This is a genomic window from Streptomyces flaveus, assembly GCF_014647675.1.
Taxonomy (GTDB): Bacteria; Actinomycetota; Actinomycetes; order Streptomycetales; family Streptomycetaceae; genus Streptomyces; species Streptomyces flaveus.
This window is the reverse complement of record NZ_BMPQ01000004.1, coordinates 329,732-385,776: the sequence shown is the minus strand read 5'-3', so window position 1 is coordinate 385,776 and position 56,045 is coordinate 329,732. Positions and strand designations below refer to the sequence as shown.

The 56,045-nt window shown below is 70.6% G+C and carries 57 protein-coding genes (1 of these 57 cut by a window edge); 35 read left to right on the top strand and 22 right to left on the bottom strand.

The window, feature by feature from the left end; all coding sequences use genetic code 11:
- From IEZ21_RS11180 to IEZ21_RS11130, 10 genes are all read left to right on the top strand, one after another.
- Positions 1-681 carry the end of an ABC transporter substrate-binding protein gene (locus IEZ21_RS11180; protein WP_189321706.1) on the top strand. The gene continues 819 nt to the left of window position 1, outside the view, so only the last 681 of its 1,500 coding nucleotides appear in the window; its start codon lies beyond the left edge, outside the window; the stop codon is at positions 679-681.
- Positions 682-696: 15 nt separating this feature from the next.
- Positions 697-1,623 (top strand): ABC transporter permease, encoded by a 927-nt coding sequence (locus tag IEZ21_RS11175; RefSeq protein WP_189321705.1) that lies wholly within the window; start codon positions 697-699, stop codon positions 1,621-1,623.
- Positions 1,624-1,637: 14 nt separating this feature from the next.
- The gene (locus IEZ21_RS47465) at positions 1,638-3,731 is read left to right on the top strand and encodes a dipeptide/oligopeptide/nickel ABC transporter permease/ATP-binding protein (protein WP_246567567.1); all 2,094 of its coding nucleotides are present in this window, start codon (positions 1,638-1,640) and stop codon (positions 3,729-3,731) included.
- Positions 3,724-4,746 carry an ABC transporter ATP-binding protein gene (locus IEZ21_RS11160; protein ID WP_189321704.1) on the top strand — a complete coding sequence of 341 codons (1,023 nt, stop codon included), beginning with the start codon at positions 3,724-3,726 and terminating at the stop codon, positions 4,744-4,746. The genes IEZ21_RS47465 and IEZ21_RS11160 overlap by 8 nt, the downstream gene beginning before the upstream one ends.
- 238 nt (positions 4,747-4,984) lie before the next feature.
- A complete protein-coding gene (locus tag IEZ21_RS11155; protein ID WP_246567565.1) occupies positions 4,985-6,166 on the top strand; it encodes a S1 family peptidase in 1,182 nt (393 codons plus the stop codon).
- A 208-nt stretch (positions 6,167-6,374) separates the two neighbouring features.
- Positions 6,375-8,051 (top strand): NAD(P)/FAD-dependent oxidoreductase, encoded by a 1,677-nt coding sequence (locus IEZ21_RS11150; protein ID WP_189321703.1) that lies wholly within the window; start codon positions 6,375-6,377, stop codon positions 8,049-8,051.
- Positions 8,048-9,547, top strand: coding sequence for an ATP-binding protein (locus tag IEZ21_RS11145; protein WP_189321702.1), 1,500 nt, complete (start codon positions 8,048-8,050; stop codon positions 9,545-9,547). Before IEZ21_RS11150 ends, IEZ21_RS11145 begins: the two co-directional genes overlap by 4 nt.
- The gene (locus IEZ21_RS11140; RefSeq protein WP_033319279.1) at positions 9,544-9,894 is read left to right on the top strand and encodes a UBP-type zinc finger domain-containing protein; all 351 of its coding nucleotides are present in this window, start codon (positions 9,544-9,546) and stop codon (positions 9,892-9,894) included. Before IEZ21_RS11145 ends, IEZ21_RS11140 begins: the two co-directional genes overlap by 4 nt.
- A gap of 67 nt (positions 9,895-9,961) precedes the next feature.
- Positions 9,962-11,815, top strand: coding sequence for a glycoside hydrolase family 15 protein (locus IEZ21_RS11135; protein ID WP_189321701.1), 1,854 nt, complete (start codon positions 9,962-9,964; stop codon positions 11,813-11,815).
- Positions 11,816-11,864: 49 nt separating this feature from the next.
- Positions 11,865-14,846, top strand: coding sequence for a helix-turn-helix transcriptional regulator (locus IEZ21_RS11130; protein ID WP_189321700.1), 2,982 nt, complete (start codon positions 11,865-11,867; stop codon positions 14,844-14,846).
- Positions 14,847-14,894: 48 nt separating this feature from the next.
- Here IEZ21_RS11130 and IEZ21_RS11125 read toward each other — a convergent pair whose 3' ends face one another.
- Positions 14,895-15,497 (bottom strand): DUF6624 domain-containing protein, encoded by a 603-nt coding sequence (locus IEZ21_RS11125; protein WP_245685245.1) that lies wholly within the window; start codon positions 15,495-15,497, stop codon positions 14,895-14,897.
- Positions 15,494-16,087, bottom strand: coding sequence for an ATP-binding protein (locus tag IEZ21_RS11120; protein ID WP_189321699.1), 594 nt, complete (start codon positions 16,085-16,087; stop codon positions 15,494-15,496). The genes IEZ21_RS11125 and IEZ21_RS11120 overlap by 4 nt, the downstream gene beginning before the upstream one ends.
- A gap of 244 nt (positions 16,088-16,331) precedes the next feature.
- Between IEZ21_RS11120 and IEZ21_RS11115 the strand changes: the two genes are divergently transcribed.
- The 4 genes from IEZ21_RS11115 (at position 16,332) to IEZ21_RS11100 (ending at position 18,892) form a co-directional block, all read left to right on the top strand.
- On the top strand, positions 16,332-17,204 hold the full coding sequence (locus IEZ21_RS11115) for a helix-turn-helix domain-containing protein (protein WP_506004883.1): 873 nt from the start codon (positions 16,332-16,334) through the stop codon (positions 17,202-17,204).
- The gene (locus tag IEZ21_RS11110; RefSeq protein ID WP_033319281.1) at positions 17,201-17,446 is read left to right on the top strand and encodes a DUF397 domain-containing protein; all 246 of its coding nucleotides are present in this window, start codon (positions 17,201-17,203) and stop codon (positions 17,444-17,446) included. Before IEZ21_RS11115 ends, IEZ21_RS11110 begins: the two co-directional genes overlap by 4 nt.
- An 86-nt stretch (positions 17,447-17,532) precedes the next feature.
- Positions 17,533-18,048, top strand: coding sequence for a hypothetical protein (locus IEZ21_RS11105; protein WP_189321698.1), 516 nt, complete (start codon positions 17,533-17,535; stop codon positions 18,046-18,048).
- Between the two features lie 34 nt (positions 18,049-18,082).
- A complete protein-coding gene (locus IEZ21_RS11100) occupies positions 18,083-18,892 on the top strand; it encodes an SAM-dependent methyltransferase (protein ID WP_189321697.1) in 810 nt (269 codons plus the stop codon).
- A 19-nt stretch (positions 18,893-18,911) separates the two neighbouring features.
- On the opposite strand, the gene IEZ21_RS11095 is transcribed toward IEZ21_RS11100, so the two are convergent.
- The 8 genes from IEZ21_RS11095 to IEZ21_RS11060 all read right to left on the bottom strand — a co-directional run bounded on the left by IEZ21_RS11095 (position 18,912) and on the right by IEZ21_RS11060 (position 27,872).
- Positions 18,912-20,309 (bottom strand): FAD-binding oxidoreductase, encoded by a 1,398-nt coding sequence (locus tag IEZ21_RS11095; protein ID WP_189321696.1) that lies wholly within the window; start codon positions 20,307-20,309, stop codon positions 18,912-18,914.
- 115 nt (positions 20,310-20,424) lie between these two features.
- Positions 20,425-23,028 carry an ATP-binding protein gene (locus tag IEZ21_RS11090; RefSeq protein ID WP_189321695.1) on the bottom strand — a complete coding sequence of 868 codons (2,604 nt, stop codon included), beginning with the start codon at positions 23,026-23,028 and terminating at the stop codon, positions 20,425-20,427.
- A gap of 148 nt (positions 23,029-23,176) precedes the next feature.
- A complete protein-coding gene (locus tag IEZ21_RS11085; protein ID WP_189321694.1) occupies positions 23,177-23,959 on the bottom strand; it encodes a pectate lyase in 783 nt (260 codons plus the stop codon).
- A 96-nt stretch (positions 23,960-24,055) separates the two neighbouring features.
- Positions 24,056-25,036, bottom strand: a complete 981-nt coding sequence (locus IEZ21_RS11080; protein ID WP_189321693.1) for a pectate lyase family protein — start codon at positions 25,034-25,036, stop codon at positions 24,056-24,058.
- Positions 25,037-25,350: 314 nt separating this feature from the next.
- Positions 25,351-26,124, bottom strand: coding sequence for a peptidoglycan-binding domain-containing protein (locus IEZ21_RS11075; RefSeq protein ID WP_246567563.1), 774 nt, complete (start codon positions 26,122-26,124; stop codon positions 25,351-25,353).
- A gap of 114 nt (positions 26,125-26,238) precedes the next feature.
- Positions 26,239-26,886, bottom strand: a complete 648-nt coding sequence (locus IEZ21_RS11070) for a dihydrofolate reductase family protein (protein WP_189321692.1) — start codon at positions 26,884-26,886, stop codon at positions 26,239-26,241.
- Positions 26,887-26,995: 109 nt separating this feature from the next.
- On the bottom strand, positions 26,996-27,430 hold the full coding sequence (locus tag IEZ21_RS11065; RefSeq protein ID WP_189321691.1) for a VOC family protein: 435 nt from the start codon (positions 27,428-27,430) through the stop codon (positions 26,996-26,998).
- Positions 27,431-27,479: 49 nt separating this feature from the next.
- A complete protein-coding gene (locus IEZ21_RS11060) occupies positions 27,480-27,872 on the bottom strand; it encodes a PPOX class F420-dependent oxidoreductase (RefSeq protein WP_189321690.1) in 393 nt (130 codons plus the stop codon).
- A 112-nt stretch (positions 27,873-27,984) separates the two neighbouring features.
- Here IEZ21_RS11060 and IEZ21_RS11055 point away from each other — a divergent pair, with 112 nt between their 5' ends.
- From IEZ21_RS11055 to IEZ21_RS11045, 3 genes are all read left to right on the top strand, one after another.
- Positions 27,985-28,518: a hypothetical protein gene (locus tag IEZ21_RS11055; protein ID WP_033319292.1), complete on the top strand. Its 534-nt coding sequence runs from the start codon at positions 27,985-27,987 to the stop codon at positions 28,516-28,518.
- A 218-nt stretch (positions 28,519-28,736) separates the two neighbouring features.
- The gene (locus IEZ21_RS11050) at positions 28,737-30,092 is read left to right on the top strand and encodes an MBL fold metallo-hydrolase (RefSeq protein WP_189321689.1); all 1,356 of its coding nucleotides are present in this window, start codon (positions 28,737-28,739) and stop codon (positions 30,090-30,092) included.
- Positions 30,093-30,198: 106 nt separating this feature from the next.
- Positions 30,199-30,951, top strand: coding sequence for a sulfite exporter TauE/SafE family protein (locus IEZ21_RS11045; protein ID WP_189321688.1), 753 nt, complete (start codon positions 30,199-30,201; stop codon positions 30,949-30,951).
- Between the two features lie 72 nt (positions 30,952-31,023).
- Here IEZ21_RS11045 and IEZ21_RS11040 read toward each other — a convergent pair whose 3' ends face one another.
- Positions 31,024-31,305, bottom strand: coding sequence for a metal-sensitive transcriptional regulator (locus tag IEZ21_RS11040; protein WP_189321841.1), 282 nt, complete (start codon positions 31,303-31,305; stop codon positions 31,024-31,026).
- 88 nt (positions 31,306-31,393) lie between these two features.
- On the opposite strand from IEZ21_RS11040, the gene IEZ21_RS11035 reads away from it, so the two are divergent.
- Positions 31,394-31,960, top strand: coding sequence for a rhodanese-like domain-containing protein (locus IEZ21_RS11035; RefSeq protein WP_189321687.1), 567 nt, complete (start codon positions 31,394-31,396; stop codon positions 31,958-31,960).
- 93 nt (positions 31,961-32,053) lie between these two features.
- Positions 32,054-33,085 (top strand): iron-containing redox enzyme family protein, encoded by a 1,032-nt coding sequence (locus IEZ21_RS11030; protein WP_189321686.1) that lies wholly within the window; start codon positions 32,054-32,056, stop codon positions 33,083-33,085.
- A 35-nt stretch (positions 33,086-33,120) separates the two neighbouring features.
- Here the strand turns inward: IEZ21_RS11030 and IEZ21_RS11025 are convergent, their stop codons facing one another.
- The 5 genes from IEZ21_RS11025 to IEZ21_RS11005 form a co-directional block, all read right to left on the bottom strand.
- Positions 33,121-33,336 carry a CDGSH iron-sulfur domain-containing protein gene (locus tag IEZ21_RS11025; protein WP_033319297.1) on the bottom strand — a complete coding sequence of 72 codons (216 nt, stop codon included), beginning with the start codon at positions 33,334-33,336 and terminating at the stop codon, positions 33,121-33,123.
- A complete protein-coding gene (locus IEZ21_RS11020; protein WP_189321685.1) occupies positions 33,311-33,973 on the bottom strand; it encodes a HemK2/MTQ2 family protein methyltransferase in 663 nt (220 codons plus the stop codon). Before IEZ21_RS11020 ends, IEZ21_RS11025 begins: the two co-directional genes overlap by 26 nt.
- Before the next feature lie 36 nt (positions 33,974-34,009).
- Entirely contained in the window at positions 34,010-34,690 is a 681-nt protein-coding gene (locus tag IEZ21_RS11015; RefSeq protein WP_189321840.1) for a dienelactone hydrolase family protein, read from the bottom strand.
- A gap of 134 nt (positions 34,691-34,824) precedes the next feature.
- Positions 34,825-35,943: a baeRF2 domain-containing protein gene (locus tag IEZ21_RS11010; protein ID WP_189321684.1), complete on the bottom strand. Its 1,119-nt coding sequence runs from the start codon at positions 35,941-35,943 to the stop codon at positions 34,825-34,827.
- Between the two features lie 477 nt (positions 35,944-36,420).
- The gene (locus tag IEZ21_RS11005) at positions 36,421-37,050 is read right to left on the bottom strand and encodes an NADPH-dependent F420 reductase (protein ID WP_189321683.1); all 630 of its coding nucleotides are present in this window, start codon (positions 37,048-37,050) and stop codon (positions 36,421-36,423) included.
- Positions 37,051-37,270: 220 nt separating this feature from the next.
- Between IEZ21_RS11005 and IEZ21_RS11000 the strand changes: the two genes are divergently transcribed.
- Positions 37,271-38,011 carry a DUF4142 domain-containing protein gene (locus IEZ21_RS11000; RefSeq protein ID WP_189321682.1) on the top strand — a complete coding sequence of 247 codons (741 nt, stop codon included), beginning with the start codon at positions 37,271-37,273 and terminating at the stop codon, positions 38,009-38,011.
- Between the two features lie 98 nt (positions 38,012-38,109).
- Positions 38,110-38,862 carry a YqjF family protein gene (locus IEZ21_RS10995; RefSeq protein ID WP_189321681.1) on the top strand — a complete coding sequence of 251 codons (753 nt, stop codon included), beginning with the start codon at positions 38,110-38,112 and terminating at the stop codon, positions 38,860-38,862.
- A 3-nt stretch (positions 38,863-38,865) separates the two neighbouring features.
- Here the strand turns inward: IEZ21_RS10995 and IEZ21_RS10990 are convergent, their stop codons facing one another.
- The gene (locus IEZ21_RS10990) at positions 38,866-39,867 is read right to left on the bottom strand and encodes an alpha/beta fold hydrolase (protein ID WP_189321680.1); all 1,002 of its coding nucleotides are present in this window, start codon (positions 39,865-39,867) and stop codon (positions 38,866-38,868) included.
- A 353-nt stretch (positions 39,868-40,220) separates the two neighbouring features.
- Here IEZ21_RS10990 and IEZ21_RS10985 point away from each other — a divergent pair, with 353 nt between their 5' ends.
- From IEZ21_RS10985 to IEZ21_RS10975, 3 genes are all read left to right on the top strand, one after another.
- The gene (locus IEZ21_RS10985) at positions 40,221-41,642 is read left to right on the top strand and encodes a S1 family peptidase (RefSeq protein WP_189321679.1); all 1,422 of its coding nucleotides are present in this window, start codon (positions 40,221-40,223) and stop codon (positions 41,640-41,642) included.
- 35 nt (positions 41,643-41,677) lie between these two features.
- Positions 41,678-42,862, top strand: a complete 1,185-nt coding sequence (locus tag IEZ21_RS10980) for a damage-control phosphatase ARMT1 family protein (RefSeq protein WP_189321678.1) — start codon at positions 41,678-41,680, stop codon at positions 42,860-42,862.
- A 126-nt stretch (positions 42,863-42,988) separates the two neighbouring features.
- Positions 42,989-43,753, top strand: coding sequence for an ankyrin repeat domain-containing protein (locus IEZ21_RS10975; RefSeq protein ID WP_189321677.1), 765 nt, complete (start codon positions 42,989-42,991; stop codon positions 43,751-43,753).
- Positions 43,754-43,765: 12 nt separating this feature from the next.
- Here IEZ21_RS10975 and IEZ21_RS10970 read toward each other — a convergent pair whose 3' ends face one another.
- Positions 43,766-44,941 (bottom strand): PucR-like N-terminal domain-containing protein, encoded by a 1,176-nt coding sequence (locus IEZ21_RS10970; RefSeq protein WP_189321676.1) that lies wholly within the window; start codon positions 44,939-44,941, stop codon positions 43,766-43,768.
- A 153-nt stretch (positions 44,942-45,094) separates the two neighbouring features.
- On the opposite strand from IEZ21_RS10970, the gene IEZ21_RS10965 reads away from it, so the two are divergent.
- Positions 45,095-46,249 carry a PucR-like N-terminal domain-containing protein gene (locus IEZ21_RS10965; RefSeq protein WP_189321675.1) on the top strand — a complete coding sequence of 385 codons (1,155 nt, stop codon included), beginning with the start codon at positions 45,095-45,097 and terminating at the stop codon, positions 46,247-46,249.
- A 70-nt stretch (positions 46,250-46,319) separates the two neighbouring features.
- On the top strand, positions 46,320-47,201 hold the full coding sequence (locus IEZ21_RS10960; RefSeq protein WP_106972328.1) for a poly(ethylene terephthalate) hydrolase family protein: 882 nt from the start codon (positions 46,320-46,322) through the stop codon (positions 47,199-47,201).
- A gap of 25 nt (positions 47,202-47,226) precedes the next feature.
- Here the strand turns inward: IEZ21_RS10960 and IEZ21_RS10955 are convergent, their stop codons facing one another.
- The 3 genes from IEZ21_RS10955 to IEZ21_RS10945 form a co-directional block, all read right to left on the bottom strand.
- The gene (locus tag IEZ21_RS10955; RefSeq protein WP_189321674.1) at positions 47,227-48,189 is read right to left on the bottom strand and encodes an endonuclease/exonuclease/phosphatase family protein; all 963 of its coding nucleotides are present in this window, start codon (positions 48,187-48,189) and stop codon (positions 47,227-47,229) included.
- A 241-nt stretch (positions 48,190-48,430) separates the two neighbouring features.
- The gene (locus tag IEZ21_RS10950; protein ID WP_033319322.1) at positions 48,431-48,625 is read right to left on the bottom strand and encodes an antitoxin; all 195 of its coding nucleotides are present in this window, start codon (positions 48,623-48,625) and stop codon (positions 48,431-48,433) included.
- A 102-nt stretch (positions 48,626-48,727) separates the two neighbouring features.
- Complete coding sequence (locus IEZ21_RS10945) at positions 48,728-49,408, bottom strand: ribonuclease H family protein (protein WP_189321673.1); 681 nt, start codon at positions 49,406-49,408, stop codon at positions 48,728-48,730.
- A gap of 240 nt (positions 49,409-49,648) precedes the next feature.
- Here IEZ21_RS10945 and IEZ21_RS10940 point away from each other — a divergent pair, with 240 nt between their 5' ends.
- From IEZ21_RS10940 to IEZ21_RS10915, 6 genes are all read left to right on the top strand, one after another.
- A complete protein-coding gene (locus tag IEZ21_RS10940) occupies positions 49,649-50,572 on the top strand; it encodes a MurR/RpiR family transcriptional regulator (RefSeq protein ID WP_189321672.1) in 924 nt (307 codons plus the stop codon).
- Between the two features lie 150 nt (positions 50,573-50,722).
- The gene (locus IEZ21_RS10935) at positions 50,723-51,106 is read left to right on the top strand and encodes a hypothetical protein (RefSeq protein ID WP_189321839.1); all 384 of its coding nucleotides are present in this window, start codon (positions 50,723-50,725) and stop codon (positions 51,104-51,106) included.
- Positions 51,107-51,222: 116 nt separating this feature from the next.
- Positions 51,223-51,906: a TetR family transcriptional regulator gene (locus IEZ21_RS10930; RefSeq protein WP_189321838.1), complete on the top strand. Its 684-nt coding sequence runs from the start codon at positions 51,223-51,225 to the stop codon at positions 51,904-51,906.
- Positions 51,907-52,021: 115 nt separating this feature from the next.
- On the top strand, positions 52,022-52,429 hold the full coding sequence (locus tag IEZ21_RS10925; protein ID WP_246567561.1) for a Zn-ribbon domain-containing OB-fold protein: 408 nt from the start codon (positions 52,022-52,024) through the stop codon (positions 52,427-52,429).
- Positions 52,430-52,507: 78 nt separating this feature from the next.
- Positions 52,508-53,017 carry a mycothiol transferase gene (locus tag IEZ21_RS10920; RefSeq protein WP_189321671.1) on the top strand — a complete coding sequence of 170 codons (510 nt, stop codon included), beginning with the start codon at positions 52,508-52,510 and terminating at the stop codon, positions 53,015-53,017.
- Positions 53,018-53,118: 101 nt separating this feature from the next.
- Positions 53,119-53,547 (top strand): DUF2267 domain-containing protein, encoded by a 429-nt coding sequence (locus IEZ21_RS10915; RefSeq protein WP_189321670.1) that lies wholly within the window; start codon positions 53,119-53,121, stop codon positions 53,545-53,547.
- Here the strand turns inward: IEZ21_RS10915 and IEZ21_RS10910 are convergent.
- Positions 53,534-53,878 carry an STAS domain-containing protein gene (locus IEZ21_RS10910; protein ID WP_189321669.1) on the bottom strand — a complete coding sequence of 115 codons (345 nt, stop codon included), beginning with the start codon at positions 53,876-53,878 and terminating at the stop codon, positions 53,534-53,536. The genes IEZ21_RS10915 and IEZ21_RS10910 overlap by 14 nt on opposite strands.
- Positions 53,879-54,124: 246 nt before the next feature.
- On the opposite strand from IEZ21_RS10910, the gene IEZ21_RS10905 reads away from it, so the two are divergent.
- The 3 genes from IEZ21_RS10905 to IEZ21_RS10895 form a co-directional block, all read left to right on the top strand.
- The gene (locus IEZ21_RS10905; RefSeq protein ID WP_189321668.1) at positions 54,125-54,769 is read left to right on the top strand and encodes a phosphoribosyltransferase; all 645 of its coding nucleotides are present in this window, start codon (positions 54,125-54,127) and stop codon (positions 54,767-54,769) included.
- Positions 54,766-55,674: a polysaccharide pyruvyl transferase family protein gene (locus IEZ21_RS10900; RefSeq protein WP_189321667.1), complete on the top strand. Its 909-nt coding sequence runs from the start codon at positions 54,766-54,768 to the stop codon at positions 55,672-55,674. The genes IEZ21_RS10905 and IEZ21_RS10900 overlap by 4 nt, the downstream gene beginning before the upstream one ends.
- A 64-nt stretch (positions 55,675-55,738) precedes the next feature.
- The coding region (locus IEZ21_RS10895) for a DUF3040 domain-containing protein (protein ID WP_189321666.1) at positions 55,739-56,045 on the top strand (307 nt) is incomplete at its 3' end.

Genomic DNA, 56,045 nt, shown 5'->3' with positions numbered 1-56,045 from the left:
CGCCGGGCCATCAACTACGCCATCGACCGGGAAGGCCTGGTCACGGCGGTCTTCGCGGGCCGGCCGAGCGGCCAGCTCGTCGCGAAGGGCGTCACCGGACACAACCCGCGCGTACGGCCCTGGCCGTACGACCCCGAACGCGCGAAGAAACTCGTGGCCGAGGCACGCGCCGACGGAGTACCGACCAACAGGACCATCACGATCATCGGCCGCAACGCCATCTACCCGAAGGCCGCCGAAGCGATGGAGGTCGTCCAGGACGGCCTGCTCAAGGCCGGGCTGAAGGTCGAGATCAAGATGCTCGACGTCAACGCCTGGCTGGAGTACCTGCTGCGGCCCTTCCCCAAGGGCATCGGCCCCACCCTCCTCCAGGCGCAGCACGGCAACCAGGCGGGGGACGCCGCGTTCACGATGGGGCAGATCTACGGCAGTAAGGGCGCGCAGAGCAGTTACGGCACTCCTGAACTGGACGCGTTGATCGACCAGGCCCAGCTGGCCGGGGGCGAGGCGCGGCAGAAGGCGTTCGCGGACACCTTCGCGTACCAGAACGACGAGGTCGTACGGGACGCCGTCATGGCCAACATGACCGGGATCATGGCCCTTTCCTCGAACGTCCGTTACCGGCCGGACTCGGCCACCAATGACGAGATGCGGCTCGCCGACATGCACCGTACGGACTGAGGGAGGAGCGGACCGATGTTCACCATGCTGCGCCGTCGCGCGGTCTCCAGCGTGATCCCCCTGCTGGTCGTGGTTCTCGGGGTGTTCTTCCTGGCCCGCCTCACCGGCGACCCCGCCAACCTGTACCTGCCGCTGAGCGCGACGCCCGAGATGCGGGCCGAGTTCGCCGCCCGCAACGGTCTCGACGACCCGCTGCTCGCCCAGTTCGGTGACTACCTCGGCCAGGTCGCCCACCTGGACTTCGGTGAATCACTGCGCACCGCTCAGCCGGCGGGTGAGGCGGTGCTGCGGGCCTTCCCCGCCACGCTTCAGCTGGCCGGCTGGACGATGCTGCTCGCCATCCTGGGCGCCGTGGTGATCGGCAGCCTGGCGGCGTACCGCCCCAACTCGGCGACCGACCGGGTCGCGAGCTTTCTGTCCTCGACGGCCGCGAGCGTGCCCGACTTCTGGTTCGCCATCATGGGCGTGCTGGTGTTCGCGGTGACGCTCGGCTGGCTTCCCACCTCCGGCACGAGCGGCGCGGCGGCGTGGGTGCTGCCCGTGGTGACGCTGCTCATCCGCCCGTTCGGGGTACTGGTGCAGGTGGTACGCGGCGCCATGGTCTCCGCGCTGTCCGCCCCGTACGTCAAGGTGGCGCGCAGCAAAGGGGCGAGCGAGTCGCGGGTGGTCTTCGGGCACGCCCTGCGCAACGCGGCGGCACCGGCGCTCACCGTCGCGGGTGACCTCGCTGTCGGGCTGGTCAACGGGGCCGTCGTCGTCGAGACGATCTTCGGCTGGCCCGGCATCGGCAAGCTCATGATCGACTCGGTTCTGCAGCGTGACTTCGCGGTCCTGCAGGCCGCGGTGCTGCTCACCGCTCTGGTGATCTTCGCGCTCAACATCCTGGTGGACATCTGTCACGCGCTCCTCGACCCGCGGGTCCGGCAGCAGGCGGCGGCGTGAGTCAAGGAGGTGACATGCTCCCGAAGGACGACGTGCTCCGGCGAGACGTGGAAAAGGACGTCAAGGGTGGGGAGAGCGGCCCGGGTTCCGGGACCGACGGGGCCAAGGGTGCGGTGGTACGGGCGAAGTGGCCTGCTCTGCTGCTCCAGGACCGGTTCGCCTTCGCGGCGGCTCTGGTTCTGTTACTGGTCGCGCTGTGCGCCGTACTGGGCCCGCTTCTCATCGGGGACCTGGCGACACGTCAGAACCTGCGCGACCCCAGCCGGCCGCCCTTCAGTCTCGACGACGGCTGGGCGTACGTACTCGGCAGCGACTCCCTCGGCCGCCCTGTCGCCGCCCGGCTGATAACCGCGGCCGGGACGACCCTGTCCGTCGCCGTACCCGCTGTCCTGGTTTCCCTCGTCGTCGGCTCGGTGTGGGGCATGTGGGCGGGCTATCACGGGGGTTGGCGCGAGAACGTGTCCCTGCGGATCGCCGATGTGATCCTCAGCTTCCCCTCGCTGCTGCTGGCCGTGGTCGTGCTGTACGTGTTCTCGCCGAGCGCCGCGAACATCGTGCTGGTACTGGCCGTCGCCCGGATCCCCGTATACCTGCGCACCGCGCGCGCCGAGGCCGCCGAACTGCGCAGCCGACTCTTCATCGACGCGGCCCGCACCTTCGGCACCAGCGGCTGGTCGACCATCCGACGCCACGTCGCGCCCACGGTGCTGCCCACCCTGCTCACCGTCGCCGCCCTCGACTTCTGCTTCGTGATGCTGACCGAGTCCTCACTTAGCTTCCTCGGCATCGGCATCCAACCGCCGGACGTGAGCTGGGGTCTGATGGTGGCGCAGGGCCGCCAGGAGTTGCAGAGCGCCTGGTGGATAGCGCTGTTCCCCGGTCTCGCCATCGTCATCACGACGGTGTCGGCGACCGTGCTCGCCGCTTGGGCCCGGCTCTCGACCGACCCGGGGCAGCGGTGGCGACGGGGGCTGCGGCGTAGGGGGCGGCGTCCTCAACCCACTCCTACCACCGCCCAAGAGGCGGAAGTTGAGCCGACTCGTGCCGTCCCGGCGGGGAGGACGGCCGAACCGGGCCCGGCCGCCTCGGAGACAAGGGCCGAACCCACTCTCGCCGAAGCACCCCCAACGACCCCCGACACCTTGGCCGTTGACGGTCTCTCGGTCTCTGTACGCACCCCCGCCGGGTCCCTCCCTGTCGTACGCGGGGTGAGCTTCGGCGTGCGTTCCGGCGAGACCCTCGCCCTGCTGGGCGAGTCCGGATGCGGCAAGAGCATGACCGCGCACGCCGTCGCGGGGCTGCTCGATCCCGCTGCCGAAGTCGTGGGTGGGCAGGCGCGGTTGGAGGGTGAGGACCTGCTCGCGCTGGGCGCGCGGGCGCGGCGTCGGCTGGCCGGGCCCGGCCTCGCCATCGTCTTTCAGGATGCGCTGAGCGCACTCAATCCCGTTCACACGGTCGGGGCGCAGCTCGCGGAGCCGTTCCGTATCCACGAGCGGATGTCGCGGCGTGCCGCGCGGGCCAAGGCCGTTGAGCTGATGGAACGCGTGGGCATCCCGGAGGCGCGGTCGCGCGCGGACGCGTATCCGCATCAGTTCTCCGGAGGTATGCGTCAGCGGCTGCTGATCGCCATGGCGGTCGCGCTGCGGCCGAAGGTGCTGCTCGCCGACGAGCCCACGACGGCGCTGGACGTCACCGTGCAGGCTCAGATCATGGACCTGCTACGGGAGTTGCGGAGCGAGCAGCAGATGGCGCTGGTCCTCATCACGCACGACCTCGGTCTTGTGGCCGAGCACGCGGACCGGGTCGCGGTCATGTACGCGGGTACGGTCGTGGAGACGGGGCCGGTGGCCGAAGTGTTCGGCAAGCCCAACCACCCTTACACACGAGGCCTATTGGACTCCGTACCGGCCGAACAGCACAAGGGATCCCGGCTCAGCTCCATCCCCGGAGGCCCGCCCGACCCCCGCTCCGTACCCTCCGGCTGCGCCTTCCGTACGCGCTGCCCGATGGCCCGCGACCTGTGCGCCACCCAGCGACCGCAGCTCGCCGAAACCGGAACCGACCGCGCCGCCGCCTGTCACTTCGGGAAGGAACTGGCCGATGCCTGAGTCCGGGACCCTGCTGGAAGCCACCGGCCTGGCCAAGAGCTTCACCGTGCCGCGTACCGCGAAGGGCAGCACGAAACTGCGCGCGGTCGACGGCGTGGACCTGAACCTGGGGCGCGGTGAAACCCTCGGCCTCGTCGGCGAGTCCGGCTGCGGGAAGTCCACGCTGGCCAGGATTCTGCTGCGGCTGGAACGTCCCGACGAGGGCACCGTGCGGTTCGACGGAGTGGACCCGTTCTCGTTGTCGGGCGCGCGGCTGCTCGCCTGGCGGCGCAAGGTGCAGATGATCTTCCAGGACCCGTTCGGCTCGCTCAACCCCCGCCTGAGCGCGGCGGATCTGATCAGCGAGCCCTGGCGCACCCACCGCGACCTCGTGCCCGCCCCGAAGCGGGCGGCGCGCGTCGCCGAGCTGCTGGAGATGGTCGGGCTGCGCGCCTCCGACGCGCGCCGCTACCCGCAGGAGTTCTCCGGAGGACAACGGCAGCGCATCGGCATCGCCCGCGCGCTGGCCCTGGAGCCCGAGGTCATCGTCTGCGACGAACCCGTCTCCGCGCTGGACCTGTCGGTTCAGGCCCAGGTGCTCAACCTCCTGTGCGATCTACGGGACGAGCTGGGACTGTCGTACGTGTTCATCTCGCACGACCTGTCCGTCGTACGGCACGTCGCCGACCGCGTCGCCGTGATGTACCTGGGGAAGATCGCGGAAACCGGCCCGGCGGAGGAGGTCTTCGAGCAGCCGCGCCACCCGTACACGGCGGCACTGCTGTCGGCGGCCCCGTCCCTGGCGGCCGGCGGCAGGGCGAAGCGGCAACGCATCCTGCTCACCGGCGAGATCCCCTCACCGGCCGACCCTCCGTCCGGCTGCCGCTTCAGGACCCGGTGCCCGCGTGCGGAGGACGTATGCGCCGAAGCCGTCCCGACGCCGGCGCTCGCGGCACCGGAGCATACGGCTGCATGCCACTTCCCGCTGGAGGAGGCGTCCGCGCTCACGGGAGATCACCGGGCAGGCGCCTCCTGAGACGGGATGCCGGTCCGGTCCGCCGAGGACCGGTCCGGAGTCCGGCCCGCTGAAGGCCGGTGCGGCCGACTGGCAGGGCCGCCAACTCGCCCCGGACGCCCACTCGTTCACTCATCACGTCATTGGTATGGACCTGCCCATGATCACCGGTTAGGCTCTGCCCCGGCACGCACCGAGAGCGCTCTCACCGTTCTGCTGTTCCACCCCCACCTTGCTGGAACAACGAAGGGCTACTGCCTTGAGACGCACCACAGCCATGCGTACCGGCCTGGCCACACTCCTCCTGCTCGGCACCTGGGTCGGCGCGGGCACTCTGCCCGCTTCCGCCACCGATGCCACCGACACCTCTCGATCCGTCCGCTCCTCCGAAACCCCGGCCTCCCCCGCCCTCCTCGCCGCCATGCAACGTGACCTGGGGCTGACCAGGTCCCAGGCCGAGGCGCGACTGGCCGACGAGAAGGCGGCGGCAGCAGTCGAAACGAAGGCACGGCGGATCGCCGGAGCGGCATACGGAGGCTCCTGGTTCGACGCCGAGAGCGGCAAGTTGACCGTCGCTGTGACGGCCGCCGCCCCCGACGCCACCGTCGACGCCGTACGAGAGAGCGGCGCGAACGTCCGTACCGTCACCGTCAAGCACAGCGCCCGACAGCTCGACGCGGTCAAGGCACGTATCGACAAGCTGCCCGCGCCGGACGGCGTCAGCGGCTGGCATGTCGATCCCAGGACCAGCGCGGTCGTCGTGAGCGTTGTCGGCGCACAGCGCGCTGACAACGATGTCCAGAAGTTCGTCGAGCGGGCCCGCGCCGCAGGTCCCGTCACCGTCGAAGAGACCGCCGAGGCGCCAGAGACCTTCGCCGCCGGTACGGTCGGCGGCGACCCCTACTACACCGGCAACGTCCGCTGCTCCATAGGCTTTTCGGTGCACGGCGGTTTCGTCACCGCCGGGCACTGCGGCCAGGCTGGAGCTAGCGTCAGCGGCTGGGACCGGTCGCACATAGGCAACTTCCAGGGGTCGTCGTTCCCGGAGAACGACTACGCCTGGGTCAACGTCGGCAGCGGCTGGTGGACGGTGCCCGTCGTGCTCGGCTGGGGCACCGTCCCCGACCAACTCGTCCGCGGCTCCGCCGAGGCACCCGTCGGCGCCTCCATCTGCCGGTCGGGGTCGACCACGCACTGGCACTGCGGCACCGTGCTCGGCAAGAACGAAACCGTCAACTACAGCCAGGGTGCGGTCCACCAGATGACCAGGACCAGCGTCTGCGCCGAACCGGGCGACTCCGGCGGCTCGTACATCAGCGGCGACCAGGCCCAGGGGGTCACCTCCGGCGGTTCGGGCAACTGCACCAGCGGCGGCCGGACCTGGTACCAGCCGGTGAACGAGATCCTCAACCGTTACGGCCTCACCCTGCACACGGCCTGATCGCGCGCACGTCCTGATCCAGCGCACCACTGTCAACGGGCTCCGTCGCCGCGCCGGTGACGGAGCCCGTTCATGGCGTGAGTCCGGAGCGGGCCAGTACACCCCGATTCCTGCGCGAAACAGGCCGGTCGAACATACGATGGGCATGCGTCGGCCGGTCCTGCGGTGAGGCCGCGCCAGGACGCAGACCGCTCGGGGTGGGAGACGTATGGCACAGGGCACCGACGCAAGCCGGACCGTCATCCTGACCGTGGACGACGACCCGGGGGTCTCGCGTGCGGTGGCCCGCGACCTGCGGCGTCGTTACGGCGAGTCGTACCGGATCGTGCGCGCGGAGTCCGGCGAGAGTGCTCTGGACGCACTGCGTGAGCTGAAGCTGCGCGGTGATCTCGTGGCGGTGATCCTCGCGGACTACCGCATGCCGCAGATGAACGGGATCGAGTTCCTGGAGCAGGCGCTGGACGTGCACCCGGGCGCGCGCCGGGTGCTGCTGACCGCGTACGCGGACACGAACGCGGCCATCGACGCGATCAACGTCGTCGACCTCGACCACTATCTCCTCAAGCCCTGGGATCCGCCGGAGGAGAAGCTCTATCCCGTCCTGGACGACCTGCTGGAGGCCTGGCGGGCCACCGATCACCGGGCGGTTCCGATCGCGAAGGTGGTCGGGCACCGCTGGTCGGCGCGGTCGTCGGACGTACGGGAGTTCCTGGCCCGCAACCAGGTGCCGTACCGCTGGTACTCGTCGGACGAGCCCGAAGGCCGGCGGCTGCTGGCCTGCGCGGGGGCGGACGGGCAGCGGCTGCCGCTCGTGATCACCGCCGACGGGACGGCGCTCGTCGAGCCCGAGGATCCGGAGCTGGCCGCCCAGGTGGGTCTGGCCACGACACCGGCGGAGGACTTCTACGACCTCGTCGTCATCGGCGGCGGCCCCGCGGGGCTCGGCGCCGCCGTCTACGGCGCTTCGGAGGGACTGCGGACCGTGCTCGTCGAGCGCTCCGCCACGGGTGGGCAGGCGGGCCAGAGCTCACGGATCGAGAACTACCTCGGCTTCCCGGACGGCGTCTCCGGGGGCCAGCTCACCGACCGGGCCCGGCGTCAGGCGGCGAAGTTCGGCGCGGAGATTCTGACCGCTCGTGAGGTGACAGGTCTCGAGGTCAATGGCGCGGCGCGCACCGTGCGGTTCTCGGACGGCTCCGCGATCGCCGCGCACAGTGTGATCCTGGCGACCGGCGTGTCGTACCGGCAGCTGGAGGCACCCGGCGCGGACGACCTGACCGGGCGCGGGGTGTTCTACGGCTCGGCGCTGACCGAGGCGGCCGGCTGCCAGGGGCACGACGTGTACATCGTCGGCGGCGCGAACTCCGCCGGGCAGGCCGCGATGTATCTGGCCAGGGGCGCCAAATCGGTCACCCTCCTGGTGCGCGGCTCCTCCCTCTCCGCGTCGATGTCGCACTACCTGATCGAGCAGATCATGGACGCGCCCAACATCTCGGTGCGTACGGGGACGGTCGTCGAGGCGACGCACGGCTCCGACCACCTGGAGCAGCTCACCCTGCGCGACATCGAGAGCGGCCACACCGAACTCGTCGACGCACAATGGATGTTCGTCTTCATCGGCGCGGCCCCGCTGACCGACTGGCTGGACGGCACGGTGCTCAGGGACAAGCGCGGATTCATCATCGCCGGACCCGACCTGACCGCCGACGGGCAGCCGCCACCGGACTGGGAGCTGGACCGGCCGCCGTACCACCTGGAGACCAATGTGCCCGGGGTGTTCGTGGCGGGCGACGCCCGCGCCGAGTCCGCCAAGCGTGTCGCCTCCGCCGTCGGAGAGGGAGCCATGGCCGTGATGCTCGTACACCGGTATCTGGAGCAGTCGTGAGCGGGCAGCCGATGCCGTGCGATGCGGCGGAGCTCGGCACGCTTTTCCTGTTCGAGAAGCTGGACGCGGATCAGCTGGCGCGGCTGTGCCGCGAGGGCCGGGTGGAGAAGTTCGAGCCCGGCTATGTGTACCAGGAGGGCGAGCCGGCCACCTGCTTCTTCGTACTCCTCGAGGGCACGCTGGTGATGTCGCGCCGGGTCGGCGCCGACGACGTGGAGATCAGCCGCACCTCCCAGCGCGGGGTGTACGCGGGTGCCATGCAGGCCTATCTCGCCGCATCGGATCAGGCGCGCTACAAGGGTTCGGTGCGGGTCACCGAGCCTTCGCGGTTCTTCGTCCTGCCCGCCGAGACGTTCGCCGCGGTCCTGTGGGACTGGTTCCCCATGGCCGTACATCTGCTGGAAGGGATGTTCTTCGGCAGCCAGAACACCCAGCGGACGATCAACCAGCGCGAGCGGCTGCTGGCGCTCGGCTCGCTGTCCGCGGGGCTGACGCATGAGCTCAACAATCCGGCGGCGGCCGCGGTGCGGGCCACCTCTTCGCTGCGGGACCGGGTCGCGCACATGCGGCACAAGCTCGGTGTCATCGCCGCGGGTCCGTACCACCGTGAGGCGTTGAAGACGCTGATAGACATCCAGGAGAGCACGGCCGAACGGGTCGCCAAGGCACCCTCCCTGAGCCCCCTCGAAGCCTCCGACCGCGAGGACGCGCTCTCCGACTGGCTCGACGATCACGGCATCGAGGGCGGCTGGCAGATCGCCCCGACGTTCGTACAGGCCGGGCTCGACACCGACTGGCTGGAGCGGGTCGCGGCAGCCGTGGACCCTCAGATGCTGCCGGGGGCCGTGGGCTGGCTCAACTACACCGTCGAGACCGAGCTCCTCATGCGCGAGATCGAGGACTCCACGACCCGTGTCTCGAATCTCGTGAACGCGGCCAAGCAGTACTCCCAGCTCGACCGGGCGCCGTACCAGGTCTGCGATGTGCACGAACTCCTCGACAGCACGCTGCTGATGCTGTCCGGGAAGATCGGCTCAGGCATCAAGGTCGTCAAGGAGTACGACCGTACGCTGCCGAGGATTCCCACGTACCCCGGTGAGCTCAACCAGGTGTGGACGAACATCATCGACAACGCGGTCTCCGCGATGAACAGCGCGGACGGCGAGGGCACATTGACCGTGCGGACGGCCCTCGAGCGGGAGCAGCTGCTCGTCGAGTTCCGCGATACGGGGCCCGGGGTGCCGGAGGAGATCCGCGGCCGTATCTTCGATCCGTTCTTCACGACGAAGCCTGTGGGTAAGGGCACCGGTCTGGGTCTGGACATCTCCTGGCGCATCGTGGTGAACAAGCACCACGGGCATCTGGAGGTGCACTCCGTGCCCGGCGACACCCGCTTCCGGGTCTTCCTCCCGCTCACGGCCCCGGATCCCGAGACCCCTGCCGTGGATTCCGAGGCCTCGGCCGCGGATTTCGACAACCCTCAGGAGGCGTCATGACCACACCGGCCGGAATCGACCCAGGCGTTCCGCCGAGCGGCACCGGATGCGTCGAGTGCGGTGAGGTCGGCGGCTGGTGGCTCCATCTGCGGCGGTGCGCCCAGTGCGGCCACATCGGCTGCTGCGACAGCTCCCCCGCGAAGCACGCCACGGCCCACTACCGGAGTGCGGGCCATCCCATCGTCCGCAGTTTCGAACCGGGTGAGAGCTGGTTCTGGAACTACGAGACTTCCGAGCTGTACGAGTCCGGCCCCGAACTCGCTCCCCCGGTCAGCCGCCCTCCGGACCAGCCAACGCCCGGGCCGGCGGGCCGGGTTCCGGCGAACTGGGCGGACACGCTGAGCTGACGCGGCCCAGCGTGCTGTGGGGCCGGCTCCGGTCAGTCCAGTAGAAAAGTGGAGGAAGACCGCAGCGATGATCGAGCCACCACAGATACCGACGTACCCGGGCTCAGACGGGTCCGCACCCTACCTGCCCATAGCGGAGCACGGCCTGATCGGCGACCTGCGCACCGTCGCGCTGGTGGGCACCGACGGCACGATCGACTGGTACTGCTGTCCGTCCTTCGACGCTCCGAGTGTCTTCGGCTCGATTCTCGACGCGAAACGCGGCGGGTCCTTCGAGCTGGCTGCCGCGGTGCCGGCGACGACGAAGCAGTTCTACTTCCCGGACACCAACGTGCTCATCACCCGCTTCCTCACCGAGGACGGGGTCGGCGAGGTGCAGGACTTCATGCCGGTCGCCGACGAGACGACCGCGGCGGCCGAGGCCGACCGGCACCGGCTGATCCGGCGGGTGGTCTGCGTACGGGGGACCATCCCGTTCCGCGCCCGGATCGCGCCCAGGTTCGGCTACGGAGCTCAGCCGCACACCCTGCGGCAGCTCGACGACGGGGCGCTGTTCGAGTCCGCCGACCTCTCGCTCGCACTGACCGCCACCGTTCCGGTCGAGTGCGACGACCTCGACGTGACCGCGGAGTTCAAGCTCAGCCAGGGCGAGAGCGCGGTCTTCGCGCTCGACCGGGTCAACGGCGGCATCGAGGCGCGCGGCTGCCCGCACTTCGAGGCGGAGGAGCAGTTCGCCGCCACGGTGGCGTTCTGGCGGAAATGGCTGTCGGCCTCTCAGTACCGCGGCCGGTGGCGGGAGATGGTGCACCGTTCCGCACTGACCCTCAAGCTGCTCACCTACGCCCCGACCGGCGCGATGGTGGCCGCCCCGACGACCAGCCTGCCCGAGCAGATCGGCGGCGAGCGCAACTGGGACTACCGCTACCTGTGGGTCCGGGACGCCGCCTTCTGCGTCTACGCACTGCTGCGGCTCGGCTTCAGCAGCGAGGCCAAGGCGTTCATGGACTTCCTGTCCGAGCGCGTCGACCGGAACGGCGGCGGGCCCTCGGGACCCCTGCAGATCATGTACGGCATCGACGGGCGCACCGAGCTACCCGAGCGCGAACTGGACCACCTGGAGGGACACCGGGGCTCCGCTCCGGTACGCGTCGGCAACGCCGCCGTCGACCAGTTGCAGCTCGACATCTACGGGGCTCTCATCGACTCGATCTACCTCTACGACAAGTGGGGGCAGCCCATCTCCAGCGACCACTGGGACGCGGTGTGTGCCCTGGTCGACTGGGTCTGCGAGCACTGGGACCAGCCTGACGAGGGCGTCTGGGAGACGCGCGGCGGGCGCAAGAACTTCCTGTACTCCCGGCTGATGTGCTGGGTGGCCATCGAACGCGCCATACGCATCGCCCGGCGCCGTGGCCTGCCCGCCGAGCTGGGCCGCTGGGAGCAGATCCGCGACACGATCTACCGGCGGATCATGGACAAAGGCTGGTCCACGACCCGGGAGGCGTTCGTCCAGCACGAGGACGACCACGTGCTCGACGCCTCGGTACTGATGATGCCGCTGGCGAAGTTCATCTCCCCCCACGATCCGAAGTGGCTCTCCACTCTGGACGCGCTCACCGCCGACCTGGTGTCCGACTCGCTCGTCTACCGCTACGACCCCCTGGCCAGCCCGGACGGTCTGCGCGGGGAGGAGGGCACCTTCTCCATCTGCTCCTTCTGGTACGTCGAGGCACTCACCCGCTCCGGCCGGCTCGACGAAGCCCGGCTGACCTTCGAGAAGATGCTCACCTACGCCAACCACCTCGGCCTGTACGCGGAGGAGATCAGCCACACCGGCGAGCAGCAGGGCAACTTCCCGCAGGCCTTCACCCACCTGGCCCTGATCAGCGCCGCGTTCAACCTCGACCGGGCCCTTGGCTGAGCAGTTGGCGGGCGGTCTTCCTGTCAGTGGTGCGTGCCAGGATGGTTCCGTGCCGACCACCGCATTCACCACGCCGTTCATCGGCCGCGAGGACGAACTCGCCCGTCTTACCCGGGTATTGGAGCGCGCCCGGGCGGGTGAGGCGCGTGCCGTGCTGGTGGCCGGGGACGCCGGTGTGGGCAAGACGCGCATGCTGGCCGAAGCCGCCGGGCACGCCGTGGAGACGGGCATGACCGTTCTCAGGGGGCACTGCGTCGACCTCGGTGACGTCGGCCTGCCGTATCTGCCGTTCACCGAGGTCCTCGGCGTGCTCGCCGCCGACGACCGGTTCTCCGCCACCCTGGCGGAGCATCCCGTGGTCGGCCGACTGCTCGGCGACGGCGGCGGTGCCGTACGCGACGCGGGCAGCCGCCTGCAGCTGTTCGAGGACATGGCCGCTCTGCTGGCCGACCTCTCCGAGGTCACGGCCCTGCTGCTGGTCCTTGAGGACCTGCACTGGGCCGATCAGTCCTCTCGCGACCTGCTGCGCTTCCTGCTCAGCCGGGGCATTCTCCAGCGGCCCGCGGGCGGCGCGCCCGCCCACCGCCTGGCGCTCTTCGCGTCGTACCGGGCCGACGATCTGCACCGCCGCCACCCTCTGCGCCCTCTGCTGGCCGAGCTGGTGCGGCTGCCCGGCGTCGACCGCCTCGAGCTGCGGCCGATGCCCGATGCCGAGGTGGCCCGGCTGGTACGCGCCCAGCGGGCCGCTCCGCTGCCGGAGGCCACCGTCCGCCGTATCGTCGAGCGCGCCGAGGGCAACGCCTTCTACGCGGAGGAACTGCTCGCCGCCACCGCCGACACCGTGCCCGGCGGATCCACTCCGGCGTCCGCCGTGCCCAGTGGCCTCGCCGACGTCCTCCTGATCCGTTTCGAACAGCTGTCCGACACCGCCCAGCAGGTACTGCGCACGGCGGCCGTCGCCGGGCGCCGCGTCGAGCACGAGCTGCTGCACGACGCCGTCGGTCTGCCCGAGCAGGAGCTGGAGTCGGCGCTGCGCGAGGCCGTCGGCCGACAGCTCCTCGTCCCCGGCGAGGAGGACACGTACTCCTTCCGGCACGCCCTCATCCGCGAAGCCGTCTACGCCGATCTGCTGCCGGGCGAGCGAGTGCGGCTGCACCGCGTGTTCGCCCGGCTGCTGGCCGGGCGGGGCCACAAGGCCGAGAGCGCGGCGGAGCGCGCCCACCACTCCCGCGAGAGCCACGACCTGGCCGACGCCCTCGCGGCCTCACTCGAGGCCGCCGACCACGCCGCGCGGATCGGCGCACCCGCCGAGGAACTCCGCCACCTCGAAGCCGTCCTCGACCTGTGGTCGGCGGTGCCCCGTTCCGCTCTGCCGGACGGCGTCCCCGACACGGTGACGCTCACCCTGCGTGCCTCGGCCGCGGCCGCGCACGCCGGCGAGACCCACCGGGCGGTCGCGCTCACCCGTGCCGCGCTCGCCCGGGTCGGCTCGGACACGGACTCCGAACTGGCCGCGCGCGTCCGGTACACCCTCGCGGGCAATCTGATACGGGTCGACAGCCTGACGGCGGCATTCACCTACAGCAGCGAGGCGCTCGCCATGATCTCCGCGGAGCCTGAGTCGCGTACGTGGGTGTGGGCCGCGGCCACCCACGTCATGGCGGCGAGATACGTGGGCGAGGACGAGACCGCCCGCCGCGTCGCCCACCAGGCCCTGCGCGTCGCCGAGCAACTCGACGTGGGCGACGCCCGGGCCGATCTGCTGATCTCCCTGATCGGTCTCGAAGCGCACAACCGCAGCACCCCGGAAGGCCGGGCCCGGCTGCGTGAGGCCCGCGAGCTGGCCCGTCGCGCCGGCAACGTCCCCGTCGAAATACGCGCGCTGTTCAATCTCGCCATCGGCTCATACGAGGCCGGCGCCCTGGACGAGTGCCTCAACTGGCTCTCCGACGGCCTGGAGCGCGCGGACCACGCCGGGCTGCTTTCCTCGCCGTATCCCCTGGAGATGCGCTACCTGCACTCCATGGTGCTCTACACCCTGGGCCGCTGGGACGAATGCGTCGAGGCAGCGGCCACCGATGCCGAACGGCTGCCCGCGGCAGGCGCGTTCGCGATCGGTCCCGCGCTGTACGTGGCTCTGGCCCGCGGCGATCACACGGCAGTCGAGCGGGCCCGCGCCCTCCTCGACGGACCGTTCGACTGGATGGTCACCCTCGTCGCGGGCATCGTGCTCACCGACGCCGCGGCCCTGCGGGGCGAGCCCGAGGCGGCCGTCGAGCAGATGCGTACGACGCTCGAGGCGTTGACCGACGAATCCGTTGTGGATCGCCCCGATGTCGCCGTACGGCTCGCGGCCCTCGCCCTGTCCGCCGTCGCGGACGCTGCCGTGGAGTCACGGCTGACCGGCGACGAAGTGAGGGCTCTCCGCTGGACGGACACGGCCACGGAACTGGTGGAGCTGGCCCGGGTCACCGCCACCAAGGGCGAGAACGGCGCCCAGCAGGGCCCCGAGGGACTGGCATGGCTGGCGCGCGCGGAGGCGGAATGGGCGCGCGCCACCAGCGGACCGGATGTCGCAGCCTGCGAGAAGGCCGTCACCGCGTTCGGCTACGGGGACGTCTATGAGCAGGCTCGCTGCCAACTCCGCCTGACGGAGGCCTTGGTGAGGGCGGAGCGCCGCGACGAAGCGGCTGAGCACGCCCGTGAGGTGCGCGACACGGCCGTACGGCTCGGTGCGGTGCCGTTGCGCGACAGCGTGGACCGACTGGTCCGCCGGGCCCGTCTCGCGGACATCTCACCCGCGGCGGGTGGCGTCCCGGTGCTGACCTCGCGTGAGAACGACGTTCTGCGGCTCCTCGCCCGGGGCCGCACCAACCGCCAGATCGGCGAGGAACTGTTCATCAGCGGCAAGACGGCGAGCGTCCATGTCTCCAACATCCTCGCCAAGCTGGGCGCCGCCAGCCGCACCGAAGCCGTGGCTCTCGCCTACCGCGAAGGCCTGATCGAGCCCGGGACGATCACGTCCGGCTGACGGCTGGGACAGTCGCGATGCGGGAACGGGCCGCCGTCCCATCCCGGCTCATGCCCCGTGACGCAGCATCCGCATCTGTTCTTCCAGCGGGGCCAGACCGACGTCGCGGCGGCGTTCGTCGAGGGTGTCGGGGCAGCGGGTCGGGTACGGGCGGAACGTCGCCGGGTCGATGCGCGTGCCGTAGTACTGCGGCTGGCCCAGTTCGACGGCGCAGTGGTCGGCGATGTAGGCGTGGTGCAGGGCGGGGCAGCGGCCGTCCGCCGTGGCCTGGGCGATCAGGTCGCGGCAGCTGAGCTGGAAGTCGAGTTCCGGGGCGTGCAGCAGGATCATCAGGGCCGCCGTCGACGCCTGCGCGCCCACCAGGTCGGCGGTCGGCCAGGCGTGCCGGCGGACGATCGCCTTGAGCGCCTCGGCGTTGTCCTTGCGGCAGTCGAGGATGCGGCGGCGCAGGCCCGGCGTGCGGTTGCGCTGCGCCTGCCGCATGAGCCGCTGTTCCTCCTCGGCCCTGCGGACGAGTTCGTGGGCGAGGGCGGAGGCCAGCGCGGGAAGCACCGCTGTGCCGGTGTCCCGGGGTGCGTCGTGCGCCGTGTCCGGGAGTTCCTCGGGGGGCGCGTCCTGGGTCAAGTGCCTTGAAGCACCGATGCCGTTCATGAGGGCTCCCGAAGCGTCAGCGTGAACCACACGCTCTTGCCCGTGCTGCCGGGGGCAGGCAGTGCGATGCCCCAGTCGTCGGACAGTGCGGCCACGAGGGTGAGTCCGCGTCCGGACTCCTCGGCCACGTCCGCCGCAGAGAGCCGCGGCATGGCCGGCGAGTGGTCGGCGACCGTCACGCGTACGTCGTGGCCGGTGCGCTCGACGATGACGGTGATGGTGTCGCCGGAATCGGAACTCCCGTGTCTGACGGCGTTGGCGAACAGCTCGCCCGTCGCGAGGACGGCGTTGTCGAGCTGCTCCGGCGTCAGTGGCAGGGAGGTGAGGTGCGCGGCGACGGCGCGCCGCACGGCACAGGCGCGCGACGGCTGGGCGGGGACTTCGGTGCGCAGGAGGCCGGGAGGTTCGCTGACCACGACCGGGACGACCTCAGTGGGGGCGATGCCCTGACGGCGGACCGGTTCACCGACCTGGAACGCGAGTGACGGGTACAAATAGCCGGTGTCCTGCAGGGTGGCGGCCAGCACCTTGTCGGCCCCGGCGGGGCCCTGGGCCGGACTCCTTGATTGTCCGTCGGTCACGATGGCCATCCAGGTCTCGCATCACGGTGCGCGGCATCCCCGTACCTGCCGGGCGATCAACTCCCATGCGACCGAGCACGGTTGACCGCCGTCGCCGCTGACTGTGCGACAGGTCACTCGATCACTATGACGGTCTGCACATACAGCCCGCAACACGCGTTCTGATAATTTCAGAACTATCCGCATCACCCTGTCTCTGTCTGCGCCGTCGTGGCACACTGCTCGCTGTGACGGCCGTTCCGGGAGGGTGGACGTGAGCGACAACCGCTCTGGCGGCAACGCGCCGACGGTCCTGCGGATGGTTCTCGGCAAGCGGCTTCGGCAGCTGCGGGAACAGGCCGGAGTGTCGTTCGAGGACGCGGCACGGGCCATCGAGGTGACCCCTCTGACGGTCCGGCGGATCGAGAAGGCCGAGGTCGGTCTTCGTATCCCGTACGTAAAGGAGTTGCTGCTCACCTACGGAGTTCCGGCGGCGGAGATCGACGACTTCCTCGCCCTGGCCAGGGAGGCCAACCAGCCCGGCTGGTGGTACAAGTACCGCGACGTACTGCCCGAGTGGTTCAGCGCCTACGTGAGCCTGGAGAGCGAAGCCAGCGTCATCCGTCTCTACGAACCCCACTACGTACCGGGCCTGCTGCAGACCCACGACTACGCCACCGCACTGATGCGGGTGGGGTTTCCCAACGAGTCGAAGGAGGACATAGAGCGCCGGGTCACGCTGCGCCTCAAGCGCCAGGACCTCCTCGCCAAGCCGGATTCGCCCGCCATCTGGGCCATCCTGGAAGAGTCGGTGCTGCGCCGCCCGGTGGGCGGACGCGAGGTGATGCGGGCTCAGATCGACCGGCTGGACGAGGCCTTGGACCTGCCGAAGGTCCGGATCCAGATCATCGGTCTCGACACAGGAGCGCATCCCGGCGCCTACGGCCCGTTCCACTACTTCCGTTTCGGTTTCTCCGAGCTTCCCGACGTCGTCTACACCGAAAGCCTCGCCGGCGCGGTCTATGTCGATCAGCCCGCCGACGTCGTCTCGTATCTCGAGGTAATGGACCGGATGTCCGTGCAGGCGGAACCGGTCGCTAGGACCAGGGCCATCCTGGGTGAACTGCGCAAGGAGTTGGACGAATGAATTCCAAAGGCCCCATCTACAGCGGCATGCCGGCCACCGACCTGGGCACCGAGGGCTGGCACAAGCCCTGGAGCGGTACGAACGGCGGGAGCTGCGTCGAGGCCAAGCGGCTGCCCGACGGCAGCGTCGCCGTCCGCCAGTCCACGGACCCGGAGGGTCCCGCGCTGGTTTACACCCGGGACGAGATGCTGACGTTCCTGGAGGGCGCGAAGTCCGGCAAGGCGGACTTCCTGGTCGCCTGAGGCATCACGGGAAAACCCGCACGCGGACTCCCCTCGTGCGGGTTGCCCGGCCACACTGAGGAAGTCGGTCGTCCGGAGGGAGTGGTATGCACACGCTCCATCAGGCCGTCGCCCAGTGCCGAACGCTGGTCCTCGAAGGCCCTGACGACATCGGCAGGAGCGGTCTGCTCAGCGAACTCGCCCGCCACGGGTTCCTCATCAGACGCGCACGGGAACAGCTGCAGCAGGTGGACCCGACCCGCCCGTACCGTGAACTGCTCGCCGCACCGGGCCTGTTGGCCGTCGACGGCAGCATCATCCACGAACTCGTCTACGGGCCGCTGCGCCGAGGACACTCCCGGGTGACCTGGATCCAGGCCCTCGACTTCGCCGAGGCGGTCGCCGAACGCGACGGCGCCCTCGTACACCTGACGTCCCCACAAATCCGGGACGCGGAAAGCGCCGAGGCGACCAGCGCGTACGAACGGGCCTTCCGCACCCTCACCCGGCACGTCCCCGTCGTCACCGTGGACGTCAGCGGCCTCAGCCCTCCCGTCCGTGGGCCCGCCTCGTCGTCCCCTTTTCAACTGGGGCGTTGCACAGGGAAGTTGACGGTAGGTTGAGTACAGACCCGTGACGCACGGCAGGAGAATTCTGATGGCAGAAGCCCAGTCCACCCCCGACCAGGACCCTCTGTCCAAGATCGACACCACGGTGCCGCATTCGGCCCGTATCTGGAACTACTGGATGGGCGGCAAGGACAACTACGACATCGACCGGGTGGCGGGCGACGCCTACCGCGAGACCGCGCCGAACATCGAGACGATGGCCCGCGCCTCCCGTGACTATCTGATCCGCACGGTGACCTTCGTGGCCGGTGAACTCGGCATCCGCCAGTTCCTGGACATCGGCACGGGCCTGCCCTCGTACGACAACACCCACGAGGTCGCCCAGCGCGTGGCGCCCGAGTCCCGCATCGTCTACGTGGACAACGACCCGTTGGTGCTCCGGCACGCCCAGGCCCTGCTGACCAGCACCCCCGAGGGCGTCACCAACTACATCGACGCGGACCTGCACGAGCCCGAGAAGATCCTCGCGCAGGCGGGCGAGATCCTGGACTTCAGCAAGCCCGTCGCGCTGATGCTCATGGGCATCCTCGGCCACATCCAGGACTACGAGGAGGCCAAGTCGATCGTCCGCCGCCTCCAGGCCGCCCTTCCGTCGGGCAGCTACTTCGTGCACTACGACAGCACGGACACCGACACGGCACTCAAGGAGGCCCAGCAGGGCTACGACGACACGGGCGCCATTCCGTACGTACTGCGCAGCCCCGAGCAGATCTCCGCGTACTACGAGGGACTTGAGCTCCTGGAGCCCGGCATCGTGTCCTGCCCCCTGTGGCGCCCGGAGCCCGGGACGTCGCCCGAGCCCACGGACGTCTACGGGGGCGTGGCCCGCAAGCCGTGATGACACACCGATCAGCTGGTCAGGAGCCTGTGGCCGGCTGGATGTTCTGGTTGAGCCGGAACAGGTTCCGCGGATCACGGTCGGCCTTCACGCGGGCCAGACGAGCGTAGTTGTCGCGGTAGCTCGCGCGTACGCGTTCCTGGCCCTCGTCCATCATCATGTTGACGTAGGCGCCGCCCGCCGAGAACGGGTGCAGGGCGTCGAAGTAGTCGACGGTCCATTGTTTGATGTGCTCGGCGTTCGCCGGGTCGGAGTCCACGCCCGCGTAGACGGACGCCCAGCGTGCGTCGCGGTAGCTCCAGGCGGTGTCCGTCGGTGCGAGGTCGTGGACGGCGCCGTCGATCGGGTACAGGTGCATCGTCGACTTCCAGGTCGGCAGTTCGGCGCCGAACTTGGCGTGCAGGCCGATCGCGTCGCCGGGGATGTCGTTGACGAAGTCCGCGCGCCAGTACCACTGGTCGCCTGGCGGGTAGAGGCCGTCGAACGCGGACTGGATCGCGGGGTGCGGCATCGGCGCGGGGGCGTGCAGCAGGGGCGCGGGCAGTACGTCGAGCAACGGTGCCATGACCCGTGCCGCCGCGTCCGTGTCCTCGCCCGCGTAGTACCAGACGACGCCGGCGATCTTCCGCAGGTGCAGTTCCTCGGGGAACGGCGGGGCCGGCGGGACGGAGCCGAAGAGGAAGAAGGCGTTGAGGTCGCGGGGCGCGTGCGGGATGAAGTCCCGGTAGGCGGTGAGGACTTCGGCGCCGAGTTCGACGGGCCAGAAGGTGGGCCCGGCGACGATCGTGCTCACCTCGTGCAGGCGGAACAGGAACGAGGTGACGACGCCGAAGTTTCCGCCGCCGCCGCGGATCGCCCAGTACAGGTCGGTGTTCTCGTCCGCGCTCGCGCGCACGTGCGCGCCGTCGGCCAGGACGAGTTCGGCCTCCAGGAGATTGTCGACGGTCAGCCCGCACTTACGGCTGAGATGGCCGAGGCCGCCGCCCAGGGTGAGACCGCCGACGCCGGTCGTGGAGATGATGCCGCTCGGGGTGGCCAGACCGTGCTCGTGGGTGGCGCGGTCCACTTCGCCCCAGACACAGCCGCCGCCGACGCGGACGGTGCGGGCCCGCGGGTCGACCTCGATGTCCTTGAGCGGGGACAGATCGACGACCACACCGTCGTCGCAGGTCCCCAGGCCCGCTCCATGGTGCCCGCCGCCGCGCACCGCGAGCGGGAGGCCGTGGTCGCGGGCGAAGCCGACAGCCTGTGAGACGTCCTTGGTATCGCCGCAGCGCGCCACGAGGGCGGGCCGCCGGTCGATCATCGCGTTGTAGACGGCGCGGGCCTCGTCGTAGCCGGAGTCGTCCGGTCCTACCAACTGGCCTGCGAATCCGGTGAGTTCCTGACGGGCTGCTTGTGCCGGAGTCATGGACATGCGTGTCCCCCGTTCCGGGTCCGGGGCCCTTCGACGGGCCCGATCCGCATGTTCTAGTCCGATGCCCGGGACGCGGATATCCGTGACCGCCACCCAGCTCGGCGACGGCGGCTACCTACGTCTCGGCGCTTCCGGGCAGCAGGCCCTGTTCCGTGGCACGGGCGGAGACCTCGCGCCGGGTGCGGGCCCCCAGTTTGTCCAGTACGGCGGAGACATGGTTGTCGACGGTACGGACCGACAGCACGAGCCGCTCGGCGATCTCGTGGTTGGTGAGCCCCTGGGCGAGCAACCGCATGACCTGGAGCTGGCGCTCGGTGAGACCGGCGGGATTGTCGCGGGTCGCGGCGAGCGGGCCGCGCGGGATGTGCCGTACACCGATCCGGCGCAGCTCGCCACGGATCAGACGGGCAAGCGGCCGCGCGCCAAGTGCGTCCAGGGCGGAGAGTGCGGCCAGCTTGTCCTCCGGTTCCGGGCTCTCGGCGAGCGCGGCGGCGTGTTCGTACGGGCAGCCGGCCGACAGCCAGGCCCGCGCCGCCTCCCGCCATCGGCCGGCGCTCTGGAGGGCGTACGGATGGTCCGAGCCGTCGGGCGGGATGGGATGTCCGGCCTTGGTGAGCCAGTATCCGAGCTCTGCCCGGTACGGTACGGCGGCCAGTCCCCGCGCCTGTTCAAAGGCTTCGGCGGCGGCGTCCACGACTGCGGGCCGGTCTCCACGCAGCCAGGCGGCCTCGGCCCGGGCTGCCGCGACCGGTCCGATGCGCTGTAGCTCACGGGTATGCACGGCGATCTCCCGGGCCTGGTCCAGCAGTTCGCCGGCGCCGCTCCTGCCGCGCCGGACGCGCACCCGCGCGAGCACGGTCAGCGCGGGGCAGCGGGCGGGCACGAAGTCATGGGCTCCCAGTTCGGCGTGCTGCTCGGCGTCGTCCCAGGCTCCGGCGGCGAACCGGCGCAACGCCAGCTCGACGTGGAAGTAGCTGAGGAAGCCGAGGTGTTCGGCCCGGTCCGCCAGTTCCATGGCCGGGGCCAGGAAGCGGTCGGCCTCGGCGTACTGGAGGTTTTCCAGGAGGGACCAGATGAGGTTGGCGTACGAGCGGCAGGCGTGGTCGATCTCGCCGGCCGCCAGCGCCACCTTCAGGCTCTCCTCCACCTGGGCGCGGCCGAGGGGGTCGCCGGACCGCCAGCGTGCGGAGCCCACGTTGTTGAGGGCGTGCGCGAGAATTGCCGGGTCGTCGGTGCGGTGGGCCAGGGCGATGGCGCGTTCACCGAAGTCGATGGCCTCGGTGTGGCGGTCGGAGAGCATGTGCAGCTGCGAGGTGTTGCTGAGGGCGAGGGCGAGCAGCCGGTCGTCGCCTGCCTCCTCGCCCACGGCGATGGCCTCCCGCGCGGCACGCTGCGCCTCGTCGGCGTCGCCGGCCCACCAGTGGATCCGGGACAGCCAGCGCAGGTCGGCACCGAGCGCCCGGGTGTCACCGAGGGACCGGCGCAGCGCGACCGCATCCCGCTCGGCGCTGACGGCCGCCGCGGAGTCCGCGATGGTGTAGCTCTCGACGGCGTACCGCTCGAGTAATTCGGCCAGTTCGGCCGAGCCGAAACGGTCACGCTGCCGCAGTACGAGCCGCAGGTGGGCCGCGGCTTCCCGGTGCGCTCCCGCCTCGGCGGCGTCGCGTGCCGCGTCGGGCCCGTACCGCACGATCGCCTCCTGGTCGCCCGCTTCCGCCGCGTGGTGGACGACACGGGAGGGGTCGGAGTCGGGAGCTGCGACGAGCGCGGCGAGCACGGCCCGGTTGAGTTCGATACGGCGCGCGGCGGGCAGCGAGTCGGCGATGGCGCGGCGGATCAACTCGTGGCGGAAACCTGCCCGTTCGGGGGTCACGGTCAGCATTCCGCGCCGCTCTGCCGCCGCCAGCTCGGCCACGCCGTCCGTGAGCAGTGCGTCGACCAGTGGGCGCTCGACCGCGGAGGGCACCACGGCGAGCTGCTCCAGGACGTCCCGGGTGCGGTCGTCGAGGCCGCGCAGCCGGGCCAGTACGGCGTCGACCACGGTCGGCGGTACGCCACCCGTGCCGCCGGCAGCCAGCACCTCGGCGACGAAGAACGGGTTGCCCGAAGTCACCGCGTACACCTCCGCCGGGTCCAGCCGGCTGGCCGCGCTGAGCCGGTGTACGGCCTGGACGGAGAGCCGGGACAGCGGGAGGCGGTGCACTCGCTCGGCTCTGGACACCTGGCCGAGGAGGTGGCGCAGGGGGTGGGCGCGGTCCAGTTCGTCGTCCCGGTACGTCAGCACCAGGACGGCCGGGAGCCGTTCCACCCGGTGCACGAGGAACCGCAGCACATCGAGCGAGGCCTCGTCGGCCCAGTGCACGTCCTCGACGACGAGGACCGCGGGGTGCGGGGCCGCGGTCAGCTCCGCGCGCAGGGCGTCGTACACCCGGGCCCGGTCACCGCCCTGTGTGAGCGCCCGCGCCAGCTCGGTACCGACGCTTCCGACGAGGTCGCGGAAAGGGCCCAGTGGCCGCCGGGTCGCGAGGTCGTCGCACTCCCCCACCAGGATGCGCGCCTCGGCGGGCAGCACGCACGGCATGGCCTTCACCAGGCTCGACTTGCCGATTCCGGCCTCTCCTAAGACAAGCGCCACCGAACCGGCTCCATCCGCCGCGTCCCGCGCGGCGGCAGCCAGTCGCTCCAGCTCGTGGTCACGTTCGAGGAGCCCCCGATCCACGGTGCGATTCTGGCACGTACGGGGCGTTCCGGGACCGCGCTCGTTCGTATCTCCTGGCCTGCTCACGCCGGAGCGGCCGTACGAAGCGCCGTGCGGGGACGCTTCGTACGGCCGCCTTCACCGTGGGAGGACCGTCTGCGGGCAGGGCCTACCTGTAGGTGATGTCCGAGGTGCTGTACTTGCAGTTCGTGCTGTCGGGGCCCGTGCCGACGGCACTGTTGTTGTTGTACTTCTGGCAGGGGATGACCTTGCGGCCGGAGTCGTTGAGGATCGTGATGCCCCGCAGCGTCGCCACGTCATTGCGGTTGACGTTGATGCCGACCAGGCGCGCGGTGGACCCGGTGCCGGTCACCTCGATGTTGCTGAGGTTCACCTTGCGCGTGTACGACGTGGAGCAGTCGCCGCAGGAGCGGTACAGCGTCTTGAACTCGCTGACGGCGAAGTTGGAGATGTTCACCGTGCCGGGGCCGTTGTGCTGGAAGACCTTGTCGGCGGCCTTCTTGGCGCCACCACCGATCACGTTGTAGGTGGAGCCGCCACGGAAGGTCGCGGCGTCCTCGCCGACATCCGCCCACCACACGTTCTGCAGGGTGCAGTCGCCTTCGCAGTGGATGCCGTCGGCGCCCGGCGCGCCGATGATGACGTTCTTCAGCGTCGCGCCGGCCGCGAGCTTGAAGATCGGGTCCTGGCCCTCCTCCTGGCCGTCGCCGGCCAGGTCCCCGGTGCCGTAGAACTGCTTCATGCCGTAGTCCTTGGTCCCGGACACGGAGATGGTGGAGGAGGTCCCCTGGCTGCCGTTGGGGGTCGGCCAGGTGGCGGCATTCGCCGGGGAGGCGCCGCTGGTCATGATCATGCCAACCGCTAAGCCGAATGCGGCCAGCGAGCCGGTCAGTGCGCGCCCGTGGGCGCGCGGTCGTGTCGCAGAAGTCATGTCCCGATTCCTTCTGTCGTGGTGAGGGGTTGACGTGGTGCCTGGGTTGATGTGGTGCGGGGTTGCTACGGTGCCGGGCTGCCGCGGTGCGGGGTGTCAGAGCTTCCCCGCGCCCGCTCCGGACGTCACCGAGGTGACGACGGACGAGGCGGGCTCGGCGGTGTAGCTGTAGGGCGGGTTGGTGAAGCTGCCGACCCGCGAGACCTCGGTGGCGGCTCCACCCAGGTCGTTGCCGCGCAGGTTGGCGTATCCGTCGACGTCGCTGCTGCGGTTCGTGGTGACAGCGATCTTCGTCGAGCGGAAGACGTTGTTCTCGACGAGCATCTGGGCGCCCATGCGCGAGTGGCAGGCGGTGTCGGCGCCGGACACGTAGTTGTTGTAGAAGTGGCCGGTGCCGAAGCGCAGGCTGGGGATGCGCGAGTAGACGTTGCTGAAGTGGTTGTGGTGGTACGTCACCTTCAAGTGGCCGGTGTCTTCGGAGGCGTTGTTGTCGCTGTGGCCGACGAGTGAGCCCTTGAAGTGGTCCTTGAAGGTGTTCCAGGAGACCGTCACGTGGTCGGAGCCGTGGTTGATGTCGAGCAGACCGTCGTAGTAGTCCTTGTCGTGATCGCGGTCCGCCGAGAAGGAGTTGTGGTCGATCCACACCTTCGTCGACTCCTGGACGGTGATCCCGTCCGAGGGCTTGAGCGGCTTGCTGATGTTGAGGTTCCGGACGACGACGTTGGTCGCCTCCTTGATCCGCAGTCCGCCACCGGTGAACCCGGACGACGAACCGACGCCCAGCACTGTGGTGTTGGAGCCGATGTCGACCTGACCGCTCAGCGAGATCAGGCCGTTGACCCGGACCACCTTCGCCGACGCGCCCGTGACGGCCGTCTTGAAGGCGGCCAGGTTCGACACGGTCACCGCGGTCGCGTTGCCGCCACCGGTGGTGCCGGCGCCGAAGCCGATGGGGGCGGTCTCGGCGGCACCGGCCGACTGGGGAAGGACGAGCACGGTGACGGTCGCGAGGGTGGCCGCGGCTGCCACGGCCAGGGTGGATCTGTGTGCTCGTGCGAGCGGGGGACGAGTACGCATGTGGGGTGCGTCCCTTCAGGAGAACCTGAGGATCCTGTATGTGACTGAAGTTCACTGATCTGATCGCTGTGCGCAGACCGAGGTACCCGATGCAAGGCGCATAGGGCTCTGGCGAGTGCAGTTCCGCAGGTGGTACGAACCAAGGCGCAGCCATCTCATATACGAGATACCTGATACCAGGTCACTGTTCTGAACGGACCGTAAAGGGTAAGCGCTTTCTGGTCAACGGTTCACGCAGAACGTGTTCCGGTTGTCCGGGAGCGCTTCCATACGTACAGCGCCAGGGCCCGCCCGGCGAATCAGGCCGCAGACGGTCAGGAAGCGGTGCGGGACTCCAGGTCGCGGCGGGTGTCGTTGCCGTACACGCCCGTCTCGTCGCCCCTGATGCCATACCAGAGCTGGAACCGCGCAACGGCCTCGGTGAGCGTGGCGTCGTACTCGCCGTTGGTCGCGCCGTCCTGGTACACGTCCGGGATCTTCAGCAGCCGTTCCTGGAGTTCGTTCACCTCGGGGCCGCTGTCGCCCTGGCGAAGGGTGCCGGGGCCGTCCGGGTCGGCCGCCGCAGGCGGCGGGGCGACGGGCGCGGAAGAGGCCGCGGGCGCGGAAGGGGCGGCGGGGGGCTTCGCCTGCGTTTCGCCGGCACCCCTGTCCCAGGTGAGCAGCAGCGCGGCGGCGAATCCCGCCAGGGCGATCGCCACCGCGGCGGCGGCGAACGCCGCGCGACGCAACCATGGCGTACGTCCGTGCGCCGCCGGAGATTCGAGCGGGCCCGGGCGCCCCTCGTCCGCGACGGGCGGCAGTTCCTGCGTGTCGTCCTCTGCCGTCCAGGGAAGCGCGTTGGCTCCGGGCGTCCAGGCCGCCGGGGTGGCCTCGGCCGTCGAAGGAGATACCGAAGGAGGCGGGGTGGCCTCGGCCGCCGGTGCCGCGGCGGCTTCGTGCTCCTTGTTCCGGTTCCGCCGCTCGCGCTCCACGGCGTCGACCAGCCGCACGAGTTCCGACAGGGCCCCGGGTGGGCGGCGCCGCAGGACGTTGGTGGGCTCGAGCGCCGGGCGGCTCGGCCGCGGTTCGGGGTCGTACGGTGTCGACACGCTGCTCTCCCTACCGGTCGTACTGGAGATTGATACGCGTCACCGCGCCCGGGAGTTCAACGCGACGGAAACCCCGCCTCCGCGGCAGCGCCCGTCACCGCCGTACGAGGCGGTTCAGAGACCCACGCGGGTGAACGTCACATGCGTGACTCCGCTGGGCGAGGAGGCGGACTCGACCTCGTAGTCCTTCTCGAGGCCCTCCAGTCCGTCCCAGAGGCGTACGCCTCGGCCGAGCAGGACCGGGACCACCACGATGTGCATGTGGTCGATGAGTCCGGCGGCAAAGAAGTCACGGATCACGGTGGGACCCCCGCCGATGCGTACGTCCTGGCCGCCCGCGGCCTCGCGGGCCGTCTCGAGCACCTTGGCGGGCGAAGCGTCGAGGAAGTGGAACGTCGTGCCGCCCTCCATCTCGATCGACGGGCGCGGGTGATGGGTGAGGATGAACGTCGGTGTGCGGAACGGCGGGTTGGGCCCCCACCACCCCTTCCACTCCGGGTCCTCGTGCCATCCGGGCGGGCCGAACTTCCCGGCGCCCATGATCTCGGCGCCGATCCCGGGCGTGATCTGCCGGGCGAAGGCGTCGTCGAGGCCGCGGGTCCCGCCGGATTCGCCGACCAGTTGGCGCCAGAACCTGGTGGTGAACATCCACTCGTGCAGCCCCTCGCCGGCGTGGCCGAACGGCGCGTCACGGCTCTGACCCTCACCGGTGCCGAAGCCGTCGAGCGAGATGGAGAAGTTGTGGACGCGGCCGAGTGACATGGCCTGCAACTCCTTTCCTTTGCTGGTCGAGTTCTGCTGGTCGAGCAACGAGTGGGCCGCGGTATCCGGCTCACCCCCGAAGGGAAACTCCTGGCGACCGTGAAAGGCCCTAGGACGCGCCGAAGTCGGGAAGGGTGAGCGAGCCGTCCTCGGCGAGGGGAAATCCAGGGTTGTGCGCGATCTCCCAGGCGTGGCCGTCCGGGTCGGTGAAGGCGCCGGAGTAGAAGCCGACGGCGTTGGTGGCCGCGGGCTTGGTGATGGTGGCCCCGGCTCGTTCCGCGGCGGTGAGCAGGTCGTCGACCTCGGCGTCGGAGCGTACGTTGTGCGCCAGGGCGATCCCGCCGAAGCCGGTCGCGGCCCCGTCCGTCAGCCCGCAGTCGGCCGCGAGCTTCTCGCGGCTCCACAGGACGAGGGCCAGGCCGCCCGCCTGGAAGAAGACGGTCTCTTCGACCTCCTGTCCCCGCCAGCCGAGGGCTTCGTAGAAGGTCCGGGAGCGCGTCACATCGGAGACTCCCAGCGTGACCAGACTGATGCGCTGTTCCATGTCAGGACAGTAAAGGCCGTCGGAAGGGACGACAACGCAACAGTCGGGCTCACTCGGCCGGTGCCAGGAAGATCCGTATCCCGGCCGTCCCCGTCTTCCCGCGCCGCAGTCGGCTGCCGAGCAGGACGAGTCGGCCGGTGATGCCGTATTTGCGGGCGATGAGTGTGCGGTAGCGAGCGGTGACGTCCTGGTCGCAGATCTCGGCGGTGGCGGGGATCTGTTCGCCGGTGGGGTTGCCGCGTGCGTCGCACGGCCCCACGAGGACGTCGGCGCGGTTGCGGATCCGCTTGACCTTCCAGGCGTCCGCGGCCGACCAGGCACCGAGCGCCTCGCCGTCCCGCACGACCCATACGGGGGTCGCGACCGCCGTACCGTTCTTCCGATAGCTCGTGATCAGCAGGTACTTGGCGGCGCCGAGCCGCTCGAGCGCAGTGTTCTCCACGCCGGGAGTCTAGGCCGTACGTGTGCGCCGACCCCCTCCGCTGTGCCGATGCCTTCCGCCGTACGCGCCCACGGCCCGGACGCCCCGTGTCAGACTCCCGCGAGGGGGATCAATGGCTGACAACACTTTGTGGGTGGCGGCGCTGACCGCGGGTACCGCCGTGCTCGCGAGTTGGGTGACCAGCCGCGGTACCGCCCGGGCCGCGCGCATCCAGGCCGACGCGGCTGCCGCCACGGTGCAGGCGGACCGGTTGCGGGCGGCGCGGCGGGCGGCGTACGTGGACGTCATCGAGCAGGCGCAGCGCATGGGCGACCTGTACTGGAAGGTGACCGACGCGCACGGGATCACGGACGCCGGTGAGCGCCTTGCCGCGCTCGAGGATCTGCGGCTACGGCTTCGCGGCGAGTACGCCGTGCTGCGGCAGCGTGTGTGGGTGGTGGATCTGGAAGGCCCGGCGGAGGTGGCCTCGGCCGCGGACCGGCTCCGGAGTTCGACCAGCGACAACTGGCGGGCACTTGGCGCGATGATCGCCGGTGAGGCGGACGCGGCCCAGCGGTTCAACGAGTGCTATGCGCCCTTCTGGCAGTCGGTCGTGACCTTCGTCGAGGCCGCTCGCCGCGCCCTCCATGAGACGCGTACGGACTGATTCCTCGGATGCGTGAGGCGGGTACGGGCTGACTGCCCGGGGACTGCTCGGACCCGTTCGGGCTGATTCCTCTCCGCGCCTCGGGTACTCGCTCAGCGACACACAAAAGCCTCGGACAACGGGCTCTTCACCTCGATTGGATACCCCCCTGGGTATTTCTGTTACGGTGAGAGCCAGATACCCCCCGGGGTAAAACCGTCCTGTGAGGAGTCGCAGTCGTGTTCTTCGTCGACACCCTGGAATTCGAGGGGCTGGGCAACCGCAGTTACCTGGCCGGAGGCCCTCAGGCCGCCGTGGTGGTGGACCCGCCCCGCGACATCGATCAGGTCATCGCCGCTGCCGCCCGGCGCGGGGTGCGGATCGCCTACGTGGCGGAGACCCACGTGCACAACGACTACGTCAGCGGCGGCCTGGAGCTGGCCCGTGTCAGCGGCGCCCGTTACCTGGTGCCGGACGGGGCGTCGGTGTCCTTCGCCCGTACGCCTGTCGCCGATGGCGACACGGTCGCCGTGGACGAGGGCCTGGTGCTGCGCGCGGTGGCCACCCCCGGCCACACCCCGCACCACACCTCGTACGTACTGGAGGAGGACGGCCGGCCGGTGGCGGCGTTCACCGGCGGCTCGCTGCTGATCGGCACGGTGGGCCGGCCGGATCTCGTCGAGCCGCGGCTGACCGAGCGGTTGGCCCGTGCCCAGCACGCTTCGGCGCATCGCCTGGCAGACGAGCTGGACGACGAGGTCGCGGTGCTGCCCACCCATGGCTTCGGCAGCTTCTGCTCCAGTGCGCAGGCCGAGGGGGACACGACCACGATCGGCGCAGAGCGCAAGAGCAACGACGCGTTGACGATGGACATGGACACGTTCGTCGCGGAGCTGCTCGCCGGACTGGACGACATACCCGCGTACTACGCGCACATGGGCCCGGTGAACGCCGCAGGACCGGCACCGGTCGACCTCACCCCGCCGCGGCCGGCGGACGCCGAGGAGATCGCCTCCCGGCTGGCGGCCGGGGAGTGGGTGGTGGACCTGCGCAGCCGCGTCGCGTTCGCCGAGGGCCATGTCGCCGGATCGTTCAACTTCGAGGGCGAGGGCAAACTCGCCACCTATCTGGCCTGGTTGATCCCCTGGGGCAAGCCCGTCACGCTGCTCACCGACACCGCCGAGCGGATCGCCGACGCGCAGCGCGAGCTGACCAGAGTGGGCATCGACCGCCCGGCCGCCGCCGCGAGCGGCGATCCCTCCGCGTGGATACGGGACGGGGAGCGGCTCGCCTCCTTCCGACGCGCCCGTTTCGCCGAACTCGCCGATGTACGCGACGACGTGGTGGTCCTGGATGTACGGCGTGACTCCGAGCGGGCGGGCGGTTTCGTCGAGGGTTCGGTGCACATTCCGATCCATCAACTGCCGCTCCACATTGGGGAGTTGCCGCCCGGCGTGGTCTGGGTGCACTGCGCGGGTGGGATGCGCGCGGCGATCGCCGCCTCGCTGCTCGATGCCGCCGGGCGGGAGGTGGTGGCTGTCGATGACGGTTTCGAGGCCGCCGCCGATGCGGGTCTCACCCTGGGGAGCCGCTGATGGACCTCCGCGGCGTTGCGACGCCCGGCACGCAGGCTCGCGGCGGCATGGTCGCCCGGGCTGACGCGGGTCTGCCCGTCACCGGCCCGGGCGGCGGTGTCACCGCGTGAGCACGCTGATCCTGGCTCTGGTCGCCGGAGGTGCGGTCGGACTGGCGCTCGGTGCACTCGGCGGGGGTGGCAGCGTCCTGGCGGTGCCCGCGTTGATCTACCTGCTCGGCTTCTCCCCGGCTGCCGCCACCACCGCCGGGCTCCTCATCGTCACCGCCACCTCCGCCACCGCCCTGTACGCGCATGCTCGGGCCGGTCATGTCCGATGGAAGGCGGGCGCGTTGTTCGCGGCGGCCGGGCTCCTTCCGGCCGCGGCGGCGGGGGCAGCCGCGGCCCGCCTGCCGCAGCCGCTGCTGACCGCCGCTTTCGGCACCGTCGCCGCCGTCGCGGCCTTGCGGATGCTCCGGCCAACCGACGGCATGGTCGTACGGAATGTGGCAGGGGTGCGGCCGGGCAGGGCGGCCGGGGCGGGGGCGGGTCTGGGTGCGCTGACCGGGCTGCTCGGGGTCGGCGGGGGCTTCCTCGCCGTTCCGGCGCTCGTCACCGTGCTGGCCTTCGAGATGCAGGCCGCCGTCGGGACCAGTCTGCTGGTCATCACGGCCAACTCCCTGGCCTCCCTGACCCTGCGCGGCGCCTCCGCATCGGCTCTGGACTGGGCGGTGATCGCGCCGTTCACCGCCGGGGCGGTCCTGGGCGCCTGGGACGGCAAGCGCCTGGCGGGCAAGGTTTCCGGCCCGCTGTTGCAGCGTGTCTTCGCGGTGGTGCTGCTGGCCGTGGCCGCGTTCATGCTCGCGGACGCCGTGGCATGAGCGGAGGCTGTGCTATGAGCGGCCGTCGCCGTTTCGGTCGGCGCCCTGACCAGTACGTACTAGGCCCGGGGATCAGGCGAGCGACAGGAAGAGCTTCTCCAGACGGGCGCGCATCTGTTCGCGGTCACCGTCGGCGGCCAGGTCCGAGTCGGCCAGGCAGTGTTGCAGACCGGTGGCGATGATCGCGAAGCCCGCCTTGTCCAGGGCCCGGGAGACCGCCGCGAGCTGGGTGATCACTTCCTCGCAGTCCCGGCCCTCCTCGATCATCCTGACCACACCGGCGATCTGGCCCTGCGCCCTGCGCAGTCGGTTGAGCACCGTCTTCAGTTCGTCGGCCGCCATCGCCAGTTCCACGAGCCACTCCTTCGACACACACATTCTCCATACCCCTACGGGTATCCTACCCGCAGGCCGCCCCCTCCAAAGAAGAGGAAAGATCCACGTGACCACGACCGCCGTCCTCGCCCCGGAACAGGCCCACGCCCGCCTGCACGAGCTGACCGTCATCGACGTCCGCACCCCCGGCGAGTACGCCTCCGGGCATCTGCCCGGCGCCCACAACATCCCTCTCGACCACCTCGACGAGGCGCTGTCCGCCCTCAGGAGCGTCGCCGACCGCGGTGATCTCCTCGTCGTGTGCGCCTCCGGTGCCCGCTCCGCCCGGGCCTGCGAACGGCTCGCCGAGCACGGCATCACCGCGGCCACGCTCACCGGCGGCACCAGCGCCTGGACCCAGCTCGGCCACGACGTCCACCGGCCCACGGGCGCCCGCGCCGTCTGGGCCATGGAACGGCAGGTCCGTCTGGCCGCCGGTTCGCTCGTCCTGGCCGGACTGGCGGCCGGACGGCAGTGGCCGCGCGTCCGCCTCCTGTCCGCGGGCATCGCGGGCGGCCTGGTCTTCTCCGCCCTCACGGACACCTGCGGCATGGCCCGCGTCCTCGCCAAACTCCCCCACAACCGCCCGCGCGCCACCGACCTGGACGCCACGCTCGCCACGCTCGCCGAGTGAGGCGTCCCGCCGGCGGACCCGGTGTCGGTTACGCACCTCGGCGGCGGGTACCCGCAGGGCCCGAATCATGCGCCGGCCATTCCGAGGTGACCCATGGACTCCAGCGTCGCGACGCAGGTCAGCGCGCGTGGGTGTGAGCCCGTCGTCCCGGAGCCGCGCGGGCCACTGTCCTCCGCTGTGCTGTCCACCCTCGTGCGGCAGCCACCGGGTGGCCCGCTGCCGCTGCACGAGGTCGCGCATTCCGATCCGTACGGCGAAGACCTCCAACTCGCGCTCTACGCCTGCTACGAGCTGCACTACCGCGGCTTCGGCGGCGTCGACCCGGGCTGGGAGTGGGATCCGGAGCTGCTGCGGCTGCGGGCCGCCATGGAGTCCGTCTTCCATGAGGCGCTGCGCGGGGACGTGGCCGGCGGCGACAGCCGCGACAACCTCGATCGCGAGCTGGACATCCTCCTCGCCGAGCCGCGGGAACCGCGCGGTGTCTCCCAGCACTTGAGGCGGGACGGCACCCGGGAGCAGCTGCGCGAATACTTCGCCCATCGCTCCGTTTACCAGCTCAAGGAGGCCGATCCGCAGGCCTGGGTCATCCCGCGCCTGGAAGGCCCCGCCAAGGCGGCCCTCGTCGCGGTGGAGTACGACGAGTTCGGCGGCGGCCGGGCCGAGCGAGTGCACGCCCGGCTGTTCGCCGACCTGATGGCCGAGGCCGGCCTCGACCCGACGTACGGGCGCTACGTGGACGCCACCCCGGCCGTCACGCTCGCCACGGTGAACCTGATGTCGTACCTGGGCCTGCACCGCGCCCAACGCGCCGCGCTGGTCGGCCACTTCGCGGCGGCGGAGATCACCACCGCCCCCACCGCGCGCCGCATGGTCGACGCGATCGACCGCCTGGGCGCGGGCCCGGCCTGCCGGTTCTTCTACAGCGAACACGTCGAGGCCGACGCCGTGCACGAACAGGTCCTGCGCCGCGATGTCATCGGCGGCCTGCTCGACGCCGAGCCGGCCCTACTCAGGGACGTGGTCTTCGGTATCCAGGCGACCGGACTGCTCGACGACCGCATGGAGCGACGCTTGATGGACTGCTGGCGCGAGGGCAGGACCTCGCTGTGCGAGCGCGGGTGGTGACCGCCCCTTTCAAGGGCGCACCTTTCGAGCCCCCATCAAGGGCGACGGCGTCGGTGGCTGGTGTCGCACCACGGGTACGTGCCGCTGCGTCGGCAGGCGCAGAGCGCCACCACGAAACGGTCGGAGACGACCCGACGGCCGTCGTCCAGTTCGACCTCGACCGGGCCCTCGATGAGGATCGGGCCGTCCGGTACGACGACGACGCGTCGCGGGCGTCGCTGACGCTCAGAGTCGGCGTGGTTGGTCGGCACGGATCACCACCAGCTCCTCCGTGTCCTGTCCGGAGCCGATCAGCCCGCGGGAGCGGAGTTCGGACGTGCGGGAGCGCAGCACGGGGCCGAAGGGAACCGTGGCGCGGTCGACGACCGCGGCCTTGAGCCCGGTGTCCCGCAGGCGGGCGAGCGTCTCTTCGACGCCGCACAGGGCCGAGTGCACCATCAGCAGCATCCCGCCGGGTGCGAGGCACGGCGGGGCGGCGGTGCAGAGTCGGTCCACCAGCGCCCTGCCGTCGGGCCCGGCGTCCCAGGCCAGGGCCGCTCCCCCGCGCGACGTCGGGTGCCCGGGCGCGGGCACGTACGGCGGGTTGGCCAGGATGACGTCGAACGTCTCGCCCGTGACGGGTCGCGTCAGGTCGCCCCTGACCACGCGCATCGGCACCCGCCGGACCGTCGCGTTGAGCCGGGCCGCCAGCACCGCCCACGGCGAGAGGTCAACCGCCGTCACCGGGCCCGCGCCCGACCGTGCCGCGGCCAGGGCCAGCGCGCCGGTACCGGTGCCGATGTCCAGCACCCTGGCACCGGGCCGCATCGCCGCCAGCCGCAGGGCCCTGGCCAGCAGCCAGGTGTCGCCCTGCGGCGCGTAGACGCCGGGAGGTCGCAGCAGAAACATGGGGCACGGGTACCTCGGCCCAGCCCGCGAAAACCGTCACCGCCGCTCGTCGGCCTCTCGTGCGGACCGTACGGCCCGCACCCGCTCGACGCACCACTCCTTGGCGGTCTGCGCGACCTGTTCCAGCGCGCCCGGCTCCTCGAAGAGGTGGGTGGCTCCCGGCACCACGTGCAGGGAATGCGGCGCCCGCAGCATGTCGGCCGCCTCCTCGTTGAGCCGCAGCACCTCGCGGTCCCGGCCGCCGACGATGAGCAGCACGGATGCTCGTACGCGGGCCAGGGCGTCGCCCGCCAGATCGGGCCGTCCGCCCCTCGACACGACGGTCAGTACGCGCTCCGGCCGCTCGGCGGCGGCCACCAGGGCTGCCGCCGCGCCCGTACTGGCGCCGAACAGGGCGACGGGGAGCCCCCTCGCCTCGGGCTGTCCGTCCAGCCAGTCGATCGCGGCCACCAGGCGTCGCCCCAGCAGCGGGATGTCGAAACGGTGCTCGGCCGTCAGGGCGTCCCGGATGTCCTCCCGTTCGCTGAGCAGATCCATGAGCAGGGTGCCGAGTCCGGCCGTACGCAACTCTGCGGCCACCATCCGGTTGCGCGGGCTGTGCCGGGAGCTGCCGCTGCCGTGCGCGAACAGCACCACCGCCCTGGCCTGCGTGGGGAGTACGAGATCGCCGACCAGCGTGACCTCGTCGGCCGGCACGGCAACCAACTGGGAGATCATCGGGATCATCTTCTTCCTCGGGCTGGAGGGCCCACGGTTCGCCGTTCGATTTATCTGTTTCTTAACCAGTTTCTCCCCATCACGTACCCCTGGTGGCCCCGGCGAACATCAGGCCCGTACAACCAAAGAGCATGTCAATCCGCGGCCATGTCCCCCGGCTCGCGATAACGCAACAGCACGCCCACTCCGTCGGTCAGCGGGACCCGGTCCGGGTCCACCACGATCAGCTCGGATCCGGTGCGGGCGGTGGCGTACAGCAAGGCGGCGTCGGCCGGCTGGTCGCGTACGGACTTCACCCCGAATGCCTCCAACTCCTCTGCGGACAGGGCAAGTTGGGACGGCTCCGCGCCCATCCACAGCCGCTCGGGGAGGCGTGGGGAACGGGTGAGCAGGAGGGCTCGGGCCCTGCCGCGTTGCAGAGCGTTGACCGCGGCGGTGACGCCCTCGGACTTCTGGCGATGCCTGGCGCGCTGGGCGAGGAAGGTGTCCAGCTGGAGGCGGTCCGGTGCGCTCAGCCGGCCGTCCAGCGTGCGGGCCACTTCCGTCTCCAGCAGGGGTCGGCCGGGGGCGGTGTCGGCCGCCGTGCCGGGCCCGCTCTCGACGACGGTCACGCGGTTCTGTAGGTGGATGGGCATGCGGTTGACCAGGACGCCCGACAGCCAGGGGTCGCCCTCGTCCCGGCGGAGCACGACGAGCCCGGCTTGGTGCCGCCCGGCGAGTTCGTCCAGTTCCTGAGCGATACGGGGCGCCGTACGCGGCCACTCCTCGACCGGCACCAGGCGGCTGAGCCGTGGCCCCGGCGCGACCCGGCTGACGGGCCACCGTCCGCTCTCGGCGACGACCGAGACGTACTCGCCCTTCTCCTCCGAGACGCCTCGGGTGAGGACGACGGCCACGTACGGGATGTCCGGTGCGCGCTGCACCGCCAGCGGCAGGGTGTCGGGCAGGTCGTCGAAGCGGGCGGTGTCGCGTACGGGCGGGTCGGGCAGGTCCGCCACCAGGACGAGTTGCCCGTGCGCGGCGAACAGGGCCTGCCCGTGCCGGCCGGGCAGATCACGGCCGGTGCCCACCGCCGCGTCCAGGACGGAGACGGTGGCCGCGTCCGTCCCCTGGTCGCGCAGTGTGTCCCGCAGGTGGCGCCAGCGCAGATCGATCGCCTTGTCGGGTTCGTCGATGTCCCGGGAGGTGTCGAGGTGGACGCCGGCCCACGGGCCGGGCCGGGAGTAGAGCGGGTCCAGGAACGAGAGCTTCACGGTGGCTCCCTGAGCGGTGGTGCGGTCTGCCGGCCATCGGGACAGCGGGCGCGGAACCGGGTCACGTGCGCGTCCTGCGTGTACCCGTTCGGGCTTTGCGCCATGCGCGGGCGGCTGCTGGGTACTCGGCGGGCCCGTACCCCGTACGTACGACATGGCCGGCGATCCGGCAGCCGATGCCAGGAGGAGAATTCATGGGCGTGCAGCGCCTGCCTGATCCCGTCATCAGCAGGGCACCTGCGCCGCGGATCGACCCGGCCGCGCTGGAGGCCGCGTTACGCGAGCGAGTCGACGGCGAGGTGCGGTCCGACGCGGGCAGCCAGGCATCGTGCTGGACGAGCGGAGCCGAGAGTGAGGGAGCGACCAGCCACAACGAACCCACAGCCGCGACACAACGTGTCGCCCCCTTGTGGGGGCCTGGGGCACAGCCCCCGTTTCGGGAAGGGGCGGGGCACTCCCACACCAGCCGCACCGCCGTCAGACGGCGGCGTGCACCAACGCGTCCAGTTCCGCGGCGGACAGTTCGGCGGTGAAGGCGGTGGTGTCGGGCTGGTGCCTGCGGCCGCCCCGGCCCAGGTAGCCGGCGTCCACCGGGTCGAAGCCGAGGCCGCGGATCAGGCCCGCGACCACCGCCTTGGCCTCTTCGTCGTCGCCGGACAGGGGGATGGCGAGCCGTGCGGGGTCGCCCTTGGGGCGGCCGCGGTCGCGCAGGTTCTGCCAGTGGATGGCGTTGAACGCCTTGACGAGGTCGGCGCCTGTGAGGGCCCGTAGCTTCTCGCTGGAGGTGGTCCTGTCCTCGTCCAGATCGGGGTCGTGGCCGTCCCGTTCCGGGAAGTAGTTGCAGGCGTCGACCACGACCTTGTCGCGCAGCTCCGCGATCGGCAGCTCGTTGATCCGCCCGTAGGGGATCGCGACGACGACCAGTTGCCCGAACCGGGCGGCCTCCTGAGCCGTGACGGCCCTGATCGGGCCGTTGATCTGCGAGACCAGGTCCTTCAGTGTCTCGGGGCCGCGCGAGTTGGCGATGGTCACCTCGTGGCCGATGCCGGCCAGCCTCCTGGCGAGTGTGGAGCCGACGCGACCGGCTCCGATGATCCCGATGCGCATGGTGTTTCCCCTGCCGGTGTCTGCGGGCGGTCGCTGGAATCTCCCGCGATCTCCAGACGGAGTTTCCGGATAAGCGCTGACGAAACGACCGCCGAGAAGACCTCACGCCCGTTTGCGCCACCCAAAGTGACGAAACAGTCACCTTGGGTGTGAATGGTCAGCATCAGCCCTTTGTGGGCGCACCGCACAACCTCATACAGACGAGACGAACGGATGCACCATGCATGTGAAGCGCTGGGCTCCCGTGGCCCTCACCTTCCTCGCCCTGTCCGGGACGTCCGCCGCGCCCGCGATCGCCGACGAACGGCCCGAACTCCCCAGGCCCGATCGTTACTTCCTGCGCGCGGCGCACCAGGGCAACCTCGCAGAGATCGCCGCCGGCTGGGACGCCCGGCGCCACGCCGCCACCGACTGCGTGAAGCAGGCGGGCGCGACCCTGGCGACCGACCACGCCCGGCTGGACGAGCACGGCAAGGCCCTGGCCGACAAGCTGGGCGTCCCCCTGTCCGGCATGCTCACCGCCACCCAGCGGCAGGAACTCGCCGCAGTCAAGGCCAGGGCCGGCACCACCGAGTACGACGAGGCCTGGCTCGACTCCCGGCGGGCTGCGCACAAGACGGCCCTGGCGCTCATCGACCGGCAGCTGGACTCGGGCTCGAACCCCGAGGTCAGGGCCGCGGCGCGGGCCGCCCGGCCAGTGGTGGCCAGGCATCTGCGAATGATGCGCGCAGACACCTGCCGTACGGAGCCGGAGTCGGAGTCGGAGTCGGCGTCTGCTCCCGCGGCCATGCACGCGAATTCCGGCACCCACTCTGCCGCCGACGCGAATGCCAGCGGTCAGTCGGCCGCCGACAACCGGGAAGCCATCCTGGGCGCTGCCGCACTGGGCAGCGGCGGTGTGCTCATGGTCATCGGCTGGCGCATGGCCGTCGCACAGCGGCGCTCCACGGATGAGCACTGAGACGAAGAGACGAAGCACAGCGGGCACTGAGATGGGCGCCAAACAGTCATGCCCACATCGCCGCCCGCCGCCACCGCCCCCTCTGCCATCCTGGCCTCGTGCCGCAGCCGAGCCCCGTCACCCCCGACGCCCCCACCCCGATACGCACTCCCCTCCTCACCCAGCAGTGGCTCGATCTCGCCTTCGTCCACTGGGCCGTCGAACCGGCCCTCGTGGCGGGCCTGTTGCCGAGGGGAACCGTTCCCGACACGCATGACGGCGTGACGTACGTCGGGCTCGTCGCCTTCCGGATGCACCGGGTCGGCTGGCTGCGTCTGCCCGGGGTGCCGTATCTCGGGACCTTCCCGGAGACGAACGTGCGCCTGTACTCGGTGGACGCGCACGGGCGCCGCGGTGTCGTCTTCCGCTCGATGGACGCCTCACGGCTGATCCCGGTGGTGATGGGCCGCGTCGGCTTCCGGCTGCCGTATCTGTGGTCCCGGATGACCGTCCGCGCCGCCGGCGACACCGTCACGTACACTAGTTCCCGCCGCTGGCCCGGCCCGCGCGGCGTGTACGGCCGCATCGCCGTACGGACCGGTGAACGCATCGAGGAACCAACCGAGTTGGAGCACTTCCTCACCGCCCGCTGGGGCATGCACAACGCCTTCTTCGGCTCGGCGTCGTACCTCCCGAACGACCACCCGCGCTGGCCCCTTCACCGCGCCGAACTGCTCACCTGCGAGGAGAACCTCATCACGGCGGCCGGCCTGCCCGCCCCGAGCGACGCCCCGGTCAGCGTCCTGTACTCCCCCGGCGTCCCGGTCCTCCTCGGCCGCCCGTCCCGCCCGGCGGGCATCCCGACTCCGTAATGATCACCGAACGGTGAGGCGGAGTGAACCCAGCCATGCGACCAGGAGCCGGCCCACTTCCTCGGGACGTTCCTGCTGCACCCAGTGGCCGCAGTCCTCGAGGACATGGGAGGAGACCAGGCCGGGGAGGGTCGTCGGGAAGGCCTTGACCGCATCGCCCAGCCAGGCGAGGGAGGCGTCCTTTTCGCCTGCGAGGAAGAAGGACGGTTGGGTGATCGGGGCTCCGTCCCACTCGGCGAGGTCCTCCCAGTCCCGGTCGACATTGCGGTAGCGGTTGAGCGCTCCAGTGAGTCCGGTGCGCTCGAACTCGCCCGCGTAGTAGTCGAGTTCCGCGTCGGTGAGCCAGGACGGCCGGGCCTTCACGAATCGGTCGGACAGCTGTCCGCCTTCGGGGACGAAGAAGACGCTGCCGTCCCCTGACGTGGGCATCGTGTCGGCCGACAGCGTGGCGTAGAAGCCCGCCAGCCAGCCCCGTACGTCCGGCTCGATCTCCGCCTCCGCCCGGCCGGGCTCCTGGAAGTAGCTGACGTAGAACTCCTCGTCCCCGCCGATCATGGCGAAGGCGTCGGTCGGCCGGATCGCGTTCCGTGGTGCGTACGGGACGCCGAGCAGTCCCACGGCGGTGAAGACGTCCGGCCGGAGCAGGGCGGAGTCGGCCGCGATGGTCGAGCCCCAGTCGTGGCCCACGATCACGGCGGTCTCCTCGCCGAGGGCGCGTACGACCGCGACGTTGTCCTCGACGTGTGCCGTCATCCGGTACGCCGCCACGTCGTGCGGCTTGGAGGAGCGCCCGTACCCGCGTACGTCGACGGCTACGGCACGGTAGCCCGCCGCCGCGAGCGCGGGGAGTTGGCTGCGCCAGGAGTACCAGGACTCGGGGAAGCCGTGGACCAGGAGGACCAGCGGGCCTCTCCCCTGCTCGACCAGGTGGATACGGCCACCGGGCACGTCCACCAGCCGGTGCTGCGCGCCCGCCGGGGTGTACGGGTCCGTGACGTGCGGCATACGTCCTCCTCGGAGTCGGCGATCATCCACTGATCTCGATCGTCGTGGGCACAGCCGCGACGACGCGACCGAAGTTGCCACTTCGGCAACAACACGGGTGCTGCACCGCGCCCCTAAGGAGGCCGCAGGCCCTCCTTAGGGGCGCGGGGAACTGCGCGATCAGCCCCCACCGGCCCGCAGCCTCATCACTGCCCTTCCAGCGGAGCGCCTACGTCGAGATCCGGCCAGCTCGGAAGAGTGGGCGGGTCCGGTGAACCGGACGGTATGCCGGCACGTACTCAAGGAGGGCGTCCACCCTGCGTGGGCGCCCGCGCGGATGACGCTGTGTCAGGACAGGCGTACGGGAGCCATGGATGAGGCATGCACGACGGAACGTTCAGCAGTTCGCACGGTTCGCCGCCATCGGCGGGCTGGTCTGCGGAGGGCTGATGGTCTCGCAGGCCATGGCGAGCGAGACGTCGACCGAGCCGGACCGGCCGGGCGCCGCGAGCCAGGCCGCCAACACGGGTCGGGGGCTCGTCTCCGAGCTGGGCACCGAGCGCACGGCGGGTACGTGGCTCGATGCCGACGGGCGCCCGATGGTCGCGGTGACCGACGAGGAGGCGGCGGCCGACGTACGCAGGGCGGGCGCCGGGGCCAAGATGGTGGACCACAGCATGAGCGAACTGCGGTCCGCCACCGCCACGTTGAAGGACTCGCCCCGCGTGTCCGGCACCTCGTGGTCGATGGACTACGCCAACAACCAGGTGGTCGTACGCGCGGACAGCACCGTCTCCGCCGACGAGTGGTCACGGCTGACCAAGGTCGCCGAGAGCATCGGGAAGTCCGTACGGATGGAACGCATCGACGGCACGTACACCACCCGCCTGAACGGCGCCGAGCCGCTCTTCGCCGGCGCGGGCCGCTGCTCGGCGGGCTTCAACGTGACCAACGGCCGGGCCGACTTCATTCTGACGGCGGGCCATTGCGGTCCCGAGGGCACCACCTGGTTCTCGGACCAGCAGGGCACCCAGCAGGTCGGGACGACCACCGACGTGGAGTTCCCCGGCACTGGTGACTACTCCCTCATCCGGTACGACACCGGCACCGTGCTCGAGGGACCCGATGTGGTGGCCGTCGGCAACGGCCAGGGCGTGCGGATCACCGGTGCGGCCGATCCGGCCGTCGGGCAGAAGGTCTTCCGCAGCGGGAGCACCACGGGGCTCCAGTCCGGCGAGGTGACCGGCCTGGACGCGACGGTGAACTACCCGCAGGGCACGGTCACCGGGCTGATCGAGACCACGGTGTGTGCCGAACCTGGCGACAGCGGCGGCCCGATGTTCGCCGACGGCACGGCGCTGGGCATCACCTCGGGAGGCAACGGGGACTGCGACAACGGCGGTACGACGTTCTTCCAGCCGGTCACCAAGGCGCTGGACACCCTCGGTGTACAGCTGGCCGCCGATCCCGATTCGGCGGGCGGCCAGCAGGCGACGCCCTCGGCCCGCGACGACAACGCGGGCGCGGGCGACGACGCCGACAACGGGGCGGGCGCGGCCGTGCCGCCCGGCGGGGCCTCGACCGCGCCCGGAGGTGTGGGGTCGGTGGAGACGGTGCCCGAGGGCGGGGCGGACGACGACGCCTCGTCGCTGGTCGCGCGGATCGCGGAGTACCGGAATCTCGGGCCGGGGCTGCTGGTCATCGCCGGAAGCCTGATCGCGCTGGTGGCGATCCAGATCCGTATGGAGCGGGGACGCAGGCGGTACCGCAGCGAGTACTCACAGAGCTGGGGCTGACGTGAGCGCCGTACGGTGAACGGTTTACTGGAGGAATGACACTTCCCGGTCCAGCATCCGACGACCATGACCACGCCCCTGTCATTGTCGGCACCGCCGGCTCCTTCGCGCGGAGTGTGCTGGACGAGCGGCATCCGGCCCTCATCGAGCGGGTACGGCAGGCCACGCCGTACCCGCCCGAGCAGCAGCGCGCGCTGGACGCCCTCCTGGAGGAGATCACCGAGGGAGTGATCGAGCCGCTGGACGAGGCTGAACCGGGCGCCGGGCAGTGGCGGGACGAGCCGCACTACGGGCAGCGCTGGCCGGACGTCCCCTTCCTGTGGGCGGAGAGCTTCTTCTACCGCAAACTCCTGGCCGCCCTGCGCTACTTCACGCCGGGCCCGTGGCAGGGTGTCGACCCCTTCGCCCCGTTCAAGAACGCCGAACTCGCGAGCTCCAAGCTCGACGACGAACTCTCCGCACTCGACCGCCTCCCCCAACTCCCCTCGGAGGAACAGGACCGCACGCTCCTGCACTCCTCCCTCTGGGGCAACCGTGCGGACCTCGGCTTCCAACTGTCCGCGGGCGCCGAGGGCTTGGGCGCACGCGTACCGGGACTCGTGGTGGACGACTCGGCCGAGCTGTGGCGGATCCTGGCAGTGGCTCGGCCCGGCATGGTGTGCCTGGTGGCTGACAACGCCGGACCCGAGCTGCTCCCCGACCTCGTACTCGCCGATCATCTGCTGACCACGCGCCGCGCGGCCTCGGTCATGCTGCACCTCAAGCCGTACCCGTACTACGTCTCCGACGCCACCACCGCCGACGCCCTCGCTTGCCTGGACCGGCTGACCGCCGCGTCCGGTCACGCGGCGGACGTCGGCAAGCGGCTGCGGCAGGCGATGACCAGCGGCCGCCTGATCCTGCGGACCCATCCGTTCTTCTGCGCGCCACTCCCCTACGCGTTCATGCCGGACGACCTCCGCCGCGACTTCTCGACCGCCAGGCTCACGATCATGAAGGGCGACCTCAACTACCGCCGCCTCGTGGGCGACCGGCACTGGCCCGCCACGATCCCCTTCACCGAGGTCACCGCGTACTTCCCGGCCGCGGTAGCGGCGCTGCGCACGCTCAAGTCGGACGTCGCCACGGGTCTGGCGCCGCACGCACTCGAGCAACTGGACGCGACCGGGGAAGCCTGGCGGACGAGCGGAACGCACGCTCTGATCCAGGTGAGTGTCTGACCCTTCGCCTCGACAGCCTGGAGACCGAGTGCGTGGGCTGGTCCCGAGTCCGGCATCGTGGGCGTTCGTTTTCTGGCAGGCTCAGGTCATGCGTGGAGGGTTTCGGCGCTGGGCTGGAGGCTTGTGATGGAGACGCTCGACTCGCGGGATCCCCTGTCCGTCGCGGTGACCGAGGCGATCCGTGGAGATGACGTGGCGGCGCTGCGGCAGTGCCTTGCCAAGCATCCCGGCCTCGCCACCGCGCGGATCGTCGAGCGCGGCCCTGGTGCCGGGAGCCGGACGCTGCTGCACATCGCCGCGGACTGGCCCGGTCACTTTCCGCACGGCCCCGCGGTGGTCGCCACGCTGGTGGCGGCGGGTGCGGATCCCAACGCCCGTTTCGACGGGGCCCATTCGGAGACCCCGCTGCACTGGGCGGCGAGCAGCAACGACGTTCCCGTGCTCGACGCGCTCGTCCAGGCGGGCGCCGACATAGAGGCCCCGGGTGCCGTGATCGGCGGCGGTACGCCGCTCGCCGACGCACGCGGTTTCGGCCAGTGGCGGGCCGCGCGCCGGCTCGTCGAACTCGGGGCGCGTACGACGCTTCAGGACGCCGCGCCGCTCGGTCTGCTGGACCGGGTGAAGGCCTTCGTGGAAGGCCCCGGACCGGCCGACGACAAGCCGGCCGAGCAGGAACCGGTCGACCACGACGCCCTCACCCGTGCCTTCTGGGGTGCCTGCCACGGCGGCCAACTGGCCACCGCCGAGTACCTGCTCGTGCACGGCGCCGACCTCGACTGGATCGGCTACGACGACAAGACCCCGCTCGACATCGCCCGCGCCTCGGACGCCGACGCAGTCGTTCGGTGGCTGCGCGATCAGGGGGCGAAGGGGCGCGCCGAACTGCCGTGAGTACCGGCGCGCTCAGCGGACTTCCGGCGACAGCAGCCACGTGAGTACGAGCATGGTCTCCAGGTGTCGTTCGGGATCCGGGCAGGTGCCGTCCGTCAGCTGGGTGATCTGACGCAGGCGGTAGCGGACGGTCTGCTCGTGGACGTGGAGGCGTTCGGCGGTGAGGACGGCGTTGTCTCCGCAGCGGAGGTAGACCAGCAGGGTTTCGAGGAGGGGTTCCCGGCGGCGGGGCGGGAGTTCGAGCAGCGGACCGAGCAGGGTGGTCGCGGCGGCTTCGAGGAGGTCGCCCGACTGGAAGGCGGTCAGGACGGCCAGGTGGTCGACGCAGCGCAGCGGCGCGTCCGCGGACAGCACCCCGCGATCGACCAGGTCGAGTCCGCGCCGCGCCCAGCGCAACGACACCGCGCCCTGGTCCACGGGCACCGCGGGCCCGAGCGCCCCGCCCTTGGCCTTCGGAAGCCAACGCGGGCCAGGGTCACGGGGGTTGGGCAGGATGAGGTACGGCGCGGCGGGGCTGCGGTCGGCGAGCACCTCGGGCGGCAGGACATGCATCTGCGGGTGGTCCCCCGGCGGCAGGGCGAGCACGGCGAGGGTGCGCGGCAGCTGCCAGCCGGCCGCCGCGGCCAGCTCGGCGAGCGGCTGCGGCCCTTGCCCGGGCTCGGCGACCAGCGCGTCCCGCAGCCGGTCCCGCTGGACGTCGACCGGGTCACGGCCGCACACGTCGGCGTACCCGCGCGAGGCCGCCGCGATGACCGTACTCATCAACTCGAAGGCGTCCTCGGTCATCGTCCCAAGGACGGACTCCGGCCAGCCCTCGCGGTACGCGTCCTCGATGAGCCGGCGGCACGCCACCCGCCCTCCCAGGTCGAGCGCGTCTCTCAGCATGTCGAGGGGGTGGCCGAGGCGGCCGTGCTGGGCGCCTATGGCCTCGTACAGGGCGATGAGCTCGGCGATAGTGGCGGGGCCGGGGCGGGGCACGTCGTGGAGCGAGACGAAACAGCTCACCGTCCGGTCGATGACCTGACGTACCGAAAAGCCGTCCGTGTCGTCGGCGATGTGCGTGTAGTCCGGCAGCCCGGAGCGTACGGCCTTCTCCATCTCGTCGACGACGGCCGGCATCTGCCGCAGCAGCATCCGGCGCATCTCGCCCGGGAGCGGATCGGCGTCCTGTGCGTTCGCGAGGGTCAAGGTGCCTCCCGTGGATTCCCGTGGGGCTGAACAATCCTGCGTGACTCCTGTGACGTACGCCAGATTTCGCGCGAGCGCACGGCGAAGGTGTCATCCGCCTTACACTCCAGACCACGATGACTCACCTTCTCGTGCTAGCAAGGGAGTTGCCACGTGTCAGCTGCTGAGCCGTTCTTATCCAGGCGTCCGTGGCACGAACTGCCGCCGGCCCTCGCCCCGCGTCTGCGCACCCGGCTGCCGGAGCTCACCACGGAGATGGTGCAGGCGATCCGCCGGGAGGTACGCGACTATCGGCAGCCGTTCGGCTCCGCCGTGGCCCGGGATGTCGCCGAGGCGGTGCGGCTGGCGGCCACCCAGTTCACCGAGCTGGTCGAGGAGCCGGATGCGCCGCAGCACCACTATGTGCCGCGCTTCAGAAGGCTGGGCAGGCTGGAGTACCTGAGCGGGCGCGGTATGGATGGGCTGCAGGCCGCGTACCGTATCGGCGCCCGGGTGGCGTGCCGCCGCTATGTGGACGTGGCGCGGGACGCGGCGCTGTCGGGAGAGATCGCCGTTCCGCTGAGCGAGGCCGTGCTCACGCATATCCACGCGATGGCCGGGGAGTCGGTGACGGGTTTCGAGGAGGCGCGGGCCGGTGCCGCCGACGACGTACTGCGCAGCCGTCGTCTTCTCGTGGCACGGCTGTTGCAGCGCCGCCGCGATCCGCTCGCGGAACCGCTGCCGGACCTGGCCCGCAGGGCCGCCTGGCCGCTGCCGGAGCGGGTCCGCTGCGTGCTGCTTCCCGCCTCCGTCAAGGTGCCCGGCCTCGATGCGGACATCCTGCGAGTGACCAGGGACGATGAACTGCATCTGGTGGTGCCCGACGAGCGACTGCTGACGGCCTTTCAGGACACCGGTGCGGCGGTGGGCCCGGCCGTCCCCCTGGAGGAGGCCTGGATCTCGCTGCACTGCGCCCGGCTTGCCCGGCGCCTGGGGCGGACCAGCGCCCAGGACCACCTCGCGGAGCTGCACCTGCTGCACGGTTCCCCGATCGGAAGTCTCCTGGCCGACCAGGTACTTGAGCCGTTACGGGACCTCCCGCCGGGCAAGGCCGGGCGCCTCACGGAGACGCTCGACGCGCTGCTCGCCTCCACCGGACGTACCGCCCCGGAGGTCGCCGCCGCGCTGGGCATCCATCCGCAGACGGCCCGCAACCGGCTGCGTCAGCTGACCGCGCTGTACGGCGACCGGCTCGACGATCCGGCGTTCCGCTTCGACGCGCAACTCGCGCTGCGCAGCAGGTCGACAGGGCATTCCTCGCTCCTCTGACAAACTCCCGTACAGAATTCAGCAGTTGAACGAGAAGCGGTACTGAACTTCTGTCAGCATGCTCAGCCGCATGAGACATGCGAGCACCCGCACCGTGAAACGACTCGGTCTGCTCTCCGGCGCCGCCGCCCTGGCGGTGACCGGTGCGAGCCTCCTCCCCCAGCAGGCGGAGGCCGGCCCCACGGACTTCCAACGGGGTCCGGCACCCACCGAGCAGTCCATCACCGCCGAGCGCGGCCCCTTCGCCACGGCCCAGACCACGGTCGACGGCCCGAACTTCAACAAGGGGACCGCCTACTACCCCACCGACACCAGCCAGGGCACGTTCGGAGCCGTGGCGATCAGCCCGGGGTTCGCGTCGCCGGAGGCCGTCGTCAGTTGGTACGGCCCCCGCCTGGCGTCCCAGGGTTTCGTCGTACTGACCCTGGAGACCAACTCCGGCAGCGACCTGCCCGACTCCCGGGCGACCCAGTTGGTCAACGCGCTCGACTTCCTCGTCCAGAGCAGCTCCGTGAAGGACCGTATCGACCCCAACCGCCTTGCGGTGATGGGTCATTCGATGGGCGGGGGCGGCTCGCTCAAGGCCTCGGAGCTGCGTCCTTCACTCAAGGCCGCCATTCCGCTCATGCCGTGGAACAACGACAAGACCTGGCAGGGCGACCGGGTACCCACGATGATCATGGGTGCCCAGAACGACGCCATCGCCTCGCCGGCCTCGCACGCGAAGCCGTTCTACGACAGCCTCACATCCGCACCGGAGAAGGCGTACCTGGAGCTGAGGAGCGAGGGCCACCTGGTCGCGGTCTCGCCCAACGTGACGATCGCGAAGTACAGCATCGCCTGGCTGAAGCGGTTCGTCGACGAGGACGTGCGCTACGAGCAGTTCCTGTGCCCGGCCCCGACAGCGAACCTGCAGATCAGCGAGTACCGGAACACCTGTCCCACGGGTTAGCCGGACCGGCCACGGAGCACACGGCTCAGCCGGCCCGGTCACGGAGCACGATCTCCGCCCAGAGGGAGTCGTGGTCGGAATAGTCGCTGTGCTCGGTCTCGCTCCAGTTGACGGTGGCGGACGGGGGGGCGAAGAGGTAGTCGATCTTTTTCAGGCCGAAGGTCGCCTCACCGGCCCGGCAGGGCACCGTCCAGTTGTTCATGTGGTTGCCGCAGGGACTGTCGGCTTCCTTGAACTCCCCCGCCGCCCCGTCCCCGTAGTCACGGTGGTAGAAGCTGTCGGTGGGCGCGGCATCCGGCGTCGTGTTGATGTCGCCCATGAGGAACTTCTGGTATCCGCGGTAGGTGGTGGCCAGAAGCCGTTTCGCCTCGGCGGCCTCCATCCGACGGGCTTCCTGGAGCTCGGGAGCGGAACCGCTCGACATATGGATCGAGCACACCGCCAGGCGCCGTGCCTGCGAGCGTACGCAGAGCATTTCGCGCTGTTCGCGACCGGCCGGCGAACCGAGGTCGTGGCCACCGCCCGCCTCAGGCGTGAAGCCGAGGTCGTTGCGGTAGAGGAGGGCGTTGCCGAATGCCGAGTCGTGCCAGCACTTCGCCGGAGTGCCGACCTCGGGCACCACCGGGTCGAACACCGCCGTATAGCCGGGCAGTTGGCTGTCGAGCCGCTCCGTCCAGTCCTGGCATCCCTCCTGGATGGACACGAAGGCCGGCTGACGGTCCTTGACGGTGCGTACGAAGTCGTCGGCCGCCTCTTCGCCCGCCGTCCCGTACTTCTTGTTGCCGCCCGCCATGTTGAACGTGCCGAGCCGGTACGTCGTCGCGGCCGGGCCCGCCTGGATGGGCGCCGGGCCGGGCGGTGCGGGCTCCGGGTTCGCCCGCAGGGGTGCCGCGCTGGAGGGCAGGCCGACGAGCAGGACGAGGGAAGCCGCCGCCAGGACGACCCGACGGCGGGACGAAGGCGGGGCAAATCTCGTTGACGCTGCCATGTACGCAGTGCCCCCCTCCTGCTCCGCTGCCCCACCACCATGGCACAGCGCCATCCTGCGCTGGAACAACAGGAGTTCTGGTCAGGTGATCCACGCGGTGGCCGAAACTCGCCGTTACCGCGGGCATAGTCGACCAGGCCGCACCGTGGGGCGTGGAGGGGGCACTCGTTCGTCACCGCCGCGGACATGAGGGACCCCGTCACCCCGGAGGTATCGCCCCCAGGGCCACGAGGGGCCGGGGTCAGGACTGCGGCGGGCGGTCCTGACGCTGCTCGCCGCCGAACTGGTCCTTGAGCTTGTCCTGGGCGGTGTCGACCTGACCGCTGTACTTGCCCCGGGTCTTCTTGTCCACGAAGTCGCCGCCCTTGTCGATGCCCTTGGACGTCTGCTCCGGGTGGCCCTTCAGCATGCTCTTGATCTTGTCCATCATGGACATGAGACATCCTCCTGATCAGTGCACCCCCCACCCATCCAGGGTCACCGCAGGTGGGGGGTTTCGCATCCCAGGGAGGCAGGGTCGAGCCGGGCCGCCGGAGGGCTACGCCTCCGTACGACACTCGGGGTGGCCCCAGCCGTCGGGGTTCTTGGCGATGGTCGCGCCCGCCGCGTAGGGGCGACCGCAGCGGCAGCGGCCCGGGAACTTGGCCTTCAGCGTGCGGGACGACGAGGCGGAGGAGGAGGTGCGCTTTCGAGCGGGCGCGGCCTTCTTACCGCCGCCGGACGGGGGCGGCTCCGGCGATCCCTGCTCGCTGCCCGCCGCTTCCTGGACGAAGGCGGCCTGGCTCGCGGCCCGGTCGGCGAAGTCGTTGAGCGGGTCCCCGCCGACCTGGTGCGCGGGTACGTAGCGAAAGTCCACCTCGCGGCCCGCCAGCAGCTCGTCGATGCGTACGACGAGGTCCTGGTTGGCCACCGGCTTGCCCGCGGCCGTCTTCCAGCCGTTGCGCTTCCAGCCGGGCAGCCAGCTCGTGACGGCCTTCATCGCGTACTGCGAGTCCATCCGGATCTCCAGCGGCACGCCCGGCTCGACGGCCGCCAACAGCCGCTCCAGCGCGGTGAGTTCGGCGACGTTGTTGGTCGCCGTCCCCAGCGGTCCGGCCTCCCACGCGACGGGGGTCCCCGTCGCGTCGGCGATCACCCAGGCCCAGCCGGCGGGTCCTGGGTTTCCTTTCGACGCCCCGTCACACGCGGCGATAACGCGTTCAGCCATGCGTACGATCATGCCAGAGCGCTCCGCTGGGTTTTGCGGTTCGAAGCTGCGGCTCGTTTCGAAGCTGCGGGTCTGTCGTGGCTGGTCGCGCAGTTCCCCGCGCCCCTGAGAGGCCTGCGGCCTCCCTAGGGGCGCGGTGCCGCACCGGACGTCGACAAGCGGTACCGCACCGGACGTGCGCAGGCGGATCACCGTCCGTCCCTCATGCCTCGCTGTATGTTGACCACTGTGGGAGACCAAGGAGGCGCACCGGTGCCATCGCCGCAGCGGGCTCGCGCGCAGGCGTCCGCGATCAGTTCGGGAAAGCCGGTGCCCGAGGCGGAGGCCGCTCCCACGTCACGGTTGCGGGCGCTGTTCGACGGGCCCCGGCTTTCCCCCGGCCAGCGGCGTATCGCCCAGTACCTGATCGAGCACATCACCGAGGCCGCGTTCCTGTCGATCACGGAGCTCGCCGACCGAGTGGGCGTGAGCCAGCCCTCGGTGACGCGCTTCGCGACGGCGGTGGGTTTCAGCGGCTATCCCGCCCTGCGCGAGCGGCTTCAGTCGATCGCGCTCAGCACGCTCGCGTCCGCGCCCGACGCCGCCGAGGAGACCCGCCCGAACGAGCTCCAGGCGGCCGTCGACGCAGAGATCGACAACCTGGAGAACCTGCGGCGCGACTTCGCCGATCCCGAGCAGGTGATCGAGGCCGGCCGCGCGCTGTCGCAGTCGACGCCGCTCACGGTCCTGGGCCTGCGGATCTCCGGCTCGCTGGCCGAGTACTTCGCGTACGCCGCCCGCCGTATCCACCCCGATGTCCGGCTTGTGACGCGGGGCGGCAGTGTCGCGTACGACGCACTGCTGCAGTCTCGCGAGGCGGGCGGGAGCTGGGTGCTGGCCTTCTCCATGCCACGGCACGCGCACGAGACGCTCACGGCCCTGCGGGTCGCCCGGCGCGCGGGCCTGCGCGTCGCCCTGATCACCGACCTGGCGCTCGGCCCGCTCGCCGACGAGGCGGACGTGGTGTTCGCCTCCGGCACCGGCTCGCGCCTCGTCTTCGACTCGTACGCCGCGCCCGGCGTGATGTCCGCGGCCCTGCTCCAGGCGATGACCGACGCGGATCCCGAGCGCACACAGGCCCGCCTCGACGAGTACGAGCAGGGCGCGGAACAGCACGCGTTCTTCCTCAAGGACTGAGTGGTCGCCTGCCGCAAGGCGTGATTCTGGCGTATTCAGCGATGCCTTCACATGAATTTTTTCATGCGCTTGCGTACCCGACGGTATATATGAATACTTCTCGCTGATCGGGAGTCCCCCGAACCGCCCGCCGCCCCGGAAGCGATGACGATGTCCCTGACGTACTCACCGATCAGCACGGACTGGCCCCGCCAGGTGAAGACGCCCGGCAACCGGGACTGGGAACGATCGGCGGCCAAGTGGCTGCGCGAACTGGTGCCGTCCCGCTACGGCAGCTACCCGCTGCTGATCCGCGAGCCCGTTCTGCTCGCCCGCCACGCGCAGATCCAGCTCCAGCAGGAGATACGGGTCGTCCGCACCGCGCTGCACAGCGCCCGGGCGGAGCTGCCTTCCATGGGGATGCCGGAGTCCGTCATCGAGCACACCATCAAGCTGTACGCCGCGGAACTCACGCAGCTGAACCACATCGCCCGCGCCGTACGCGTCGTCACCCAGGCCCTGGTGGACGGCAACAGCGGACGCACCGGACGCTGAGCCGACCAGGCGCCGCACCGCGACGCATGGCACTGAGTTCCCTGCGAACAGCGCACCGAGTGCCATTTCGCCTGGCCGATGCTAGGTTTCCGCACATGACCGTTCCCAAGCCGCCGATGCGGGACGCGCTCGTGGCGGCTGCGTTCCGGTTGTTTCTGGAGCGGGGGTACGAGCAGACCACCGTCGATGACATCGTGGCGCTCGCCGGGGTCGGACGGCGGTCCTTCTTCCGGTACTTCCCGTCGAAGGAGGACGTGGTCTTCCCGGACCACGAGCGCTGTCTGGCCGATATGACCGAGTTCCTGGGCCGAGGCGGCGACGAGCACGATCCGGTGGCGCGGGTCTGTGACGCGGCGCGGCTCGTACTGCGCATGTACGCGGAGAACCCGACGTTCTCCGTTCAGCGTTACCGCCTCACCAAGAAGGTCCCGGGACTGCGCACGTACGAACTCTCGGTGGTCTGGCGATACGAGCGGGCCCTCGCCGAGTATCTGCGCCGGCGCTTCGCGGGGCAGCCCGACGGAACCCTGCGGGCCGATGTGATCGCTGCGGCCGTCGTCGCCGCGCACAACAACGGGCTGCGGTCGTGGTTGCGTTCGGACGGCGAGAGCGACGCGAGCGCGGAGGTCGACCATGCGCTCGCCCTTGTGCAGCGGACCTTCACTCCAAGCGCCGGGCCCGATCCCGCGGAGGACGTCGAGGACGTCGTCGTGCTCGTCTCCCGGCGCGGGGCGCCGATGTGGCGGGTGGTCCAGGAGATCGAGGCGACGCTGGGACACCCTCCCGACCGACAAAACTGAGGGAACTGAGTGCCTTTACGGGTGGCACTCCGTGCCATACGCTGGATTCAATGCGGCGCACAGCAGTTGCGCGCGCATCACATCAGATTCCGGCCCAGTGCAGGGAGATGACATCGTGTTCCACCCGGGAAGCCGGACCACGGCGGGCGTACTCGACGCGGAGACGGCGACGACCACGAAACCGGCCGAAGAGGGGCTCCGCTACCAGCGTTGTCGCTGGTGCGGGACCGCCATGTTCCACCGGCTGCTCTGTCCGGTCTGCGCGGGCAGCGACCTGCGGACGGAGCGGAGCGCGGGCCTGGGCGTCGTACGCCACGCCACCATCGTCCAGCGCAACACCCCCGGCGCCCGCAATGTGTCCCTCGTCGAGCTGGCGGAGGGGTTCACGGTGCGGGGGCGGGTGCAGGGCCCGCTCATCGCGATCCGTGTCGGTGACCGCGTACAGCTCACCACGGCCGCGGACCCGGTGCGCCGCGAGCCGGTGTTCAAGCTCTGCGAAGAGCCGTACTCCGGCTGGTTCTGACCGGTCTTCCGGCGCGCGCGAGCGGCCCGCGCGGGACACTGACAGGGTCAGCTGCCCGCGCGGAGCGTGGAGGATCCCATGCAAGCCAAGGACGTTCTCGTCGACGCGTACAGCCGCATCCAGGAGGAGGTCCACGCCGTCGTCGACGGACTCTCCGCGGACGAACTGAACGCCCGCATCGACGACGAGGCCAACTCGATCACCTGGCTCGTCTGGCATCTCACCCGCGTCCAGGACGACCACGTCGCCGATGCCTCCGGCCTCAAGCAGGTCTGGCTCGCACAGGACTGGGCGGACCGCTTCGGCCTGGGTCTCCCCCGCAGGGACACGGGTTACGGTCACACCTCGTCGAAGGTCGCCAAGGTCCGCGTGGACTCGGGCGACCTGCTCCTCGGCTACCACGACGCCGTCCACGAGCAGACGCTGACCTTCCTGCGCGACCTGGACGACGACGAGCTCGACCGCGTCGTCGACGAGAACTGGTCCCCGCCCGTCACCCTGGGCGTCCGCCTGGTCAGCGTCCTCTCCGACGACCTGCAACACGTCGGGCAGGCGGCGTTCGTACGGGGAGTCCTGCAAGCGCGTTGAGGGCCGTGTATTCGGCGGCTCCAGGGACACTCGCGTGATGTACGGGTCCGCCGGCCATGCCGGAGGAACACGGGCCCACGCACGCGGAGGAGTCGGGAACCATGCGGCACGACGAGCTGATCTCAAAAGTGCGGGAGCGGGCCGACCTGCCCGACCGGAGTTCCGCCGAGCAGGCCACGCGGGCGGTGCTGTCGACGCTGGCGGAGCGCATACCCGTCGGGCTTGCCGACCATCTGGCCGCCCAACTGCCCGCGCCACTGGGCGAGTCGATGCGAGAGAAGGTGTCCTCGCCCGCCGGGAGCCCTGAGCGGCGCGGCTCCGGTGAGCGCTTCGACCTGACCGCGTTCGCGGGGCGGGTCGCCTGGCGTGCCGGTGTGCCCGAGGATGCCGCACTGCGGGAGGCGGTCGCGGTCTTCGAAGTCCTGGACGCGGCGGTCTCACCCGAGGAGATGGAGAAACTGGCGCGCGTCCTGCCCACGGACATCCGTACGCTGCTGCCGGTCGCCCGGGCGGACATCACTGAGGCGTAGGGGGCACGTCCGGGGCGATGTCGAATATGTCCGAGAGCCGGGTCAGCCGCAGGAGGCGCCTGTGGCGCGGGTCGTCGAGGACGAGGAGCAGTCGGCTGCGCTCGCCTCGTAGGCGATTGCGGATCCGGCACAGCAGGGACAGGCCGCTGCAGTCCAGGAACGTGACCTGCCGCAGATCGAGCACCAGCTGTCGGGGCTGTGTGTCGCACACGGCGTCGAGGGAGATCATCAGCTCCGTCGTGGCCAGGAGGTCCAGCTCCCCGGAGAGTTCGATGACCGTACTGCCGCTCAGCGTCCGCTTCCGGAGGCCGTACGTCGGTTGCTGCACCATCGTCCCCACCCCCTTCGGGGTGCGCGCACGTGCGTCGTCATGGCGTGGAGGGACGAGTGGGACAGCTCTCCCTTGGAGCCCTTGGGGTGCGGCTACCCCCTGTGGGCCACGCCAATCGATTCAGTCGTACACGTGGAGGCCGCGCCCCTCGTTCCGCATGGCCCACGATCGCGGGGGTACTCGGCGTTCGCCCTGCCCCCTCACCACCAGGGAGAACGCACTCGGAGGGCGGAAGGAGTGGAGCCCATGCGATTCCGTGACCGAAGGCAGGCCGGTGCGGCCCTGGCCGAACGGCTGCTCGTGCGGCGGGAGGAAGGGGCGCTGCCCGATCCGGTCGTGCTCGCCCTGCCGCGCGGTGGCGTCGTGGTGGCCGCCGAGGTGGCGCGGGTGCTCGACGCCCCGCTGGACGTGCTGGTCGCCCGCAAGATCGGAGCGCCGTTCCAGCCGGAGCTCGGCGTCGGCGCGATCGCCGGGGACGATGAACCGTTCTTCGACGAGCGGGCACTGGACCGGCTCGGGCTGAGCAAAGCGGCCCTGGAGCCCATCGTGGAGCAGGAGCGGGACGAGCTGCACCGGCGCGAACAGCTCTACCGCAAAGGCAGGGCGATCCCCGAACTGACGGGCCACACCGCCGTCGTGGTGGACGACGGCGTGGCCACCGGAGTCACCGCGCTCGCCACCCTGCGTTCCGTACGGCGCCACGATCCCGGCCGTGTCACGCTCGCCGTCCCGGTGTGCTCGCCGGAGGCGGCCCTACTGGTGCGGGAGGAGGCGGACGAGGTGGTCTGTCTGCACGAGCCGGTGGCGTTCATGGCGGTCGGGCTCTGGTACGAGGAGTTCGACCAGGTCACGGACGACGAGGTGCTCGACGTCCTGCACGGGTTGTCGTGACCGGACAGAGGGTCCTGCTCACCGGGTGGTTCAGCTTCCTGGACGGGGAGGCCACGGCCGGTGACGTACTCGCGCTGCGGCGGGTGGAGCAGGCGCTGGCCCGCGAGGGACTGCCGTACGACACGGTGTGGAGCCCCGGTTTCCAGCCCGAGGCCCTGCACTTCGCAGACGTACGGCCGGATGCGTACTCCCACCTGGTGTTCGTGTGCGGGCCGCTGCACGGGCCCCAAGTCGCCCGGCTGCACGATGAGTTCAGGGCCTGCTGGCGTATCGCGGTCGGTGTCTCCGTGGTCGATCCCGACGATCCCGCCGCCACCGGGTTCCACCTGGTGCTGCCGCGGGACGCTCCCGGTACGGATCCGGCGTTGGACCTGTCGGCGAGCGCCCCGATCGGCCGGCCCACGCCCGTCGTCGGGGTGATCCTCACGTACGGCCAGCAGGAGTACGGGTCTCGTCGGCGGCACGGCGAGGTGGCCGACGCGGTGACACGGTGGCTCGCGGGCAAGGACTGCGCGCCGGTCGTGCTGGAGACGCGTCTCGATACACGGGACTGGCGGCTGGACTCGACACCCGAGCAGTTCCAGTCCGTGCTCGCCCGCCTGGACTGCGTCGTCACCGACCGACTGCACGGGCTGGTGCTCGCGCTGCGGACCGGGGTCCCGGTGCTGGCGGTCGATCCGGTCGCCGGTGGCGCGAAGGTGACCGCTCAGGCGCGCGCCTGCGACTGGCCGGCCCTCGTTCCGGCCGAGCGGCTGGACGCCCGCCAGCTGGACCGCTGGTGGGACTGGTGCCTCACGTCGGGGCGGGCCGCGGCTCGGCAGAGCAGGGACGAGTTCCTGCACGAGCCTGTCCGGGACGGCGTGCCCGGGCTCGTCGAGGCGCTGTCGGGGCGCCCGTCCGGTTAGTTAGTTCGCCGGAGCGCGGGGCACTCGTGGCCATCGAACACCGCCCGTCGTAGAAGGAACGAAAATGGCGACAGGCCGACTCCCCGATCGCGAACAGCGCATTCTGGACGAGATGGAAGTGGACCTGCGACGCGACCGACGGTTGCGTCGCAGGCTGCGCACCCTACAAATCAAGCGACGGCTCAACCCCGCACGGGCCGCCGATTACCAGCCCCGCGTACCGACCGTCGTGCTCCTGTTGTCGGTGTCGGTGGTGCTGATGGTGGCGGGTATCCGTACCTCCGAGCCGGTCGTGATCTGGGCCTTCGCCGTGCTGTGGCCGCTGACGCTGTTCGGAGGCTTCCGGCTGTTGTGCCGGTGGACGGAGCCAT

Coding starts and splice junctions, on each gene's coding strand:
- IEZ21_RS11175 (WP_189321705.1), top strand. CDS start 697: ATGTTCACCATGCTGCGCCGTCGCGCGGTCTCCAGCGTGATCCCCCTG.
- IEZ21_RS47465 (WP_246567567.1), top strand. CDS start 1,638: ATGCTCCCGAAGGACGACGTGCTCCGGCGAGACGTGGAAAAGGACGTC.
- IEZ21_RS11160 (WP_189321704.1), top strand. CDS start 3,724: ATGCCTGAGTCCGGGACCCTGCTGGAAGCCACCGGCCTGGCCAAGAGC.
- IEZ21_RS11150 (WP_189321703.1), top strand. CDS start 6,375: ATGGCACAGGGCACCGACGCAAGCCGGACCGTCATCCTGACCGTGGAC.
- IEZ21_RS11140 (WP_033319279.1), top strand. CDS start 9,544: ATGACCACACCGGCCGGAATCGACCCAGGCGTTCCGCCGAGCGGCACC.
- IEZ21_RS11135 (WP_189321701.1), top strand. CDS start 9,962: ATGATCGAGCCACCACAGATACCGACGTACCCGGGCTCAGACGGGTCC.
- IEZ21_RS11125 (WP_245685245.1), bottom strand. CDS start 15,497: ATGAACGGCATCGGTGCTTCAAGGCACTTGACCCAGGACGCGCCCCCC.
- IEZ21_RS11120 (WP_189321699.1), bottom strand. CDS start 16,087: ATGGCCATCGTGACCGACGGACAATCAAGGAGTCCGGCCCAGGGCCCC.
- IEZ21_RS11110 (WP_033319281.1), top strand. CDS start 17,201: ATGAATTCCAAAGGCCCCATCTACAGCGGCATGCCGGCCACCGACCTG.
- IEZ21_RS11105 (WP_189321698.1), top strand. CDS start 17,533: ATGCACACGCTCCATCAGGCCGTCGCCCAGTGCCGAACGCTGGTCCTC.
- IEZ21_RS11100 (WP_189321697.1), top strand. CDS start 18,083: ATGGCAGAAGCCCAGTCCACCCCCGACCAGGACCCTCTGTCCAAGATC.
- IEZ21_RS11095 (WP_189321696.1), bottom strand. CDS start 20,309: ATGTCCATGACTCCGGCACAAGCAGCCCGTCAGGAACTCACCGGATTC.
- IEZ21_RS11085 (WP_189321694.1), bottom strand. CDS start 23,959: ATGACTTCTGCGACACGACCGCGCGCCCACGGGCGCGCACTGACCGGC.
- IEZ21_RS11080 (WP_189321693.1), bottom strand. CDS start 25,036: ATGCGTACTCGTCCCCCGCTCGCACGAGCACACAGATCCACCCTGGCC.
- IEZ21_RS11070 (WP_189321692.1), bottom strand. CDS start 26,886: ATGTCACTCGGCCGCGTCCACAACTTCTCCATCTCGCTCGACGGCTTC.
- IEZ21_RS11065 (WP_189321691.1), bottom strand. CDS start 27,430: ATGGAACAGCGCATCAGTCTGGTCACGCTGGGAGTCTCCGATGTGACG.
- IEZ21_RS11055 (WP_033319292.1), top strand. CDS start 27,985: ATGGCTGACAACACTTTGTGGGTGGCGGCGCTGACCGCGGGTACCGCC.
- IEZ21_RS11030 (WP_189321686.1), top strand. CDS start 32,054: ATGGACTCCAGCGTCGCGACGCAGGTCAGCGCGCGTGGGTGTGAGCCC.
- IEZ21_RS11020 (WP_189321685.1), bottom strand. CDS start 33,973: ATGTTTCTGCTGCGACCTCCCGGCGTCTACGCGCCGCAGGGCGACACC.
- IEZ21_RS11015 (WP_189321840.1), bottom strand. CDS start 34,690: ATGATCTCCCAGTTGGTTGCCGTGCCGGCCGACGAGGTCACGCTGGTC.
- IEZ21_RS11005 (WP_189321683.1), bottom strand. CDS start 37,050: ATGCGCATCGGGATCATCGGAGCCGGTCGCGTCGGCTCCACACTCGCC.
- IEZ21_RS11000 (WP_189321682.1), top strand. CDS start 37,271: ATGCATGTGAAGCGCTGGGCTCCCGTGGCCCTCACCTTCCTCGCCCTG.
- IEZ21_RS10990 (WP_189321680.1), bottom strand. CDS start 39,867: ATGCCGCACGTCACGGACCCGTACACCCCGGCGGGCGCGCAGCACCGG.
- IEZ21_RS10985 (WP_189321679.1), top strand. CDS start 40,221: ATGAGGCATGCACGACGGAACGTTCAGCAGTTCGCACGGTTCGCCGCC.
- IEZ21_RS10980 (WP_189321678.1), top strand. CDS start 41,678: ATGACACTTCCCGGTCCAGCATCCGACGACCATGACCACGCCCCTGTC.
- IEZ21_RS10975 (WP_189321677.1), top strand. CDS start 42,989: ATGGAGACGCTCGACTCGCGGGATCCCCTGTCCGTCGCGGTGACCGAG.
- IEZ21_RS10960 (WP_106972328.1), top strand. CDS start 46,320: ATGAGACATGCGAGCACCCGCACCGTGAAACGACTCGGTCTGCTCTCC.
- IEZ21_RS10955 (WP_189321674.1), bottom strand. CDS start 48,189: ATGGCAGCGTCAACGAGATTTGCCCCGCCTTCGTCCCGCCGTCGGGTC.
- IEZ21_RS10950 (WP_033319322.1), bottom strand. CDS start 48,625: ATGTCCATGATGGACAAGATCAAGAGCATGCTGAAGGGCCACCCGGAG.
- IEZ21_RS10945 (WP_189321673.1), bottom strand. CDS start 49,408: ATGATCGTACGCATGGCTGAACGCGTTATCGCCGCGTGTGACGGGGCG.
- IEZ21_RS10935 (WP_189321839.1), top strand. CDS start 50,723: ATGTCCCTGACGTACTCACCGATCAGCACGGACTGGCCCCGCCAGGTG.
- IEZ21_RS10930 (WP_189321838.1), top strand. CDS start 51,223: ATGCGGGACGCGCTCGTGGCGGCTGCGTTCCGGTTGTTTCTGGAGCGG.
- IEZ21_RS10920 (WP_189321671.1), top strand. CDS start 52,508: ATGCAAGCCAAGGACGTTCTCGTCGACGCGTACAGCCGCATCCAGGAG.
- IEZ21_RS10915 (WP_189321670.1), top strand. CDS start 53,119: ATGCGGCACGACGAGCTGATCTCAAAAGTGCGGGAGCGGGCCGACCTG.
- IEZ21_RS10910 (WP_189321669.1), bottom strand. CDS start 53,878: ATGGTGCAGCAACCGACGTACGGCCTCCGGAAGCGGACGCTGAGCGGC.
- IEZ21_RS10905 (WP_189321668.1), top strand. CDS start 54,125: ATGCGATTCCGTGACCGAAGGCAGGCCGGTGCGGCCCTGGCCGAACGG.